We start from the raw sequence: 57068 nt of genomic DNA, 5'->3' as shown, positions 1-57068 counted from the left end.
TCGGCAAAGCGAGCACCAGGAACTTCAACCAGCTCCACGTCCGGTGTCGAGCGAGTAGTGGACTTGGTTGCGGCCTTTGCCGGCTCCGATTCATCCGTCGTGTGATCAGAGGGCACTGACGCTCGCTTGGGGGCAGGCTTCGATGCAGATGTCTTGGAGGTGGCGGACTTGGTTGACGCCTTGGAAGCTGCCGCTTTGGGCGCTGGAGCCTTGGCAGCGGCCGGCGTCGCTGCCGACTCCTTTGACGGCTCCACAACAGCGGAGTCCTGGATCGGAGCTTCTACTGCCGGCTCTTCGGACTTCCGGGCTTCCGGGAAGAACAGATCCACAGGACGGGATGGCGCCACGCCGTTTCCCTGGGCCGCGGCCGAGCTAGGAATGAGAGCCCCAAGACCCCTACCGAGGCCCCTTCGCTTTTCGCTCATTGATTCATCCCTCCGATGAAATGGCCGAGCACGGAACTGCTCAGGCTGTTGCAGTGTTTCAAGAATTCTAGCGTTCAGCGATTTCGGCGGCGGCTTCCATGTAGGAGAGCGCGCCGCTCGACGAAGGATCGTAGGTCATGACCGTCTGCTGGTAGCTGGGTGCTTCGGAGATACGCACAGAACGCGGAACCACTGCTCCCAGAACTTGTTCGGGGAAGTGTTGGCGTACCTCGGATGCGACCTGAGCGGCGAGGTTCGTTCGGCCGTCGTACATGGTCAGGAGGATCGTGGACACCTCCAGGTCAGCATTGAGGTGCTTCTGGATCATTTCGATGTTCTTGAGAAGCTGGCTCAATCCTTCCAAGGCGTAGTACTCGCACTGGATGGGAATAAGGACTTCACTTGCGGCACAGAAGGCGTTGACCGTCAGCAGCCCGAGGCTGGGCGGGCAGTCAATAAAGATGAAGTCCAAGCGGCTCTCGCCGTTCTTCTCCCGCTCCTTGGCGTAGACGTCGATGGCTCGCCGGAGCCTCTGTTCCCGGGCAACCAATGAAACCAGCTCGATTTCAGCACCGGCAAGATGGATGGTGGCGGGTGCGCAGATCAGGTTGGGAATATCTGGGCAAGGGGCCACAACGTCCTTCAGGGGAAGGTCGTTGATCAGGACGTCGTAGATACTGTCAACGTCGGCGTGGTGCTCAATGCCCAGAGCCGTTGACGCGTTGCCCTGTGGATCAATATCAATCACCAGGACGTTGAGGCCGGCGGAGGCCAGGGCGGCAGCGATGTTCACGGTGGTGGTCGTCTTACCGACCCCACCTTTTTGATTGGAAACCGTGAAGATGCGGGTTTTATCCGGCTTTGGCAGTTCCCTGCCCACCAGCCGTTCACGCCGACGGGTCTCGTGTGCCAGCTGACGGGCGATGGGACTCGAGTCATCAATGGAATCCATCACGTTATGCACTCCATCAGATACGGTTTCACGTGAAACAGCGGCATTATCAACCGAATTAGTGCGCACGATTGCAGACTGAAGAGACGCAGAGGGTGTAGCCATTGCCCGAGCTGACCCCAACGACATAAACGGGGGGATTCGCTGCGTGGAGGTTTCACTACTGCCCACTGGTCACACTCTCACTCTCATTCGGCGCTTGCTGCCGTTCTCTAGCCTAACTGCTCAGCCGCCGACACGCGGGAAACCGAGCGGGTCTCAGGCCGTCTTTCCGGGCTTGTTGACGATAATCCTCACCACAGTGGTGGGTTCCTCCAAAAGCTCCTGTCCACAAACCACAACCGACGTTTCCACGCCGCCAAGTTTGCGGATGACCTTCTTGGCTTTCTCAATTTCTTCGGCAGCGCTGCGACCCTTGATGGCCACAACTTCGCCGCGGCCGTTCAAAAGGGGAATCGTCAGGCCCGCCAGGTTGCTGAGCGCAGAAACAGCCCTCGCCGTCACAACATCGGCGTCCACCATTCCAACGGCCAGCTCAGCACGCGTCCTCATGATGGTGACGTTGTCCAGGCCCAGGTCATCTACGACTTCCTGGAGCCAGATGACACGACGCTCAAGCGGCTCAATCAACGTCAGTTCAAGGTCCGGGCGTGCAATTGCCAGGCAAAGACCCGGCAGGCCTGCACCGGATCCAACGTCGGCGACGTGGCTGTCCATGGCAATTGCAGTTTCGATGACTGCACAGTTCAGTACGTGGCGACTCCACAAACGCGGAATCTCACGCGGGCCAATCAGCCCACGCTCAGTTCCGGAGGTGGCGAGGTGTTCCACGTAGCGCTTGGCAAGATCCAAGCGCTCCCCAAAGATCTTCTCTGCCGCTTCAAGTTCAGCTGCGGTAATTTCAACCATGAGCTGCTAGTCAGCCGAAACGACGATGTGGCGGCCGGCGCCTTCGCCTTCAGACTCGGAAACGAATCCGAGGTCAGCGACGGCGTCGTGGACAATCTTTCGCTCGTAAGCGCTCATCGGCTCAAGGGCCACCGTACCGCCGTCGGCCTTGACCTTGGCCACGGCGTCTTCAGCGATCTGCTGAAGCACGCCCGCGCGCTCCTTACGGTAGCCGTTGATGTCCAGCACCAGGCGTGAACGGCTTTCGGTAGCGGAAAGGACCGAGAGGCGGGCCAGCTCCTGCAGGGCCTCCAGAACCTCGCCGTCACGTCCTACAAGGCTGTCCAATGCGGCCGACTCTTCATCGGCACCAATAGAGATGTACGTGCGTCCGTTGCGGACCTCGATGTCGATATCGCCGTCGATATCGGCAATATCCAGAAGTTCCTCGAGGTAGTCGGCGGCAATGTCGCCTTCTTCTTCAAGACGACTGGCAGTCTTGGACTGCGTCTCTTCCTGGGTCTCGTCCTGGTCTTCAGTCACAGCGGCGATAACTTCTTCAGTGCTCTCGGCAGACATTACTTCTTCTTCCTGTTCTTACGTTGTGGCTGGACGCGCTGTGCCCGGATCTCGGCCGCTGCCGCGGCAGCTGCTTCGGCTTCAGCGGCGGCGTCCGCGGTCTTCTTGCCACCCAGCAGCGGCGGCAGGCCCTTGGCGGCACGGCGCTCCTCCAGTGCCTTGGCGGCAGGGGAACCCGGGGTAGGCATGCGGCGGATGACGAAGAACTGCTGGCCCATGGTCCACAGGTTGGTGGTGGTCCAGTAGATGAGGACACCGATGGGGAAGTTGATGCCACCAATACCGAACACGAGCGGCAGGATGTAAAGCATCATTTTCTGCTGGCGCATGAACGGGCTGGCCATGGCCTCTTCGGACATGTTCTTGGCCATGATTTGCTTCTGGGTGATGAACTGCGAGGCCGTCATGGCAATGATCATCACGATGGAGAGAATCCAGACTGCAACCTCGTTGCCACCGGCACCACCGTGAAGCAGCGAAGCAGACAGCGGCGCACCGAAGATGCTGGATTCATCGAACTGGACAACCTGGTCGGCGCTCATGGCCCCAATGCCCTTGCCGCTGTTACGGGCTGCGGTGATACCCGACAACACCTGGAACAGCGCGAAGAAGAACGGCATCTGAATCAGCATCGGCAAACATGCCGAGAACGGGTTGGTGCCGTGCTTCTTGTACAGGGCCATCTGTTCCTGCGCCATTGCCTGGCGGGACAGCTGATCGGTCTTGCCCTTGTATTTGGTCTGAAGCTTCTTCAGGTCCGGCTGCAGCAGCTGCATGCCGCGCTGCGCTTTGATCTGCTTGACGAAGACCGGGATCAGGGCGGCACGGATCACCAACACGAGGCCGATGATGGACAGAGTCCACGTCCAGCCGTTCGCGGCGGGCAGGCCAATGAAGCTCAGTCCCTCGTGGAAGCCAACCATGATGATTGACACCAGCCACTTGAACGGAAACATGATTGTTTCAAAGAAGTCCATACGATATCCCTATTCGTTAGGCCGCCGAGCGGCCTTCTTCATCAGCCTGAGCAGCCAGGAACTGGTCCGGATTGTTCAGTACAACAATTGTGGGCGTCCGGCCTTCAGGCCAATGACGATGGCCGGCGGGGACATGGTCCACTCCACCAGCGTTCCAAGGGTGACATTTGGCGAGCCTTTTGGCTGCGAGCCAGCTGCCCTTCACGGCGCCATGCACCGTTACTGCTTCCAGCGCGTACGCGGAGCAAGAGGGAAAGAAACGGCACACCTGGCCGTACAGGGGCGAGATGACCTTGCGGTACGTCTTCAGCAAGAGGATAAGAATGTTGCGGGGCAGCTCCCAGAGGAACGTGCCGACCGCCGCCGGCAGATTCCTGGGGGGAACCTTGCCGGAGGGGTCGCTTGAGGAAGGAACGACGGCGGTGCTTATGTCATGCACGCGGTGTCCCTTCCGTTGTGGTGCCGTTGTGTTCAGTCGAAGCGTTGCGTGGAGCTGAGCCACTCAATCGCTTCGTCGTCACTGCCAGTGCGGCGTTGTAGTCCGAGAGCAGTTGCTCCCAGCTGGCAGATGCAGCTGCGGGCAACGCCCGGACCACCACCGCCAGACCCGTTCCATGCTTGTGCAAGGAAAGAGCGCCTGCTTCTCTCAGTCTCCTCTTAACGAGGTTCCTGGTCACGGCGTTCCCGACGGCTTTGGAGACAATGAAGCCGATTCGACTCGGCTCCCCGGCCCCGATAGAGGCCGTATATAACACTAAGTTCCGGCGTCCATTGCGGACGCCGGAACGTACAGTTGTTGAAAAGTCGGTAGACGTCCGCAGACGGTTAGGGGTGGCTAGCACCGTCGAACCCGCAAAAAGACCCTGACCGACAAGTCAGTTATTTACGCCGACAGTTCGACGCGGCCCTTGCCGCGACGGGCAGCCAGGATGGCGCGGCCGGCACGGGTGCGCATACGAAGGCGGAAGCCGTGCTTCTTGGCCCGACGGCGGTTATTCGGCTGAAAAGTCCGCTTGCTCACGTTAGTTACTCCAGTGGATCAAAGGTGCGCCCACCCGATCAAAAAAGGGGAAGAACTGGCCGACGCTAAGTTTTGTATGTGCCTGCCGCCGTTGCCTTCCGCACGGTGAACGTACGGAGTTACAACTGATCTCAAAAGCGGACACAAAGGACTTCACAACGTTAGGGCAAAAAGGCACCCACAGTCAAACCGGGAGCCTGCTGCAGAGCTATCCACAGCTGTGCCCAACCCCCGTTCCCAGCCTGTGGATGAAGTGGCTCACAGGCCGCAATCCGGAACAACAACGGTGTAATTATCCACAGGCAACTTCCCAGCTATCTTCTAGCGATTTCATCCCCTAGAGTGGCTCAGTAGCCCAATGTCCACCCGCTGTGTATAACTCTGTGGATTATCGCCCAGAACAGCGCCGCCGGAGACACTTCGGCTGCCAGCAACGCCGGCAAGCAAGTATTTAGGAACTGATTGATGACAGTAGACGAAGCCAACCACGCCAACACTGTCGGAAGTTCCTGGCGCAGGGTGCTGAGCCTCATGGAACAGGACGACCGGGTATCACCCCGTCAGCGCGGTTTCGTCATCCTCGCCCAGGCACAGGGCCTCATAGGTTCCACACTCTTGGTGGCCGTTCCCAACGAACTCACCCGCGAAGTCCTGCAGACCCAGGTCAAAGATGCCCTGGACGATGCCCTTCGCAGCGTTTTCTCTGACGACATCCGCTGCGCCATCGACGTCGACACCGATCTGGTGCCGGTCCATGCAGAGCCGGAACCCGTCGTCGAGCTTTCCGCCGTATCCGACTTCGCCGAGCCGAAACCCCAGCCCACTCCGCCCAGTACCTCGCATGAGTTCGGCCGCCTGAACCCGAAGTACATCTTCGATACTTTCGTGATCGGTTCCTCGAACCGCTTTGCGCACGCGGCCGCCGTCGCCGTCGCCGAAGCGCCGGCCAAGGCGTACAACCCGCTGTTCATCTACGGCGACTCCGGCTTGGGCAAGACCCACCTGCTGCACGCCATTGGCCATTACGCCCGCCGGCTCTACAGCGGCATCCGGGTCCGCTACGTGAACTCCGAGGAATTCACCAACGACTTCATCAACTCCATCCGGGACGACGAAGGCACCAGCTTCAAGACCACGTACCGGAACGTGGATGTGCTGTTGATCGATGACATCCAGTTCCTGGCGGGCAAGGACCGGACGCAGGAGGAGTTCTTCCACACGTTCAACGCCCTGCACAATGCCAACAAGCAGGTTGTCATCACCTCGGACCAGCCGCCAAAGATGCTCGCCGGCTTCGAGGACCGCATGACGTCCCGCTTCGAGTGGGGCCTGCTGACCGACATCCAGCCGCCGGAACTCGAAACCCGCATTGCCATCCTCCGCAAGAAGGGCCTCAGCGAAGGCTTGTCGGCACCGGACGACGCCCTGGAGTACATCGCCTCGAAGATCTCCAGCAACATCCGGGAACTCGAGGGGGCTTTGATCCGCGTCACGGCGTTCGCCAGCCTCAACCGCCAACCGGTGGATGTAGCCCTGGCTGAGATGGTGCTCAAGGACCTGATCACTGACGACGGCGCCCAGGAGATCACGGCGAAGCAGATCCTGGACCAAACGGCGGACTACTTCAAGCTCAGCATGGAAGAGCTCTGCAGCAAGTCCCGCACCCGTACGTTGGTGACCGCCCGCCAAATCGCCATGTACCTGTGCCGTGAACTGACGGACATGTCCCTGCCGAAGATCGGGCAGGAGCTCGGCGGCCGTGACCACACCACCGTCATCCACGCTGATCGCAAGATCCGCGAACTGATGGCGGAACGTCGTGTGATCTACAACCAGGTCACTGAGCTCACCAACCGCATCAAACAGCAGCAGCGCGACTCCTGAAATCCACACCGCGGCCGCTACTACATACCTTATTAACAGGTGCATGTGGATAAGCCTGTGGATACTTAAGGGGACAAGCTCGGTTAATGGGCTTAAAACCCTTAAGCCGCCTGTGGATCGTTAAAAACCGGCTTGGGAGTTGTCCCCATCCACACCCTGTTTAAAACCCAGTTAACGCACAATGAGTGAACAGGGCTTAACCGCTGAACGACGCGGCAGGATCGGGTTATCCACAGTTTCCACAGCAGTTATTAACACTACGAATCCCAAAAAATTGAAATCCCTCAAATAACAATCTCGTTCTGCCACCGTCCCGCCCTGCCAGGGGCGGACCACAGACGGACCCCAAAGGCCGCCTGCGGCTGTCCACATACGAAGGGTCCGGCCCGACGGGGATGGGTTAATCGCGGATCTTCCGGCTAAGCTGTCAGCAGCGCTCCCATCCTTGGGTCTGTTTGTAGTTCGCTGAGTGCGGACCATGCAGGTTCCGGTGCCGGAATGCAGAGATTTAGCGGCTTCCACGCAGGAATCCGCAGCTACTACTTGGCAGCAGCAATGAAAGGCGGCACCCCTCCGTGAAGTTCAGAGTCGACCGCGACGTCCTGGCAGAAGCCGTTACGTGGACCGCGCGGTCGTTGTCTCCGCGGCCGCCAGTACCCGTGCTCTCCGGCCTCCTCCTCAAAGCTGAGGCAGGAACGGTCAGCCTCTCGAGCTTTGACTACGAGACTTCGGCACGCCTGGAAATTCCGGCAGATATTGCTGTTGAGGGCACCATTTTGGTCTCGGGACGCTTGCTGGCCGATATCTGCCGCAGCCTTCCGTCAGCTCCCGTGGAAGTCGAAACCGATGGCAGCAAAGTGACTCTCACTTGCCGTCGAAGCAGCTTCCATCTCGCAACCATGCCCGAGGCTGAGTACCCGGCACTCCCGGCACTTCCCACCATCAGCGGCACGTTGCCCGGCGATGCTTTCGCCCAGGCTGTTTCCCAGGTGATTATTGCGGCCAGCAAGGACGACACCCTCCCGATCCTGACCGGCGTGCGCATGGAGATCGAGGACGACCTCATCACGCTCCTTGCCACCGACCGTTACCGCCTCGCCATGCGCGAAGTCCCTTGGAAGCCCGTTACTCCCGGGATTTCCACCAGCGCCTTGGTCAAATCCAAGACCCTGAACGAGGTAGCCAAGACCCTCGGCGGCAGTGGCGACATCAATCTCGCCCTTGCAGACGACGACAGCCGGCTCATTGGCTTCGAAAGCGGTGGACGCACCACAACGTCACTCCTTGTGGATGGCGACTACCCCAAGATCCGTTCGCTGTTCCCGGATTCCACACCCATCCACGCCACGGTTCAGACCCAGGAACTGGTTGAAGCCGTTCGGCGTGTTTCCCTGGTAGCCGAGCGGAACACTCCGGTCCGACTCGCCTTCACCCAAGGACTCCTGAACCTCGACGCCGGTACCGGCGAGGACGCCCAGGCTTCCGAGGAGCTCGAGGCACAGCTTTCCGGCGAAGACATCACCGTGGCCTTCAACCCGCATTACCTCGTTGAAGGTCTGAGCGTTATCGAGACCAAGTACGTTCGCTTCTCCTTCACCACCGCCCCCAAGCCGGCTATGATCACGGCCCAGGCAGAGGCGGATGGCGACGACCAGGACGACTACCGCTACCTCGTGATGCCGGTTCGCCTTCCCAACTAACCGGAACGTACCCGCCACCTTCGCAGAAAAGAGTTCACACTGTGCACATCGGTCTGATCGGCCTCGGCAAAATGGGTTTCAACATGCGCCAGCGCATGCGGAACGGCGGCATCGAGGTCACTGGTTTCGACCGCAACCCGGACGTCACTGATGTTGCTTCCGTGGATGAACTCATCGCAGCACTTCCCAGCCCGCGTCTGGTGTGGGTCATGGTGCCTTCAGGCGCGATCACCGATGCAGTGGTGACCGAACTGGGTGAGAAGCTCAGCCCAGGTGACTTGGTGATCGACGGCGGCAACTCACGTTTCACCGAAGACCAAAAGCACGCTGCGGCCCTTGCCGAAAAGGGCATCCGTTTTGCCGATTGCGGTGTTTCCGGAGGTGTGTGGGGCCTCGAGAACGGTTACGGCCTGATGGCAGGCGGCGCCGATGAAGACATCGAACTCGCCATGCCGGTTTTCGACGCCTTGCGTCCTGAAGGCGAACGTGCCGACAGCTTTGTCCACGTCGGCGGTGTTGGCGCCGGCCACTACGCAAAAATGGTCCACAACGGGATCGAGTATGGCCTCATGCAGGCCTATGCCGAAGGCTACGAACTGCTGGCAGCCAAGGACATCGTGAAGGACCTCCCTGGTACTTTCCGGGCTTGGCAAAAGGGAACGGTGGTCCGCTCCTGGCTCCTGGACCTCATGGTCAAGGCGCTGGACGAAGATCCAGGCCTGGCTTCGATTGACGATTACGTCGAGGATTCCGGCGAGGGCCGCTGGACCGTGGAGGAAGCGATCGCCAATGCAGTGCCGGCACCGGCCATTACTGCGGCGCTTTTCGCGAGGTTTGCTTCCCGCGAGGACAATTCACCGGCCATGAAGATGGTTTCTGCCCTGCGTCACCAGTTCGGCGGACACGCCACCCGTCCGGCCAACTAGGCCGCAGGAGTCCTGCAAACGGCGTGTACCTCGAACATCTTTCGCTGACTGATTTCCGCAGCTATGCCCAGGTTGACCTGAAACTCGGCCCTGGCGTGACTGTCCTTGTGGGATTCAATGGAATCGGCAAGACCAACCTCATGGAAGCCATTGGATATTTGGCGACGCTGAGCTCCCACCGCGTCAGCACGGACGCGCCTTTGCTCCGGTTCGGTGCGGAACGCGCCATGATCCGGGCCAAGCTGGTCCGCGGGGAACAATCCACGGTTCTCGAACTGGAAATCAACGCCGGGCGGGCCAACCGGGGCCGTATCAACCGCGGAAACCCGGTGCGGGCCAGGGACATTCTGGGGATCTGCCATACGGTGTTGTTTGCGCCGGAGGACTTGGCTCTGGTCAAGGGCGATCCCTCGAATCGCCGCCGTTTCCTGGATGAGCTGCTGGTCAGCCTCGTGCCACGGCATGCTGCCACGCGAAGCGACTACGACCGCGTGCTGAAGCAGCGCAACGCCCTGCTGAAATCCGCCCGGGCGGGAAAATTCTCGGCGGGTCATGAGGCAACCCTGGATGTTTGGGACCAGCATATGGCCCGGGCCGGCGCCGAACTGCTCCACGCCCGTCTGGAACTGGTGGAACGTTTGCGGCCCCACCTGAACAGCGCCTATGCGCAGCTTACCGATGGATCCAAAGAGGCGGGGGCGGTCTACCGCTCAACCATCCAGGGCGTCCTGGACGACGACGGCGGTCCAGCCGACCACGGTACGGAACCTTCGGCGTCGGTTGACGACCTCCGGCTGCTGTCCGTGGATGAACTCACCGAACGCTACATCCAGGCTTTCGCAGCATCGCGGAAAAAGGAACTGGAACGCGGCATCTCCCTGGTGGGTCCGCACCGCGATGAACTGGAACTGGTGTTGGGCCAGGCTCCAGCCAAGGGTTATGCGTCCCATGGTGAAACCTGGTCCATGTGCTTGTCCCTGCGCCTTGCTTCCTACTACGTGATGTTGGATGATGCCCGTACGGGTGGAACCGCTCCGATCCTCATTCTGGACGATGTTTTCGCTGAGCTTGACGTCCAGCGGCGGCGTAAACTGGCTGCAATAGTGGCCGGTGCCGAGCAAGTGCTGGTGACTGCCGCCGTCGATGCCGATATCCCCGAGGAGCTGGCCGGACGGCGCGTAACCGTTGTTCCGGGAGGCATCGATGGCGAAGGATAGCCGCGACGGTCTTCAACCCGGTCGCGATCCGGATGAGATTGATGCTGCCCAGGCGGCGTTGAACCGAATGCGCGAGGCCGCGGCTGCACGCGGCGAAGTACGGCAGCGCGCGCCCCGGCCAGGGTCTGCCCCCCAACGCAAGGGAATCCGGGATACCAGGGGTTTTGCGAAATTCCACGGCAGCGGCCGGGATCCTTTGGGACTCGGCAATGTGGTGGGCCGCTTGGTGGCTGAGCGCGGATGGACGTCCCCTGTGGCTGTTGGATCCGTAATGGCGGAGTGGGAGACACTTGTTGGGACGGATATTTCCGCCCACTGCACGCCGGAGAGTTTCACTGACACTACGCTCCACGTTCGCTGCGATTCCACGGCGTGGGCGACGCAGCTCCGCCTGCTCAGCACGAGTCTCCTGGAGATGTTCCGCAATGAACTGGGTGAAGGAGTGGTGACCAGCATCCAGGTCCTGGGTCCTTCGGCTCCAAGTTGGCGTAAAGGCGGGCGCAGCGTCAATGGTCGCGGCCCGCGCGATACTTACGGCTAAACGGCGTGCAGGGCGATTCAACGCCCCGGAGTCGTATAGGCCCCCATCGGGACCACCGTAGGGCCATTGCAGATAGGGCCAGCGGCCTCCTATGGCCATATTCAGCTCTCGGCTGCCCCCGTATTTGCAAGGATTCGCGGGTTTCCACGATAGAATTGGCGTAGATCACTGAGCGCCGGAGAAACGTCGTCGGGGTCCTGGATCCACTCTTGTGGCATGGGGACCCCTTTCGTCGGAGTAATCGGCGCAATCAGTCACGTGCCCGTTGACGGCTGCGGTTCGCCGCGGACACCACCGGGAACGGCCGACATCGAGTACAGAGGAGTCGAAAGCGCCTGTGGCTAACGACAATGCAGAGACCTTGGCAGTAGAGCCCGAAGAGGAGACTGTTCCCAAGCCTGATACGCCCGCAGAGGCGCCCAGGGAGTACGGTGCCAGCGACATCACCGTGCTGGAGGGCCTCGAAGCGGTGCGCAAACGCCCCGGTATGTATATCGGATCCACTGGTCCCCGCGGCCTGCACCACCTGGTCTATGAAGTGGTGGACAACTCTGTTGACGAGGCACTGGCCGGGTATTGCAGCCACATCGAGATCACCCTACGCGCCGACGGCGGCGTTCGTGTCGTAGATGACGGCCGTGGTATCCCCGTGGACATTCACCCGACCGAAGGCAAGCCGACGGTTGAAGTGGTCATGACAATCCTTCACGCCGGCGGTAAGTTCGGAGGCGGCGGCTACGCTGTTTCCGGCGGCCTCCATGGTGTGGGTATCTCCGTGGTGAACGCTTTGTCCCGCCGTGTGGACACGGAAGTCCGCCGCCAGGGCCACGTATGGCGCATGACCTTCGCTGACGGCGGCAAGCCCCAGGGCGAACTCGTCAAGGGTGAGGCCACTGACGTTACCGGAACCTCCCAGACGTTTTACCCGGATGGCACCATCTTCGAGTCCACCGAGTTCGATTTTGAAACACTCCGGGCCCGTTTCCAGCAGATGGCCTTCCTCAACAAGGGCCTGCGCATCACGCTGACCGATGAGCGTCCGGTGTCCCGTGACGGCGATGATGATCTGGATCTCGACGCCGTTGCCACCGAAGGCGAAGTCGCCGCCGAGCACCGCACTGTGGTGTACCAGTACCCAGACGGCCTGCTGGACTACGTTAAGCACTTGAACTCGAACAAGAAGGTCGAGATTGTCCACGAGGACGTCATCGCTTTCGAAACCGAGGACACCGAACGGCATATCGCCGTCGAGGTAGCCATGCAGTGGACCACCGCGTATTCCGAGAGCGTCCACACCTACGCGAACACCATCAATACCCATGAGGGCGGAACGCACGAAGAGGGTTTCCGCGCCGCGATGACGTCGCTCATAAACCGGTACGCGCGGGAAAAGAGCATCATCAAGGAGAAGGAAGACAACCTCACAGGTGATGACATCCGTGAAGGCCTGACTGCCGTTATTTCCGTCAAGCTTTCCGAACCACAGTTCGAAGGCCAGACCAAGACCAAGCTGGGCAACTCCGAGGTCAAAGGCTTTGTCCAGCGGGTTGTCACGGATCAGCTGGGTGACTGGCTTGAACGCAACCCCGGCCCCGCCCGCGACGTGATCCGCAAGGCTATCTCGGCTGCCCAGGCACGCATGGCAGCACGCAAAGCCCGTGATAACGCCCGCCGGAAGAGCCCGCTGGAGTCATTCGGCATGCCCGGAAAGCTTTCCGACTGCTCCTCCAAGGATCCTTCACGTTGCGAGGTGTACCTGGTGGAGGGTGACTCCGCAGGTGGTTCGGCCAAGCGCGGCCGCAACCCGGAAACCCAGGCCATCCTGCCACTGCGCGGCAAGATCCTGAATGTCGAGCGTGCCCGCTTGGACAAGGCCCTCGGCAACGCTGAAGTCCAGTCCATGATCACCGCCTTCGGAACGGGCATTGGCGAAGACTTCGATATTTCCAAGCTGCGCTATCACAAGATTGTTTTGATGGCCGATGCTGACGTTGATGGCCAGCACATCACCACCCTTCTGATGACGCTGTTGTTCCGCTATATGCGCCCGCTGATCGAAAACGGCTATGTCTACCTGGCCCAGCCGCCGCTGTACAGGATCAAGTGGTCCAACGCAGCTCACGACTACGTTTACAGTGACCGCGAACGTGATGAGACCATCCGCAAGGGTGCTTCCATGAACAAGAGGCTCCCCAAGGACAACGGCATCCAGCGCTACAAGGGTCTCGGCGAAATGGACTACACCGAGCTGTGGGACACCACCATGGATCCGGATCGCCGCACGCTGCTGCAGGTCACCATGGATGATGCCCTGGCTGCCGACCAGACCTTCTCCGTCCTGATGGGCGAGGACGTTGAATCGCGCCGTAACTTCATCCAGCAGAACGCCAAGGACGTCAGGTTCCTCGATATCTAGGGCTCCACAAGGGCACCTTAATATTCTCGAACTGACATATACCTGAAACGGAAACCTTAGATTATGAGTGACGAAACTCCCGAAGTCCCGGCGGAATCCACTGCCGACGACGTAGTTCTTGAGGGCGATGTGCTGACAGACCGCGTGGAGCAGGTGGACCTGCAGACAGAGATGCAGCGGTCCTACCTCGACTACGCCATGGCCGTTATCGTCGGCCGCGCCCTCCCGGACGTCCGCGATGGCCTGAAGCCGGTGCACCGCCGCGTTCTGTACGCAATGTTCGACGGCGGTTACCGCCCCGACCGCTCGTTCAACAAGTGCGCCCGCGTGGTTGGCGACGTCATGGGTACCTATCACCCGCACGGTGACATGGCGATCTACGATGCCTTGGTGCGCCTGATCCAGGACTGGACCATGCGGTACCCGCTGGCACTTGGCCAGGGCAACTTCGGTTCACCGGGCAACGATGGCGCTGCTGCACCGCGGTACACCGAAACCAAGATGGCACAGCTGGCCATGGAAATGGTCCGGGACATTGACGAGGAAACCGTCGACTTCCAGGACAACTACGACGGCAAGAACCAGGAACCCACCATCCTGCCGGCGCGCTTCCCCAACTTGCTGGTCAACGGCTCTTCCGGCATCGCCGTCGGCATGGCCACCAACATTCCGCCGCACAACCTGCGAGAGGTTGCCGACGGCGTGCAGTGGGCTCTCGAGAACCCCACGGCCACGCGGGAAGAGCTTCTTGAGGCTCTGTTGCTGCGCATCAAGGGCCCCGACTTCCCCACGGGTGCCACCATCCTGGGCCACAAGGGCATCGAAGACGCCTACCGTACCGGCCGCGGCTCCATTACGATGCGCGCCGTGGTCAACGTCGAGGAACTCCAGGGCCGTACCTGCCTGGTGGTGACCGAGCTGCCGTACCAAGCCAACCCGGACAACCTGGCTATCAAGATTGCCGAACTGGTCAAGGACGGCAAGATTTCAGGCATTGCGGACCTCCGCGATGAAACCTCCGGCCGTACCGGCCAGCGCCTGGTGATCGTGCTCAAGCGCGATGCGGTGGCCAAGGTGGTCCTGAACAACCTTTACAAGCACACGCAGTTGCAGGACAACTTCTCGGCGAACATGCTGGCAATTGTCGACGGCGTTCCGCGCACCTTGAGCCTTGACGCCTTCATCCGTCACTGGGTTGCGCACCAGATGGACGTCATTGCACGCCGCACCCGTTACCGCCTGCGCAAGGCCGAGGAAGAAGCGCACATCCTGCGCGCGCTCCTCAAGGCACTGGACATGCTGGATGAGGTCATTGCCCTCATCCGCGCGTCCAACACCACAGAGGCTGCCCGTGAAGGCCTCATGGAGCTCCTCGAGATCGACGAACTCCAGGCCCGCGCCATCCTGGACATGCAGCTCCGGCGACTGGCCGCCCTGGAACGACAGAAGATCCAGGACCGCCACTCCGAGCTCGAGTCGATGATCGAGGAATACAACTCGATCCTCGCTTCGGAGGAGCGGCAGCGCCAGATCATCAGCGAAGAACTCGCGGAGATCGTGGCCAAGCATGGCGATGACCGCCGCACGCACATCCTGATGGGCTTCGACGGCGACATGTCCATGGAGGACTTGATCCCCGAAGAGGAAATGGTTGTCACCATTACGCGCGGCGGCTACGTCAAGCGCACCCGCAGCGACAACTACCGTTCCCAGCAGCGCGGTGGCAAGGGCATCAAGGGTGCACAACTGCGTGGCGACGACGTCGTGGAACACTTCTTCGTCACCACCACCCACCACTGGCTGCTGTTCTTCACCAATCTGGGCCGCGTCTACCGTGCCAAGGCCTACGAGCTCGCAGAAGCTGGACGTGACGCCAAGGGCCAGCACGTGGCCAACCTGCTGGCTTTCCAGCCTGATGAGCACATCGCCCAGGTCCTGGACCTCCGGGACTACCAGCAGGCCCCCTACTTGGTGCTCGCCACCAAGAACGGCCTGGTTAAGAAGACGAGGCTCGAAGACTACGACACCAACCGCACGGCCGGCGTCATCGCCATCAACCTGCGCGACGAGGACGAGCTGGTTTCCGCCCAGCTGGTCAGCGAGACCGACGACCTCCTCCTGGTGTCACGCAAGGGCCAGTCCATCCGCTTCACGGCCACCGATGACGCACTGCGTCCCATGGGCCGCGCTACGTCCGGTGTGACCGGTATGAAGTTCCGTGAAGACGACGAATTGCTTGCTGCAGACGTCGTCCAGGACGGTTCCTTCGTCTTCATCGTGACCGAGGGCGGCTACGCCAAGCGGACCGCCGTGGACGAATACCGCTTGCAGGGCCGTGGCGGCCTGGGCATCAAGGTTGCCAAGCTTGCCGAAGACCGCGGTGACCTTGTGGGTGCCTTGATCGTGCAGGAAGAGGACGAAGTCCTGGTGGTCATGGAGGGCGGCAAGGTGGTCCGCTCGGCTGTCACCGGCGTGCCGGCCAAGGGCCGTGACACCATGGGTGTCATCTTCGCCAAACCGGACAAGAATGACCGCATTATTGAGGTTGCGCGCAACAGCGAACGCGGCTTGGAAGTCGAAGAGTCAGAAGACGGACTCGACGATGACGTAACGTTGGCTGCAAACGACGGCGCCCCTGAGGCGACCGTGACGGCCGAAACGGAAAACGACGCAGACCCGGAAACCGAAACGGGCGCGGAGCTGAACGAAGACAACACCGGAGGTAACGAGTGAGTAATTCCGACTCATATCCCAAGCCGAGCACAGGTGTCCCCGGCGGACTCCGGCAGCCCTCGGGCAGCGCCCAAGCAGGAACGCCTGCGCGGCCCCAACAGCGTCCAGGAACCGGGGCTGCTGGAACCGGCGCCGCCGGCGCACGCCCAGCAACTGGCACCAACTCCGCGCAGCGGCCCTCCGGGGCTCCCGGACAACGGCCGGCCCAGGCAACCCAGCGTCCTGCAGGCGCTCCCGGACAACGTCCGGCACAGCCCGGACAGCGCCCTGCCCAGTCAGGTCAGCGCCCCGCCCAGGGTGCCCCCGGCTTGGTGAAGCCTGCTCCCAAGGCCAAGGTCCGCCGCGCTCGTTTGCTGGTCAGCAAGGTGGATCCCTGGTCTGTCCTGAAGATGGCGTTCCTCTTGTCCGTTGCGTTGGGCATCGTCACAGTGGTGGCTGCCATCGTGCTGTGGACTGTGTTGGATCTCACAGGGATCTTCAACCAGGTTGATAGCCTCCTGGGGACCCTGGCAGGATCCGAAGGAAGCGGTTTTGAACTGAAGAAGATTGCGTCCCTCGGCCAGGTGGCATCCTTCGCCACCATCATTGCCGTGGTGAACGTGGTCCTGCTGACCGCACTCTCCATGCTTTCCGCAGTGCTGTATAACATTTCCGCAACGTTGGTTGGTGGCGTCGGCGTCACTTTGACCGACGACTAATAAAAACCCGCGGAAATACGCCGAAATTGGCAGAATTTCCGCGCGGAAATGCCTCGATTTGAGATCGGGCCGGGATGTGCTGTACAGTCATATCTCGGCCCGATGAGGCATCGGGGCGTATAGCTCAGGCGGTTAGAGCGCTTCGCTGATAACGAAGAGGTCCCAGGTTCAAGTCCTGGTACGCCCACGGAACCGAAAGAGGTTCAGGTAAAACTGAACCGGAATGAGGTGCTTGTGAAGAAGTTGCTGGTAGTTGTAGCAGCGGCAGTCGCAGGTCTCCTGGTCTATAAAAAGGCACAGGAATCCGAAGCCCGGAAGGATGTCTGGAGCAAGTCAACCGACACGGTCGACTAGCCGAGGAGCCCGGTCTGAGCTGGTAAATACCAGCCTGGACATGGGGTATGATTGACGGGTTGCTTCTTATGGGGGCATGGCGCAATTGGTAGCGCACCTGCTTTGCAAGCAGGGGGTTCGGGGTTCGAGTCCCCGTGCCTCCACCATAAGAAAAGTCCCGGTCAGAAATGACCGGGACTTTTGCTTTTAACTCCGCGACCCCGCCAACACCCAACAAGGCCGGTGCCACCTTGCCGCGCCCACGCCGCGCGCTTCCACCATTGCCACGCATTTCCGGGCGGCACCAGCGAATGTGCGTGTCATCAACGAATGCCCGCGGCACCAAGGGGAACTCAGCCAGCCGGAACCTGCTGCAAGGCTCGCTCAAGGAACGCTGCCAGCTCGCTGTTCCCCAAGACGGGAGTCACCACACCCAGCTCCAGGGTGGGCTGTGTCTTGGCCCCAGCGGTCTTCAGGGCACCCTGCACTTTGAGCCGTGCTGCGGTTGCGGCCTCTGTATCGCCTCGCTTGTCCGCCTCCAGCATGGTGATGGCCTCCTCCACGCCTCGTCCGTACTCAGCAGCCGCTGCAACCCACGTAGAGCCGTCCTGTGCGAAACCGGGCTCCGCCATCCGTGGCAGGAGCCCGGGAAGCCGCTGAAGCAACCCAGCGCGGTCCTTCAACGCCCCCGAGAGTTGTCTGCCGGCGTCGTACTCCGCCCAGAACTGGTCAATATCGCGCCGCAACTCTGGAGCGGAAGGGGTGAGTTCGTCGTCCTGCCAATCCTGATTCAGGTCCACGAAGGCCCGTACGGCAGCTTGGACCTCAGGATCGGGCCCGGCGAGCAAATCCAACGCGGCATTCATGGACTGGGAGGCGTCATAGGCGGGCCCGTTCCAGGAGAGGTCAGCGTAGTTGAAAATGGCGGGCAGGGAGAGATAGGGCTGGATCATTGGGTTGGTGACGATGCCCTGGATGGACCGGTGCAGATCTGCGTCCCTGCCGATGACGGGTGCCAGGAAGAGATGGTCCTGGGAGAAGTCGTTGACCGGATAGTTATCCCAGATGACTATGCTGCGGGAGGCGCCGGGTGTCCCGTAGGTCTGGCCCGCTGTCTCAGCTGACTTCCGGGTAATCCGGTGGGAGACGACTTCTTCACCCGTCCACTGCACCACAATTCCGGGGTTTAGCGCCTGACCGAGTTCGCGCTTGTACGGAGTGCTCGGTGAGCCGTTGTAGAAGGTGGGGACCGTTTCCAACGGGAGGACCCCGTCCTTGGCCGAGATGAACTTTTCATTCACGTCGTTAAGGAAGGACGCCTGTGCCTTCGCCAGGTTTGCTTGCCCCGCGCCGAATTCCCGGAGGTCTTCCGCGCATTGCACTTTTGTGGCGATGTCGTCCAAGGGAATCACGTACGAACGCACTCCCAGCGCATACAGGGATTCAAGCTTCGCCACTGCGTCCTCAAGATCGGCCTCGCGCGAATAACAAATGTCGATCCCTGGCGAAAGGGCATAGCTGAAGCGGACGTGATTGGCGGCAGCAGCGTCGATCAGTTCCTTCAGCTCCTCGAGCTCCTGGTCGGTGTACAGCTCGCGCCACTTGTCGCGCAGCAAAGGATCGTCCTTGGGCGAGTAGATGTAGGTGTTCATCTTCTGACTGCCCGCAAATTCAATGACATCCAGACGGGCCTGGTGGGACCACGGCGTGCCATAGAAGCCCTCAATAACGCCGCGGGTTTGCATCAGCGGCCAGTCACTGACCAGGACCGGGGCCACAGAGCCGGCCTTGAGCAACTGCCGGAGGGTCTGCACGGCGTGGAAGACGCTGTCGTTATCACGTCCGGCGAGGACCGCCGTCGGAACCCCGTCAGGCTGTCCGGTAGCAATCGCATAGCCTTCGGCGCGTCCAAGGGCATCACGAAGGGAGGAGTCGCCGTCCACGCTCAAAGCCTTGAGTGCCGGACCCATGGCGGACCCGGTGCCAAGGTGGATGGCAGATGATCCGTCGCGGGGGTTGGAAAGCTGCGTCACAACTTCAGCCGTGCCTCCAGCACCGGTCACGAGGTCCTGCACGGCGGCGGTGGAGGCCTGATCGGTTCCGGCGGGTGCCACCACGTACACATGACCGGTCAACGGAACAGGGTCGCCGGTTGCGGTCCGGGCATGCTGCGGTACCGGGAAGATGCTTGGAACACCTGTCCCGTTTCCCCCGTTTCCCTGGGTTCCGTCAGGACGTTCACGTGAAACAGCGGCCCATCCAGCGATAATCAGGGCGGCTGTGAGCACTCCGGCCGCCACCAGCAGCAGGACTGACCGCCGACGCTTGACGGGTGCTTCGCTCAATCAGATAACCCCTTGGGTATGCCGTCACCGGCTGACGGGAATGCTGAGTCAAGACAACCACACTGTTGGAGCATCAGATAGGGGCTGGAACGCTCCCCCGCCCCACTAGTGTTGATCCGTGACCTTTCTCATTGCCGCCCTGGGTGTTCTGGGTGTTGCCTCCTCCGGTCCGCTCATTGCGGGCACCCTCGGAGCCACCTCAGTGACGGCACTGGCTATCGCTTTCTGGCGGAATGCGATCGGTGCGGTGGTGATGGCAGCTCCGGTGGCCATCCGCGAGCCGAGAGCATTCGGCAGGATCACCCGTCGGGATTTCGGTTGGTCCACTGTTGCCGCCGTTGCACTGGCGTTCCACTTCGCTTGCTTCATCACGGCCCTTGAACTGACCTCGGTGGCGGCCGCCACTGCCTTGGTGTGCCTGCAATCCGCGTGGATCGCGGTTTTCCAGTTGTTCCGGGGCACACGGCATCGCTGGCCGGTGCTGGTGGGCCTGGGGATCGCTTTCGGCGGCGTGGTGGCCATTACCGGGTTCGATATGGGTTCCTCGCCGGAGGCCCTGCTCGGAGACTTGTTGGCGATTGCCGGCGGCGCTCTGGCGGGTCTCTATACACTTGCGGGCGGGAAGGCCCGCCAATCCATGGGAACGGGTACCTACACCACGCTCTGCTACGGCATGTGCGCAGCGATCGTGGCGGTGCTGGCACTGTTCAGCGCCCAGCCATTGACAGGGTTCGACGCCGGCGGCTGGCTTGGCATTATTGCCATCACCGTTTGCGCGCAGCTGGTAGGGCACACGGCGTTCAACCACTTGCTGGCCACGATGAGCCCGCTGCTGGTGTCCATGATCATCCTGCTGGAGATTCCGGGCGCTGCCATCCTGGCTGCCGTCTTCCTGTCTGAGACCTTGCCGGCCGGGACCTATGCGGGCTTGGCACTGATCCTGGCTGGCCTGGCCGTGGTTGTTGCCGGGCAGCGGCGGGGACGCCCAGCAGCAGATCGACGCGAAGCTGAGTTGGGCACGGACTGAGGATCCGCCGTCGGGTGCTTGTCATCGGCGCTGCGCGCCTAGACACCACCGCGGCGGGCGCCCTGTGCGGCGTTTGCCGTGTGGATGGCCCGGAGGATCTTGGCCGGGAAGTACACCGAGAAGAACACCACCATGGGTGCTTTCAGGGCCATCTTTTTGACGTTGTGGGCCTTGTACGTCCGGTCAAAGCGCTGCACGTAGTAGCGGTAGTCGCGGGGTGAATCCTCCAGCCGGCGGGCAGACATCCCGGACACCATCTGCGGCACGTACTGCACTTTGAGGTCGTGCTCGAAGAGGTGCAGGGACAGATCAATGTCCTCGTGCATTTCGTCCTTGGGATCCAGGCACGCTTCGTCGCGGATGGTCTCCCAGGCGGTGCGGCGAAGGGCCATGTTGGAGCCAAAGAGGAAATGGTATTGGTGCTTGGCCAAGCGCAACATGAGCTGGCGCATTTTGTCGTCCGCCTTGAGGCCGAAGCGGCGCATGGGCATGTCGTAATAGACCACAGGACCCGTGGCCGCAGCGATCGACGGGTCTGTGAACGCCTTTTGGACTTGTTCAACCCAGTCCGGTTCCAGGACGGAATCTGCATCGATGCGTCCCACTACCTCGCCCGTGGCGCTGTTCAGGCCATGATTGCGGGTGGGGATCAGGCCCTGGAAGGCTTCCTGGCGCAGGAGAATGATGGGGCTTTCCGGGTATTCCTGCTGCATCTGGCGCACGATCCTGGCTGTGCGGTCCGTGGAAAGGTTGTCCACCACAATGATTTCGTCAGCAGGAACGGACTGGTAGATGGCCGCGATGAGGCACTGGCGAATGACGCTTTCCTCGTTATACGCCGGGATGACGATGGACACGCCCGGGGGCACCGGACCATCCTGAAGGGCACCCGCAGAGGGTCTATCGGCTGACATCACTCCAAATCTAACACTCGAGGCAGTGCGTCGGACGGAGCCTTGGGTTACAAGCCGGCAAACACTGAAGGGATCCCGGCGACGGCCGGGATCCCTTCAGTAGCTTGACGTGCGGGCCCCTGACGGGGGCCACTTGTCAGTCTTTAGTTCTGTGCACCTTTGGCGTCGGAGTCCGAGCCCTCAGTGTCCTTGTGCAAGCTGGCCGCGATGTTCTTGACGGCAGTCTTGGCGTCGGTTGCCACCTTCGCAGAGGAGTCTTCAACGTTCTTGAAAGCATCCTCGGTGGCCTGCTCTGCCTCTGCTGCGGCTTCCTCCGGCGTGATGTCCTTGGTGCCGGATTCAGTCACTGCGGCAGCCGTTGCTGATGCTGAGGCATCAGCCGAAGCCGGGGCAGCTGGAACCGGAGCGGGCGTCGGAGTAACCGGGGAAGGTGTCTTCCACGGATCCTCCACCGGCTTGGAAGCTTTCCATGCGGCAACGCCGGCGGCAGCGGCCGCGGCGATAACAGTCACGATCAGCCAGCCGCGCTTCTTAGGCTTTGGCTGTTCCTTCACCAAAGCGGTGGAAACGGCCTTGGTGGCCTGATCGGTCACTGCCTTGATCTGCTTGCCTGTGGCCTGCGCCTGCTCCTGGACGCTGTGCACAACGCCGGAATCAACCAGCTTCTGCGCTACGGCGTCAACCTGGGCCGGCGCGTTCTCCAACGCGTGGTGCACGGCTACCGAAGCCTGGCCCAATTGCTCGGACAGCTTGGGCAGGTACTCATCCACCACTTTGTCCCGCGCGTGGCCGAGAGCCGGAGTGGCCTTGTTGAGCGTCTCCTGGATCCTGGGCGTTGCGTCCTCCACTACGTCATGGATCTTCGGCGCAAGGTGCGCCAATCCATCCTGAATCCGCGGCGTAACAACAGCAACGCCGTCGGCAAGGTTGTGCGCAGCGGACTTCAGCCCCTCTTGGATCTTGGGGGAAGCGGTATCAATGCCGTGCTGGATACGCGGAACAGCCCAGTTGACGGCGGCTTCCACGCGGGGTGCTGCCCAGTCGCGGGCGTTGTCCACACCTGCCACAACGGATTGTTCGAGGTCGCGGGCAATACGGTCTGATTTCTTCACAACTACCTCCCGATACACATGCTCGTTTGTTGCTAGCCTACGTCGCTTGTGGAACACCGGCTATTCATCTGCCCGATTCGTCCCGGATTTCACCGAGCGCGGAACCGGCTTTACAACTGCAACGGCGTTGACCCTGCATGGAAGAATGGGGCCATGACCATCGCAACCGCAAAAGCAACGATCCACACGACCCTCGGCGACATCAAGGTTGACCTCTTCGGCAACCACGCGCCCAAGACGGTCGCCAACTTCATTGGCTTGGCCACGGGCGAAAAGTCCTGGAACCACCCCGAAACGGGCGAAGACAAGACCGGGACGCCGCTGTACGACGGCACCATCTTCCACCGCATCATCAAGGACTTCATGATCCAGGGCGGAGATCCCCTGGGCCGCGGCGTTGGCGGACCGGGCTACCAGTTCGACGACGAAATCCACCCTGAACTGACCTTCAACGCTCCCTACAAGCTGGCCATGGCCAACGCTGGTATCCAGATGGGCAAGGGCACCAACGGGTCACAGTTCTTCATCACCACCGTGAACACCGACTGGCTCTTCGGCAAGCACAGCATCTTCGGCGAGGTCACGGACGAGGAATCCCGCAAGGTTGTGGATGCCATTGAGGCCGTCCGCACCGGCATGGGCGACCGCCCCGTTGAGGACGTCGTCATCAACAGCATCGACATCGAACAGCTCTAGTCAGACTCTGAACCTGAGCTCATGAGTTACGGAATCCCGTCGGCAGAGCCGTCCGCTGATATTCCGGTGTGCCCGAGGCATCCGGACAGGCCCTCCTATGTGCGGTGCCAGCGCTGCGGGCGCCCTGCGTGCCCCGAGTGCCAGCGGGCGGCCGCCGTCGGGTTCCAATGCGTTGACTGCGTCAACGAACAAAAACGTACGACGCCGGTCTACCGGTCGCCGTACGGCGGCGCCCTGGCTGTGGGCAAGCCCTTGGTGACGTACGTGATCATTGGCTTGTGCCTGTTGATCTTTGTCCTTCAGTGGATCGTGCCCCGGGATGCGGTCTTCCAGAATTTTGCCTTCGCGAATATCTTCGCCGACAGCCAACCGTGGCGCATGCTCACCGCGGCCTTCCTGCATTCGCAGGGTTTCCTGCTTCATATCGTGCTGAACATGTACACGCTGTGGATCTTCGGACAAGCCCTTGAGCCTTTGCTCGGGCGTATCCGGTTCCTCGCTCTGTACCTGATCTCTGCCGTCGGCGGATCGGTAGGCTACCTGGCCCTGACCCCGATGTTTCCGCCCGTTGCCGTTGTGGGTGCTTCCGGGGCCATCTTCGGCCTCTTCGGAGCCATGCTGGTGGTGCAACGCCACCGTGGCGGTGAAACCAAACAACTCTGGGTCCTGATCGCCATCAATGGAGCCATCGGTTTCTTCGTTCCCAGCATCGCGTGGCAAGCGCACCTGGGTGGCTTGATCACGGGTGGCCTGGCTGCTGCCGTTATCGCCTACGCACCAAAGGGCAAGAACCAAGCCCTGCTGCAGGCCGGCGGGCTGATCCTGGTGGCTGGCCTGTTGGCCGTGGTCACGTGGTTCCGCGTCACTGCCGGATAGCCGCTCGTAAGCTGGTTTCCCCGTCCGCGGCCGGCTTAGCCTTCGTCAGCCTGCAACCGGCATCACCGGCTGCCGCAGGATGGTCTTGAGTTTCTCCGGTGCGGTGCGGCGCGGATCGCCAAGATAGATTTCATGGTGCTTGCCGGTCATAACCAGTAATTGACCGGGAATGAAACTGTTGTGCATCTCCTCAAGCACGGGTGCCTCATCATCGTAGGACCCAATGTGGAGCGTCTGCACGCTCATGCCTTCCTCCAACGGCCCCAATCGGAGTTCATCCAAGGCCGGGGCCTCCCCCTTTTTGGCCACCACTTCGCGGGCTGCATCAAAATGCTCATGCGTGATCCAATCCGGAACCAGGTTCATCAACGTCCAGTCCCACTGTGACTTGTCCCTGGCGCTGGTGAAGGACTCCATGTCATCGGCCCACCAGAGGGCCTCCAGGGGCATCACACCGTAATCCTTGTCCAGCTCGTTCTTACTGAAGAACTTCAGCTTGTAGGCCACCGGATACAGGGTGGTCAGAGCGTCCTTGTAGGCCTGGGCGCTGTTGGGGTCTCCGTGGCCGTTGATCATCAGGAACTGCAGCGGTGGAACTGTTACTACCGAGAACTCGCCGTGCTTGGCGCTGTAGCTGGGGATCAGTTTCTTGAAGTCGCTCTTCATGCCACCACGGTACGCCCAAGCCCACACCGCGCCGGTGCACTCCGTTACGCCCAGCGGCAGTGGCGGCTGTCCGCGATGTTATCCACAACCGTTATCCACACTGTGTGTAACTTACATGCGTGTAGTTAGACCCGCTTCCGGTCGTTGGGGCCGTGAGATCGGTAGATATCCCCCGAAAGGCATGAATTTCTCCACACCTGTGGATAACTTTGTCCCCGTTGGCCCCGGATCTGTGGACAAACAGAGTGATTATGGGCCCAGTGTGGACAACCCTGTTAATTACGTCCCACAGCTGCGTGTATCAACAGGCTTATCAACATTGTTAATAACTTACACTCGTGTAGTTCAGGGCATTCCGGGGGCTCTGAGCCCCGTCATCGTGGGGATTTCCACTGAGAAACCCACAAGTTTTCCCCACCTGTGGATAACTTGTGCGTAGGTGGCTGTTATTAAGTGGGTAACTTTTTGGGCCCCTGCTGCCGGCCGTGTGATCAACGGGGCAGTGTGGCTGTGGAAGGCCGGAGCCGATGTGCCGCCGATGTGCCCCCCAAAGCAACCCAGGGCAAAGCCGGCAATCCTACGATGTTGAACATTCGGTGAAACTTGGGGCACTATCCACAGCCCAGTACACAGTGGGTAAAACTGTTCTTACCCGGGAATGTGGCCAAAATTGGCGCCAGCCCAGCGATCCATGGCCGATTTCCATGGATGTCCACAGAGTTTATCCACGCCTGTGGATAAAGTTGCGCACTTCTGTGGACAAGGGCTGGGGGTTGCGGGGGTTGCCGCACGGGAATCACACCCACGCTGAGCCGATGGATCAGGCCCATACTCCCGACGACCCACGGCGATGGCTGTCCATCAGATGGGTGTCAATGATGCCGATTGCTTCCATGAGGGCATACATGGTGGTGGGCCCAACGAAGGCGAAGCCCTTCTTCCGGAGTGCTTTGGAGAGTGCGACTGACTCAGGAGATGTTGTGGGAATGTCCGCATAGGTACGGGGAGCCGGGGTGGTGGGTGGCTGGAAAGACCATACGAAGTCCACCAGCCCGCCCTCTTCGCGCAGGGCAATAGTGGCCTTGGCATTGGTGATGGCTGCACGGATCTTGAGGCGGTTGCGGACAATCCCGGCATCCAGCATCAGCCGTTCGACGTCCTCATCTGTGAAGGCGGCGACGCTGTCCGGGTGGAAGTCCAGGAACGCAGTCCGGAATGCTTCCCGTTTCCGGAGAATGGTGGCCCATGACAGGCCCGCTTGGAAGGCCTCCAGACTGATGCGTTCGTACATGCCTTGCTCATCGCGGACAGGCATTCCCCACTCGTGATCGTAGTAAGCCTGCATGAGCGGGTCCGATGCAGCCCACAGGGGGCGGGCAAGGCCGTCCTCACCGACGACTGTGCCGTTGTCCGGGATCATTCATGCTCCTCCGCAGCCGGGGCTCCTGGAACCCGCGGCCAGTTGTTGTGGCGTCTGGGGATATTCTGCCGGGTGGCCCTGACATTCATCGCCTCAAGACATTCCAGTTACCCTCATGGTGATGTTGATCCGTCCGTGCGACAGGCCGCAGTCCGCGGGAGCAGTTCCGGGAAAGACTTTGGGAATGCCGTGATAGGCAAACCTGGATGGCCCACCGAAGACAAACAGGTCTCCGGAGTGGAGTTTCACATCCGTATACGGCTTGGTTCGGGTCTTGGTATTGCCAAAGCGGAAGAGGCAGGCCTCGCCGATGCTGAGGGACACTACGGGTGCCCCCGAGCGTTCGTCTTTGTCCTGATGCATACCCATGGCTGCGCCGTCGTCGTAGAAGTTCACCAGTGCGGCGTCGGGCGTGTAGTTCGAGGCAAGATCGGTCACTGACCCTTCCGGGTCGGCTCCGGACGCGTAGGCGTCCGCTACAGCCTTCCGTCCCAAACGAACCATCCAGTCCGGGAAATCGAGCACGGGACGGCCGTTGACGTCGGTGGCTTCCCGCGTGTACTTGTACGGTTGCCAATGCCACCCAAGGCACACGGTACGGACCGACATCCGGCGGCCGCCCGGAAGTGTTGCAGCCCGCAAAGGCACCGGACCCTGGGTCCATTCGCCAAAGCGCCCCACAATCCACCGCTGCTGCTCGGCGTTGAGCCAGCCGGGGATATGGACCGCGCCCGGGGCAATCAGCCGGGGTCCGGCGTCGTGCGTTTCAGGCTGCACCAGCTCCAACGGAAACAAGGCGTCATCGCTCACGCTGCTGCCTCCAAAGTCAGCAGCGCGCGTTTTGCCTCCGGTCCCCCGAGGTAGCCGCCGAAACTGCCATCCGACTTCACTACTCGATGGCAGGGGATGATGACGGGAATCGGGTTGGTGGCACAGGCAGTTCCAACGGCCCGGACCGCATTGGGGCTGCCCGCAGCCAAAGCAACGTCCGCGTAGCTTTCGGTCCGACCATAGGCAATCCGGGGCAGGTGCTGCAGCACATTCAGCCGGAACCCGCGGGACAGTCGGAAGTCCACGGTGAGATCGAACTCTGTCCGGGTGCCGCCAAAATACTCCTCGAGTTGCCGCGCAGCACTGTCCAACCGTGCCGGTGCCTGAAGAATGCGGGGACTGATGGTGTCGGACAAGCGCTGCAGGACGTCGGTGTGGTTTTCCACCTCAAAGGCCACCCGCACGATTCCCCGGTCGGTGGCAGCCAAGAGGAGTTTCCCCACAGGGGAATCCACCACTCTGTAAGCCACATCCAGGGTGTGGGTCAGTTGGGCATCGCGGGCAAGCCGGGCGCGCAGGCTCGTAAGGGCGGGTTCCAGGCCAGCGTCGAGGGGTTCCAGGAGCGACAACACGTCCGCGTGGTCGGGGCTTGATTCAAGGGTCATCGGATTTCTCCCTTCGAAAGTGAATGTGTCAGCGCCGGAAGGTCATCCAGCACGCTGCGGAGGGCTTTGACGCCGTCAGTCCCTGCGCGTCTTGCAGCCTCAGGAGTACCTCCCAGGAGTGCGGCTACGTCCTTATAGGGAAGTCCAGCCAGGTAGTGATACGCCACGGCTTGCCGTTGTTTGGGTGGAAGATGGGCCACCGCGTCCAGTAACTCGATGTGGTCCCCACCGGGAATACCAAGGTGCGACGCATGCTCGGGCGGGGAATCAACCGGGACGGCCCGACGGTTGCCGGCGCGCAGGTGATCGATGCATTTTCGGTGCGCTATGGTGACCAGCCAGGCCTGCACGTTGGCGTCGTGCGGGAGGTCAGGATAGGCCTGGAGGGCAGCGAGGAAGGTATCTGACCAGGCGTCGTCGGCGTCGTGCACGCCCAGGACCGCACGGCACACCCGGAGGACGGTGGACCCCTGTTCGTGCACTACCGATTCGAAGGGTTTTTTGCCGATCGCTTGCCGAAGCCCCATCAGAAAAGTTTTCCTTCTTTCACAGCCGCCGGTTCTTCCAGTTCAAGAAGGAAGCGTTTGTTCCGGAGGCCACCGGCATACCCGGTCAGTTGGCCCTTGCGTCCCACCACGCGGTGGCACGGAATGATGATGCTGATGGGATTCCGGCCGACGGCGGAGCCCACGGCCTGGGCCAGATGAGGATCGCCCAACTCAGCCGCCAACTCGCCGTAACTCACGGTCTCTCCGAAAGGAATGTCTTTTAGGCGTGTCCATACCTTTTCCTGGAAGGGGTTCCCGCGTGCCTCATGCGCTACGTCAAAAACGGTGCGGTGGCCACTCAGGTATTCGTCCAGTTCGTGCCGGACCCGGGTGAACACAGGATCCTCGAGCCCAACAGGAACCCCGAAGTAGTCGGGCGGAGGCATATGCCAGTGGCCCTCGTAGAAGATGCCCGTCAAAAATTCCCCGCGGGCAGTCAGCGTCAACTGCCCCAACGGGGAATCCATGGTGGTGTGCCGGATGCTCATACCTTGTAGACGTCTACGGGCACGGAAATGTGAGGTGTGGCTTTCCTAGGAGCGCCAGCGCGTGGTCATCAGGAAGCCCACAATGGCAATTCCGAAGCCGGCCACGATGTTCCATGAGGCCCAGTCCCGGACCGGGAATTGTCCCTCGGTGATGTAAAAGGTGATGATCCAGAGGAGGCCGAGGATCATGAGCCCGAACATGACGGCTTTGTACCAAACCGGGTTCGGCTTGTACTGCTGCGCTGCGGAAGCCTGCTGGTCCTGACGGGCAGGCCGCTTGCGGGGCTTGGACTCGGGCACGGATCCTCCTTGGCTGTACGTTGGTACCCGTTCCAGCCAGCCTTGATATCCTGCAGGAAGGAAAATTCCAGCGGTTAACGGCCACGCGGCGTTCCGGGTTGGTTCTAGCTGTCAAGTCTAGCCGCAACTCGGGGTCCGCCCGCCGCGCCCGCGCCCTATCCGAGGAGACGCTGTGGCGCATCAGCAGACGACGGCTACTTCTGCCGTGCCGTCCGGGCGCCGCGGGCAGGAAGAAACTCCCCGGACGCGCCTCCGCGCTTCGGACGTCATCCGAAAACTCAGCCAGATCCTGGGTGAACTCCTCATCACGGCCGGTGTCGTCCTGCTGCTGTTTGTGGGCTGGCAACTGTGGTGGACCAACGTTGAGGCAGACGCCAAACAGGCGGAAGCCATCCAGAACTTCGCCCAGCAACTCACAGGGCCCGTTACTCCTTCAGAGTCCGCGACCCCGGCGGACTACGGGGATCCAGTCGTGGGAACAGCCCCTGCCAACGGGGAAACGATCGGGATCATGTACATTCCGCGTTTCGGTGCCGACTACACCCGTCCCATCATCGAAGGAACCGGCGCGGACGTTCTGGACACGCTGGGCTTGGGACACTACGGAAGCACCAGCATGCCCGGCGCAATCGGGAACTTTGCGGTGGCCGGCCATCGGCAGACACACGGAGCGGTCCTGGACAGCATCCACACCCTGGTTCCCGGGGACAAGATCTACGTTCAGACCGCTGACGGGTACTACACCTACGTCTTCCGCAACAACCAGATCGTGCTTCCCAACCGCACTGATGTATTGCTGCCCGTGCCTACCCAGACGGGCGTCGCGCCTGAGGAGAGAATCCTTACCATGACCAGTTGCAACCCGCGTTTCGGTTCGCAGGAACGCATCATCGCCTACTCCGTCATGGAAAGCTGGCAACCGGCCTCAGCAGGACCGCCGTCGGACATTGCCGCCCAAGTAGCCCAGGCCCAAGGAAAGGGGTAGCGGATGTACGCGTGGATTATCCGTAATCTACCGGGACCCGTCTGGGTGCGGGTCCTGACCTGTTTGGTATTGGTGGCAGCAGCCCTGGTACTGATGGTCCAGTTCCTCTTCCCCTGGTTCTCCCAATTCACCACTTTGACTGACTCAACGATTGGTTTAGTGCAGCAGCCATGAGCACAACAAAAATTCTTGTAGTAGATAACTACGACAGCTTCGTCTACACCTTGGTGGGATACCTCCAGGAGCTCGGCGCGGAGACCACCGTGGTCCGCAACGACGACGTGACACTCGCCGAGGCCACTGAGCTCGCAGCAACGCGGGACGGCGTCCTCGTCTCGCCGGGTCCCGGAACCCCGGCCGAAGCCGGCGTCTGCATCGAGCTCATCAAGTGGTGCGGCGACAACAGCAAACCGATGTTCGGCGTCTGCCTCGGCCACCAGGCCCTGGCAGAAGCATACGGCGGTGTGGTGACCCATGCCCCTGAACTCATGCACGGCAAGACTTCCCCCGTCAGTCATGAAGGTAAGAGCGTTTTCGCCGGACTCCCCTCGCCCGTGACGGCAACGCGCTACCACTCACTCGCTGCGGTTCGCGATTCCATCCCGGATGTCCTGGAGATCACTGCCGAAACCACCAACGGCGTAGTGATGGGCTTGCAGCACAAGACCGCACCTCTTTGCGGTGTCCAGTTCCACCCGGAATCGGTCCTCACAGAAGGCGGGTACCAGATGCTCGGCAACTGGTTGGAGTCCTTGGGGATGGCTGGAGCGGCCGAACGCGCTGCCAAGCTGAGCCCGCTGATCAAGCAGTAAGTGGCGGGGCTGCGGCGGTCGGCAGCGACCGCCGCCCTCCGCGTGCTAGCTCGTGCCTCGCTTTGATGCACACTTCCGGGCGCCGGCCCGCTGCCTTCGGTCCGGCTATTTCTTGGTGGCCGTCGGTTTGGGGGTCGGCTTGTCCGTCTCCGTGGGTGTCGGAGTGGGTGTCGGCGTCGGGGTGACGGGGGCCTTCGCCACCGTGATGGTGACGGACTTACCCTGATCCACTTCGGTGTTGAACGTCTCGCTCTGGGCCGTCACGGTGCCGGGCGCTACCTCGGAGTTCTCCTGCTCCACCACCACCATGGGCAAGCCGTTGGTCTTGAGCGAGGCTTCCGCTTCAGCCACCGGCAAGCCAATCAGCTGGGGCATGAGTACCTTGCCCGAGGAGACCTGGAGTTCCACCTTGGAGCTGATGGCGATGGCTCCGCCGGGGGCCGGGCCGGTGTTGATCACCAAGCCCACAGGCACAGTAGCGCTGTGCGTCCGGACAGTCACGATATCGCCGGTGATACCCAGCCTGCGCAGGGCGTCACGGGCGTCGGGCTCCGTACGGCCCACGATGTCGGCCGGAATGGTTACCGAGCTGGGTCCGCTGGAAATCTTGAGGACAACTTCGGCGTCCTGGTCGAGCATTGAACCTGCAGTGGGCGATGTGCCAATGGTCATGTCCTTGGCCACCGTGTCACTGGCTTCGCGCACCGTTTTAGGCACCAGCTTGGCCGAATAGAGTTCCTGGATGGCTTGGGACTCTGTCATGTTGGCCACCACGGGCACAGCGATCTTGGCCGGGACCGGCGGTTGCGCGTTCATGAGGTTGTAAAGCCAGAAACCGCCGCCTGCCAGCACGATAAGAGTGAAGATCACCAGAGTTGCAGCCCACGCACGACGGCGGCTCTTCTGGCCCGCTGTACGCTCGCGTTCCGGTGGGAGGCCCAAAGGAAGGACCTCCTCCGGCTGCTGTTCAGCGGGCTCGTCCTTATACTCCGCTTCCTTGAACTGGTCAGCGGCAAGAAAGCCCACTGCGCTGGAGCTCAGGAGTTGGGTATCCGGGTCCTCTTGGTCCACAAGGTCGTTCGGATCAGTGGGTGCCTCGCTTGCCGGGACAGCCGGGACGGGAATGCCGTTGCTTGCCGCGCGCAGGGCGCGGCGGAAGGAAGCAGCGTCCTGGAAACGGTCTGTCCGGCTCTTCTGCAGGGCCTTGGCAAGGACCGAGTCGAGGGCTTCGGAAACGTCGGGATTGTGCGAGCTGGGCATATCCGGGATTTCGCGGACGTGCTGGTAGGCCACCGAGACCGGGCTGTCGCCGACAAACGGCGGCCGGCTGGTCAGCAGTTCATAGAGGAGGCAACCGGCCGAATAGAGGTCGCTGCGGGCGTCCACGGTTTCGCCGCGGGCCTGCTCCGGTGAAAGGTACTGTGCCGTGCCTACGACGGCCTGGGTTTGGGTCATGGTGGCAGCGGAATCTGCCATGGCGCGAGCAATGCCAAAGTCCATGACTTTGACGTCTCCGGTGTCAGCACAAACCATGACATTGGCTGGCTTGATGTCGCGATGGACGATTCCCGCACGGTGGCTGTATTCCAGGGCGGCCAGGACACCCAGGGTGTAGCCGATGGAATTCTCAACGCCCAGTTCGTTCGCCTTGATCATGTCCCGCAGGGTGCGCCCTGCGACGTATTCCATGACGATGTACGGAACACGAACGTCCTCGCCGGGGCCACCCGGGACGGAATATTCGCCGGTATCGAAAATGGCCACGATGGACGGATGGTTCAACGCCGCAACGGCCTGTGCCTCACGTTTGAACCGGGCTTGGAACTGCGGATCGCGGGCCAGATCTGCACGCAGGATCTTGACCGCGATGGTCCTCCCCAGCAAAGTATCCGTTCCGCGGTATACGTCCGCCATGCCACCACGACCGATCAAATCACCGAGTTCGTAGCGTTCATTGAGGATGCGCTGTGAAGACACAGGTGTGCTCTCCTCTCGATGCGCGGGACCTTGGCGTGGCGTAGACATGGGACTCAGTTAGTTGCTCGGGCTGCCAGTGCCGCTGGGGCTGGCGCTTGAGGAACCGGGGTTGGTGGGTACAACGGCCTTGGACAGGAAGTAGGTCACTGTAGAACCTGCGGGAACCTCAGCTCCAGCCGCCGGCGAAGACCTTACGAACGTACCGGCCTGTTGGCCTACGGCTCCGTTCACCGGATCCCCGGCTACCCACCGCAGTCCGGCGCCCTCAATGGCCGCGCGAACCTGTGACTCGCTGGCTCCCACGCTGATGGTGGGGACGGCGACCGCTTCAGGTCCCTTGGAGTACTGAACCGTGATGGTTTGTCCCGGATCAACAGGCCCTGTGGGGTTGATGTCTACCACTGTCCCTGGAGCAGCCGGGTTGAAGACCTCCACACCGTCGACGCCGAGGCCCAGATTGCGGAGTTCCGCGCTGACGGTTTGGAAGGGCTGACCCAGATACTGCTCGGGGATCACGTTGATCTTCTGCGGCGTTGACTGCGTCGGCGAGGGTGCCTCGGACGTAGGAGGAGGTGTCGTCGCTGTTGGCGTGGCCGAGGTCGACGTCGGGCTCGCCGACCGGCTGGTGCTGGCAGTGGTGGACTGGCTCGGGCTGGGGGTCGGCGAGAAGAACCCGGACTGGGTGATCAGGAAACCGACCAGCGCGAACAGCACCAGCAGGATCAAGGCAACCATCGGCCAAGTCCAGGGGCTGCGCTTCTTGCGTTCCGGCTCGCCATCGTCGAAGTTCTCGTCGTCGGTGTAGACGACTTCCTCGTCGTCATTCAGCTGACGCTCTGCCTCCAGGGCGTTGGCGCGTGACAGCGGGTTGTCGGACGAGGCCGCGGCCGCTCCCACAGCAGCTCCGGCTGCACCGGCACCCAGCACCGGAAGTGCGGAGGTCGCCGTCGACGACTGCTCTTTTCCGTAAGGCGAGGTGACGACGCCGGTGGGGGCCGTCGCGGTGTCTACAGGCGCTGTGATGGGTCCGGTAGTGGATTCGAACAGCAGCATGCCGGGTACGGCGGCGTGGGCCGTGGCGATGTCGCCGTTGCGGATGGCCTCGGCCGCTTCGGCCAACTTGATCGCGTTGGCAGGACGGTTCTTGGGATCCTTGGCCAGCATGGACATCAAGAGGGCACGGACGGGTGTCGGCAAGGTCTCCGGCAGGGGCGGCGGCGCGTCGTTGACCTGCGCCAGGGCAATGGCGATCTGCGATTCGCCGGAGAACGGACGGTGGCCGGTGAGGCACTCGTAGCCGATGACACCCAGTGAGTAGATGTCCGAGGAACCCGTGGCGGTCTGGCCGGTTGCCTGCTCAGGAGCCAAGTACTGGGCGGTGCCCATGACCTGGCCGGTCTGTGTCAGCGGAACTTGGTCCGCCAAACGGGCAATGCCGAAGTCGGTGACCTTGACGCGGTTGTCCGGCGTGATCAGCAGGTTGCCGGGCTTGATGTCGCGGTGGACCAGGCCCTGCGCGTGTGCCACGGCAAGGGCGCGGGCTGTCTGCGCGATGATGGAGAGCGTCATGTCCGGAGACAGCACCTGCTCCCGCTCGAGGATTCCGCTCAAGGGATGACCCGGAACGAGCTCCATGACCAAATAGGCCGAGCCGGCTTCTTCGCCGTAATCAAAGACGTTGGCGATGCCCACGTGGTTGAGGAGGGCGGTGTGCCGTGCCTCGGCACGGAACCTCTGGAGGAACCCGGGGTCACCCGTGTATTCCTCTTTGAGCACCTTGATGGCAACGATCCGGCCGAGGATCTGGTCCTTGGCCTTCCAGACCTCGCCCATGCCGCCAATCGCAATGCGACTGGTCAGTTGGAACCTGCCGCCGAGTGTGATTCCCGAAGTAGGCCTCACTTATTCAACACCGCCTCAAAAATCTTCTTTGCGTTCGGACTGGTTAGCTGGGCACCGCTGAGCACATCCACACCCTCCATGACGATGGTGACGGCTACTTGCGGGTCGTTTGCCGGGGCGAACCCGGTAAACCATGAGTTGTTCAAACCTGAATCGCCGAGCTCCGCAGTACCGGTTTTGCCGGCTACCTTGACCCCGGACACGGCTGCTCCCTTGGCAATGCCGTTGTCCACGGCACTGGTCATCCACTCGGTGATTTGGGCCGCGATGGGCTGGGTGGTGCTGGTACGGAGCGCCTCGGGCCTGAGTTCGCTGATGACCCGGAGGTCAGGAGCTCGGACCGTCTTGATCAGGTTCGGCTTCATCTGCACACCGCCATTGGCGATCGCGGCCGTCATCATGTTGATCTGCAGCGGGGTGGCCTTGACGTCGCGCTGGCCCACGGAGGACTGTGCGAGCTGGGCCTGGTCGAGGTCCTCGGGGAAAATACTGGGCGCCTGCTGGAGCTTGAGCTGATCGCCGAAGGTCTCGCCGAAGCCAAACTTCTGTGCCTGTTCGCGGATGGCATCCTGGCCCAGGTCCAGCGCAATGCTGGCAAACGGAGTATTGCAGGACTGCTCCAGGGCAAAGGCGAACGACGCCGTCTCCCGGACGTTGCAGTTGCCACCGGCGTAGTTGGGCAGGCTGGCACTGGAACCGGGCAACGGCAGGCTGCTGGGGTTCGGCAGCTCGCTGTCCTTGTTGTACTTGCCTGAGTTCAGAGCAGCAGCTGTGTCGATGAGCTTGAAGACCGAACCCGGCGAGAGCAGGTTGCCCGTGGGGCCGCTGACGTTTTGGTTCAGGTTGATGCCCGGGACCTGGTTCAGCTCTGCGTAGCTCGCTTCTGCGGCGGCCGTGTCATGGGTTGCAATCAGATTGGGGTCGTAGGACGGTTTGGACACCATGGCCAGAACGGCACCGGTCCTCGGGTTGGTGACCACGATGGATCCACGCTGGCCATCGGGTATGAGGTCATAGGCCAACTTTTGGATTTCAGGATCCAGGGTCAGTTCTACCGATGCACCCTTCGGCTCGTTGCCCAGGAACATCTGGCTGATGCGGTCCAGGAAAAGCTGGTCCGAGTTGCCGGCGAGGGTGTCCTCCATGGAGAGTTCCAAGCCGGTTGAACCGAAGCCCTTGGAGAAGTAACCGGTAATGCCGGCGTAGAGCTCAGGCTGGTTGTACTTGCGTTGGAACGCGCAGGACTCTGTGCCGGCAACAGACTCAGCCACCGGCTTGCCGCCGACGATGATGGCGCCGCGGTCGTTGCAGAACGAGGCGAGGATGGCGCGCTGGTTCCAGGGATTGGCGTTGAGGTCGTCAGCGCCAATCACCTGGACATAGCTGATGGCGCCGAAGATCAACGCGAACATGGCGACGGCGGCCATCCAGGAGCTGCGAATAGCCTGGTTCATTGGTGCTTCACCGCCTCTGTTGGTGCGCTGGGTGTCTGTCCTGTGGTGGGTTTACGTGCCGGCGCGCTGCTGCTGGCAGGGGGTTTGCCCACCATGGGAGTGGTGTCCACCGGCCCGCGGGCCGTGTTGGAGATCATGAGCAGCAAGCCGACGATGATCCAGTTGGCCAAGAGCGAGGAACCACCGGCTGCCAGGAAGGGTGTGGTCAGGCCCGTCAACGGAATGAGCCGGGTGACACCGCCGATGACGACGAAGCACTGCAGGGCGATCGCGAAGGACAGGCCGCACGCCAGGAGTTTCCCGAAGGCATCGCGGGTACCGAGGGCGGCGCGGAAGCCGCGCGTGAAGAGCAGCAGGTACAGCATGACGACGGCGAAGAGGCCGATCAGGCCAAGTTCCTCGCCGATGAGGGCCACAATCATGTCGCTGTTGGCGAACGGAACCAGGTCCGGGCGGCCTTGGCCAAGGCCCGTACCAACCAGCCCGCCGTCGGCCATGCCGAACAAGCCCTGCACAATCTGCCCACTGCCACCGGGCGACCTGCCGAAGACCTCCGGGGTGAAGGCGTTGATCCAGCTGTCGATGCGGAAAGCCACGTGCGAGAAGATCTGCGAGGCAATGAAGCCGCCGCCGAGGATCAGCAACAGGCCAATGACAACCCAGGAGATACGGCTGGTGGCCACGTAAATCATCACGATGAACAGGCCGAAGAAGAGGATGGAGGAACCGAGGTCACGCTGGAAGACCAGGACCCCGATACTGACCAACCAGGCGGTGATCATGGGCCCGAGGTCCTTGAACCGCGGGAACTGCATGGGGCCGATCTTCCGGCCGGCCAGGAGGATGAGATCCCGGTTGGAGGAAAGGTACCCGGCAAAGAATATGGCCAGCGTGATCTTGGCGATCTCACCTGGTTGGAACGTCATGGGTCCCACTCGGATCCAGACTCGGGCACCGAGGATTTCACCGGCGGAAATGCCCGGTATCAAGGGGAGGATCAGCAGGAACGCACTGGCTGCCAGTGAGATGTACGTGAAGCGGCGCAAAATCCGGTGGTCCTTGAGGAACCAGATCACGGCGATGGATACTGCCATGGCAATCAGGGTCCAGCGGAGCTGGTTGTTGCCCGTATCGTCACCTGGACCGTCCATGCGGTGGATCAGGGCAAGCCCCAGACCGTTCAAGGCCACGACAATGGGAAGTATTACCGGATCGGCATACTTCGCGCGGAGCCTGAGGACCATGTGGAAGGCAAAAGCCGCCACAGCCAGCAAGCTCGACTGGAACCAGAAGTCCCGGTCCAGGCCGACGTCGGAATTGATGCTCACCAAGGCACTCGCGCCTACGCCCACGGCAAGGGCCAGCACGATGAGGACAAGTTCAACGTTCCGGCGTGGTTTGGGAGCAGTTTCAGTCTGTATCACTTGGCCGCCTCACAGGGAGTCGGGACGGGCGAAGGTGTAGCAACGGCTGCAGTACTCGGTACGGGCACGGTACTGGTGGGCGACGGCGTGGCTGTCGCTGTCGCCGGAGCAGTGGTGGGGCAGTTGGCTGAGGCGCTGCCGGTGTTCTTCAGGTTCTCCACAATGGCCTGTGCGTCGTCGAGGTCACCTGCGGGAACCGTCTGGCGTACGCTCTGCTGACCGTATTCCGGCAATGAATCCACCTTGATATCGGTTACGGCTTCGAGCCGGGAGAGCTGGATGGGGCCGAGTCGCTGCGAGATGCCATTGAAGATAGCGACGCGCTGATCGTATTCGCCCACGTAATAACGGGTTTGGGTCCACGCGTAGCCAAGCCATAGGCCAACTACGACTCCCACTACAACAACCGCTGCGACGGCGGGCATCAACCAGCGGACGCGGCGCCGTGCAGGTTCCTCGACGTCCAGTCGATCCTGTTCGGCCTTGTGGGTGAGGACGGTGGCAGCCCTGCGGGCAACCGTCCGGCCTGCCACAGTAGGGATGGAGCCGGTCTCCGCAGCTGTTGCCGCAGCGCCGACCAGCTCATGGGGGCGGCTGGCCAATTCTTCGCGCAGGACCTCAGCGGACAGGTGCTCGCCCAGGTGCGGATCCGTGGTGATGGGAGGTTCTTTGGACTCATCCGAGGATGTGGACGCCTCGTCGGATTCGTCGTCTGTGGCGCTGGGGTCGGTGGCACTGAATGACGATCCAGCTTCGGCCTCCCTCGCGGCCTTCTCCTTGGGCTCGGCCTGCGTGTCCTCGGCCGACTTGGTGGCGGAAGGACCCACAGAGGGCTTGGAGGCGGTGACCGCCCCGGGCTCGTCCACCGCGGCAAGCGCCGCAGCCGGAACGACGTCGACGGCGGCCGTGTTGACGTCGTCGTCGGTCTCTTCCACGATCTCCAACATCACTACGGTGACGTTGTCCGGGGCGCCGGCTTCCAGCGTGAGATCAACCAGGATCTCAGCGCATTCGCGAAGGTCCTTGGTCTCACGAACCATGCGCTCCACCACGTGCCCGGCCACGTAGTTGAGGCCATCGGAGCAGAGCAGCCAGCGTTCGCCGGGTTCGACGTCGAGGACGTCCAGGTCCAGTTCCGGGCTGGCATCGACGTCGCCAAGGACGCGCATCAGGACGTTCTTGTGGGGATGGGTTTCGGCTTCTTCGGGACGCAGGCGTCCCTCGTCAATGAGCCGCTGCACGAACGTGTGGTCGATGCTGATTTGCTCAAACTTCTTGTTACGCAGCCGATATGCGCGGGAGTCACCAATGTGCGCGAAGTGGAGCTTGCGGTCTTCCAGGAGGAGGGCAGTCACAGTAGTTCCCATGCCGGAAAGCTTGGGATTCTGGTGAACAAGCTCCGAAAGCAGCGAATTGGCCGTCTGGATCTCATCCGCGAGGACAGTCTCTGCGCCGTCAGGATAGTCGTCATGATCGAGGTGGATCATGTCCAGCACCGTTGACGCCGAGGCAACATCGCCGCCGGCGTGACCACCCATACCGTCGGCCACGACTGCAAGATGGCGGCCCACGTACGCGGAGTCGTCATTCTTGGAGCGGATCCGTCCGACGTCGGAACGCGCCGCGTAGCGCATGATGAGCGGGCGCTCCGCGGGCTTTTCCTTGCCTTCGGTGGTCTCGGGGGAGGCCATGGACTACGGCCTCAATTCAATGACCGTCTTGCCGATTCTCACGGGGACGCCAAGCTCAACCGGCAATGCACGGGTGAGCTGTTGATCGGCCAAGTAGGTGCCGTTGGTGGAGCCGAGGTCCTCAATGAACCAGCGGCTGCCTTGCGGGAACAAGCGTGCGTGCCGGCCCGAAGCGTAGTCGTCTTCCAGGACCAGGGTGGCTTCCTGCGCGCGGCCCAAAAGAATGGGGCTGGCGGCCAAGGGGACAGTGGTGCCCTTGAGTGGACCCTCTGTCACCACCAGATTGCGGGCATGCTGGATGGCTGGCGGCGGGGAAGCAGCCAGTTCCGGATGCTTGCGGACTTCGCGGGCTGTGGGAACTCCGGTGACGGCTTTACGGCCGATCTGGAAGTCGCGGCGCATGGTGGAGACAATGCTGAAGATCAAGACCCACAGCAGCAGGAGGAACCCGAAGCGAAGCGCTGTGATGGTCAGTTCGCTGATGTCGTTCACGCGTTGCCACCCGGGGTTTGGGGGAGAAGGCGGAAAATGATCTTGGTACGTCCCATCGTGATGGTTGAGCCGTCTGTAAGTTCCACGCTGCCGTTTACCTTATGCCCGTTGACGTAGCTGCCGTTGGTGGAGCCAAGGTCAACGGCCCACGTGCTGCCGTTCTGTGTGCGGACCTCAAGGTGTTTCCGGGAGACGCCGGTGTCATCCACCAGGATGTCGGCCTCCGAGGAGCGTCCCAGCACCACGGACTGGGCATTGAGGGAGTACCGCTGGCCACCAATGTCCAGAACTGGCTGGAGACGGGTGGGACGCCGGGCCGGTGCGGCCGGAACGTTGGCCCGTGGGGCCTGGGGGGCGGGTGCGGCGTCATCGGAGGATTTCTCGGTCCGGGAAGTGATCTCAAAGTGCCCGGCACGTTCTTCGTCATTGCGGCGGAACGAAATCCTGACTGCGCCTTGGAGCGTGTAGCCCTGGCTGCGGACGTGCTGGATGACGACGTCGCAGAGTTCCTCTGCCAAGGGAGTTCCCCATTCCTGGGCCCTGGCAAAATCTTCGTCACTGAGCAGGACATCGAAGACATTGGGAGCGAGGGTGCGGCCGGCAGCGATGGTGATGGACTTGTTGTCCAACTCGCGCCTCAACTTGCTCGCAATCTCCACCGGCTCAACACGTGCCCGCGACCCTGTGGAGAAGACGTTGCGAACGGCTTTTTCAATGCCGCGCTCGACTTTGTCCAGCAAACCCATGTCCTTCTCCTTTCCTTGCCGCGGCACCCGTTGTGCCTGGTCCGATAGTCCGTCTGCGCACACGGCGAAGTACGCGCCTGACGGCCCTTCCACTTCCCGATACTACTGGGACTGACTGGGAATGGCCTTAATCCACAACGCCTTGCGACCCGGAAAAGTTCGCTCCCGGCCCTCGCTGGTGCGGGAGGCGGCCCATGAAATTTCCGTGGAGTTCCGCCGCTGGGACGGGAATTTTCCGGGCTCCGGGGTCTCGCGGAGGGGGTGCCATCTCCCGATTGGTGTTTTGCCGGGAATGTCCGTTATGCTTTATCTCGCTGCTTTTGAAGGAAACGAAGCTGGGAAACCCGCTGAATCTGGAAAAAGAAGTTGCGCGCGAGTGGCGGAACGGCAGACGCGCTGGCTTCAGGTGCCAGTATCCGAAAGGGTGTGGGGGTTCAAATCCCCCCTCGCGCACGCAATTGAAAGAGCCCCGGTCTTAGGACCGGGGCTCTTTTGTTTTCCAGGGGATCCCAACTGGGTGACAGATAACGTTCTGTTGGCGCTTCGTAGGAGCAGTTGCTGTTACCTAGTTGGGTGAGGCGCGCGGAACCGTCAGCTGCGCGCAGAACCCGTGAACCGGCGTCGTGAGTTGCTCAGGTGCAGGCGCATGGCTGCCGCGGCAGCCACTTGATCACCCTCTGCAATTGCTGCGTATATAGAGGAGTGCTCGTGGACGACCTGGGCGAAGCGTTCGGGGGAGTCCTGGTCTTCGCTGGCGACGAGGCGCGGGCGGGGCATGGTGATCATGGTTTGGCCCAAGGCGGAGATGCAATCCGTATAAAAGGGGTTGCCTGTAGCTGCAGCCACGGCGCGGTGGAACTCGAAATCCGCTTTCATGGAGTGCGCCGGGTGGCCTGAACTCGCGGTGAACTGTTCCAAGGCGCCGTGCACGGCCTTGAGTTGGTGTTCGGTGTGGTTTTTCGCTGCCAATGCGGCAGCTTCGGTCTCGACGCCGATCCTGAAATCGAGCATCTGCAGCCGGTCTTCCATGCTGGATACCGAGCGTGTTCCTGGCGCTGCTGCTGGACCTTCCGCGGGCGGGGTCAGCGCGAAGCTGCCGCGCCCGCGTTCGGTTTCCACCAATCCCTCGGCTTGCAGTCGGGTCAGGGCCGAGCGGACGACCGTCCGGCTCACCCCGAACTCGCTGATGAGGGTGTTTTCGCTGGGGAGCTTCTCTCCTGGTTGGATGGCGCCGTCGACGATGCGGTTGCGGAGGTCGGCGGCGAGATCCGCGGTCAGGTTTCGGCTCATGGGTTCAAGATTACGCGCCGAACTCCACTGATTCCGTGGTCCACGCGCGGGCCTGATCGCTGAGCGTGACTCCCAAACCGGGGCGGTCCGGGACGATCATGCGGCCGTTTTTGGTCTCCAGGCGTTCCTCGAACAGGGGGTCGAGCCAGTCGAAGTGCTCCACCCACGGCTCGCGTGGGTACGCGGCGGCCAGGTGCAGGTGGATCTCCATGGCGAAGTGCGGTGCCAGGCCGAGTCCGCGTTCGTCCGCAAGGGCGGCGAGGCGCAGGAACTGGGTGATGCCGCCGACGCGGGGGGCGTCGGGCTGGATGATGTCGCAGCTGTTGGCGTTGATGAGGCCCTTGTGTTCAGCAACGGATGCGAGCATCTCGCCCGTTGCAATGGGCGTATCCAGGACCTGGGCCAAGTGTGCGTGGCCCTCAAAGTCGTAGGCATCCAGCGGTTCTTCGATCCAGATGAGGTTGAATTCCTCCAACTGGCGGCCCATGCGCAGCGCCGTGGCACGGTCCCATTGCTGGTTGGCGTCCACCATAAGCGGGACGTCCCAGCCGATGTGCTCGCGGACTCCGGCCACGCGACGCAGGTCTTCTTTGGAATCAGGCAGTCCGACCTTGATCTTGATGCCGCCGATGCCCTCATCGATTGACCGGGTGGCGCGTTCCTTGACCTCGTCCAGTGTGGCGTTGAGGAAGCCGCCTGAGGTGTTGTAGGTCTGGACGGAGTCGCGGTAGGAGCCGAGCAGTTTGGCCAGAGGGAGTCCGGCGCGCTTGGCTTTGAGGTCATAGAGTGCGATGTCGATCGCGGCAAGTGCCTGCGTTGCCACGCCCGAGCGGCCCACCGATGCGCCGGCCCAGAGGAGCTTGGTGTAGATCTTGCCGATGTCGTTCGGGTCCTCGCCGATAATGCCTTCGGCGACTTCCTTGGCGTGGGCGTACTGTGCGGGTCCGCCTGCACGCTTGGAGTAGCTGAAGCCGATGCCGCTGTGGCCCTGCTCCGTGGTGATCTCGGCGAACAGGAACACTACTTCGGTCATGGGCTTCTGCCTGCCGGTGAAGACTTTCGCGTCGCTGATCGGTACGGTGAGGGGCAAACGAGCCGTGGACAGCTTGACGTGGCGAATGAGATCTACGGTGCTCATGGTTCTCCTAGTGGGTGCGGCATCCTTGCCTGCCACTTAGGATACAAGTTGCAAACTTATACTACAAGGGTGGGGATCTTTGTGGCGACTGCCGAGGCATCACATACTCACTTGTTTCCCGGGGCTGTTGTCAAAGTTCACGGATCAGGGGCGCAGTTGGTGGTCACCTTCTCGGACGGCGCTTCCGCAGCCGCTGAAATAGTCGACGACGGCGGCAAGCCCGCCTTGGTCGTGGAGGCGTACACCACGGGTGCCGGGACGGTGATCCCGCGCAAGATGTGGTTTGTGAGCGCTTCCGAAACAGAGGGTACTGAAGGGTGGCTGAAGGTGGGCCGGGCAGTGGTGTTGGAATGATGAACGTTCAGGCGGGCTCGACCGGGTGCGGGATCATCAGATCCATCCCTGTTGCCAGGCTTTCTCCGCCGCTTCGTGCCGCGAAACGGCCCCGAGTTTCATCATTGCCGAGGACAGGTAATTGCGCACGGTTCCGGGGGCGAGCCGCAGTTGCCCGGCAACCTGCGTCACGCTGGACGTTGACCTGCTGTACCTCAATACGTCAAGTTCGCGGTCGGTGAGGGGGCAGCGCTCGGCGGCCAGGGCCGTAGCTGCAATTTCAGGGTCGATATACCGTTTGCCGCCGGCCACGCCCCGGATGACGTGGGCCAGGTCTTCAGCGGGGGTGGATTTGGGAACGAAACCCGAAACCTTCGAGGCCAAGGCCCGGCGCAACACCCCGGGGCGGGCATGGCGAGTGACGATGATGACACGTGTTGTGACGGTTGCCAGGATGCGGGTTGCTGCCTCGACTCCGTCCATCCTGGGCATTTCCAAATCCAAGAGGCAGATGTCCGGCTGAAACTCCAGTGCCAACTCCGCGGCGGTGACACCGTTGTCGGCGCTGGCAACCACCTCGATGTCAGGCTCCAGCCCCAAAAGAGCCTCCAAGGCGCCGCGGATGAGATGTTCGTCGTCGGCTATCAGCAAGCGAATGCGCTGCAGGTCATCAAGATCGTTCACGAAGCAATTCCTTGGGAGGGGACCGATGCCTGAAGTTCAAAGCGCTCCGCGTCCAAGATCGTTTCGACCTGACCACCCAGTGCCGAAATCCGTTCGCGAAGGCCCTTAAGGCCATTGCCGGGTGACTTGTTGACGAGCGAATCGCTTGTTACTCCGTTGTTGCGAATGGTGAGGTTGCAGCTATCCGCGGAAGCAACCAGCGTGATGGAAGCCAGTGTTGCATCGCTGTGCCTGAGGATGTTGGTGGTGGCTTCGCGAACCGCCATGGCCAGCGCCTTATGAACGTCGGGGTTTCCAGGAATCGGGTCAATCGTGAGTTCGCAATGCGCTCCAGCGGCCGAAAGTACTTCGCGTGCGTTCTCGAGTTCGTTTTCGAGAACTGTTCCGCGGTATCCGGAGACCAGGGAGCGGGTTTCCTCCAGCGCCTGTTTCGCGGAGAGCCGCGCATCGTGAATATGCCCGCGGGCAGCATCGAGATCGATAGTGAGCAGTCGTTCCGCAAGTTCGGACTTCAGGGCAATGACTTGGAGGTGGTGCCCCTGGATATCATGCAGGTCCGCGGCAAAGCGTAGCCGCTCCTGGGCAACGGCCAGTTCCCCTGCCATGAGCCGGTGCCTGTCCAGCTCCACAACTATCCGCCACCACCACAAGCTGCTGATCAAGACCACGGGCATCAATGCGGCATAGCTGAGAAGCATGCGTAAGCCGGGCTCTTCCGGGAATCCGTAGCCGTGGCCATGCAGCAGCGAGTAGATGGTGGGATGCAAAAGCGTCGTTGTGAGGCCAGCGCCCAGTACGACCAGCCGCTGGCGGGAAGGAAGCAGGCAAGCCACCAGGGACGCAGCCAACCACAGCGGCAGGCTCCACATGAGCGCATTGCTGGTAGAGAACAGGCCCAACACCCAAACGGCGACAGAAGAAACAAGCAGCGCCAGCGTCCAGGGAGTGCTCGGAAGTCCTCCGTTCAGGCCTGCCCGCAGGAACCAGCAGTACCGGATTTGGGCGGCCACCACGATGAACAGTGCAAGAAGGAGAAGCCCGGCAACGCCTTCGGAGCGGGAGGTGAACGCTTCCAGGGCAAGAATGACCAGCATGAAATCGAGAACCACGAGGATGAACACCATGGAACCGAGGGTGTACGTCCACGTCGTGCGTACGCTGCGACCCGGGCGTGCGGTGGGCTGCGGAACCTCAAGGTTCGTGGCTGCAAGGTTCGTGGCGGCTGGCATGACGCCCAGTGTAGGGCAATGACATTTGTCATGGATTCATCTGAAAAAGTGCAGGTGAAACAGTGACAGCAAGGCACTACATGGACCCCGATTGGCCCCTGAAGGATGGGACTGTCAACGTTTTCCATCCATGAAAGCAGCCACCATGATTGAGTCCCTGCAAGATTTCACGTCCTCCCTACCGCCCGTGTTGAAGTGGCTCGGGGTAGTGCTGATAGCGGCCATCCCGTTTGTTGATTCCTACTTCGGCGCTGTGGTGGGAGTGTTGACCGGTTTGAATCCCGCGGTGGCCATAGCCGCGGCTGTTGTGGGAAACGTCATCTCATTGCTCATCTTTGTCTTTGCCGCACACCGCGTGCGCACCAAAGTGGCGGCAAACAGGCCGACCAAGGAAATCACCCCGCGCCGCGCCAAATTGCGCGCCACCTTCGATAAGTTCGGTGTAGCAGGAGTAAGCCTGATCGGCCCAACAATTCTGCCCAGCCAGATCACATCCGTTGCCATGATCTCCTTCGGAGCCTCCAGGAACGCCGTCATCCTCTGGCAGATCATTTCAATCATTATCTGGGGGACCGCGTTCGGAATTCTGGCCACTCTGGGCGTTTCCCTGGTCCGCTAGAGCTTTCACGGCGCTGGATACCTTCTGCAACAGGCCGCGACGTTATGCGTGTCCTTCGAGTTCCGGGAATATTCAGAGCGACTGCAACACACTTGGCTACGTGGCGGACAGGTACTGGGTATGAGCTACCTATCAAGAGCCCCTGACAGGGAAGAGGCCTTTTGGGCGCTGTACGAATCCGCCTACGCTGACCTGCTCAAGTTTGTTCAGCGTCGCGCGGATGCGGCGAATGCCGAGGACATCGTGGCTGAGGCATTTCTTATCGTGTGGCGGCGGTTTTCGGAAGCGCCGAAGCACCAGGAGGACGCCCGGGCCTGGCTCTTTGGCATCACACGGAATCTCATGCTGAATGCCCGCCGCGGAGAACAGCGGCGGCAGGCCCTGGGCGTCCGATTAGCTGAGGCGACAGCCATATCCCCTGTCGATTCCCATGCTGACCTGGTCAGCAGCCGCGTTGACTTAGGCAGAGCATGGGCCCTTCTCTCCGAAGTCCACCAAGAGGCCCTTGGGCTTGCAATCTTCGAGAACCTGGCTGCACCCCAGGCGGCGCACGTGGTGGGCATCTCCCCGGTCGCGTTCAGGCTCCGGCTCACCCGCGCAAGGCGGGCTCTGCGACTGCTTCTTGACCACGTCCCCCAGAATGAGTCGCCGACGCCGGCGACATTTCCCGTAAAGGCCACGACACCATGAAAAACAGCCGGAATATCGACACGCTGCTGCGCTCCATGGACGCAGCCGGGCAGAGTGGAGCTCCCAACCCGGGCCGTTCGCAGAACGACGTGGAACAGATTCTCAGGTCCCATCGGATCTCTGCGGCCACCGCCTCCAGACCCGCGATCCACAAAACGTCGACGTCGGGCCCAAGCCGCCGTCGTCGTCGAACCCTCGCTTTGGGTACCTTTGCTTTTGCCGCAACAATAGGGTTCCTCGTCGTGCCGGCATTGTCCGGAGGCGACCCGGCATACGCCACGTGGACCGCCGCGCCGGGCGCGCTGATAGGTTCGGAGCGCGACGGCGCTGTCTCCGACTGCGTCAGGTCCAGCAAAGGTACTGGTGATGGCATGTTCGCCGGCGATGTGGATGCGGCAGAAGTTGCCATCGCCGAGAGGCGCGGCGCTTGGACCACGGTTGTCCTCAGCGGGGCTAACGGCTTCGAAGCCACATGCACCACCGACTCCACGGCCCCCTGGTTCAGGAAGGGCTCCTTCGGTTCAGTGGGAAAGCCCGGCAATGGACAGGAGCCCACCGGCAGGGGTATCAGGACCACCCAGCTGGGAACCGGGGTCATTGCCAACAATCCGCTCTCGATGGCTTCAGGGCAGGTTGGGCCGGACGTTGCTGCCATGAGTTACACCAGCAGGGCCGGCGAAAGGATTACGGCCACGGTGTCGAAAGGACAGTTCGCGTTTTGGCTTCCGGGCGGGGAACTGCCAAATTCCGGCGAAGACGTGCCTGTCGAAGTCACGTACACCGACAACACGACGGAAATCCGCTACCTCAGCCTCTGACGGTAACCCTTGAGACAAAGGAAAAACCTACCCCCGCAGCGCCCCGAAACCCGAAATCAGGGCCTCGAGTCCCAAGCTGAAGGCAACATCAGTGGGACGCGCATGCTGTTCCAGGGCCAGCCGATCCACGGCGGCCGTGAAGTTGGGGACCTGTTCGGCGAGGCTGCCGGCGTCGAAAATGTCCTCCGGCGCGGTGACGTCGTAAGCGGCCCCGAACACAAACGCCTCCAAGGCAACGATCGCGGAGATGATCTTCTCCTCAGGGAACCCGGCGTCCCGGAAGCCTGCGGTCACGGCCTCGTACATGGCCAGGGTCTTCGGGGCATTGGCCACCGGAAGTACTGCAATCACGGGGATCAGCGGCGTATGCTCCGAGAACACATCCCGGTAGGACCACGCCCAACGACGCACGGCAACATCCCACGGCTCCACCCCAAAGGCTGAGACATCCACCATCGCCGCCAAGTGGTCCTCCAGCAGCAGCAACACGTCATCCTTGGAGGCTACGTGGTTGTACAGGGCAGAAGGCGCGACACCGAGGGAACGTGCGAGGGCCGCCATGGTGAGTCCGTCATAACCCTTGCTGCTGATCAAGTCGAGTGCCGCCGTCGTGATGCCGTCCTGGTCCAGGATTGCCGCGGTCGGCCGACCGGCGCGGCGGCGCGCGGGGAGCGCGGAAGGAGCGGGAGTTGGTGCGGGCATCGGAAGCCTTTCTGCTGCCTGTGTCCCCAGCATTATTCCATCGGGCCTTCACAGCGGCCGACTCCAACGCTACTATGGATATAAATGAATGGCATTCATTTATTGGTCAGCCACCACGGACGGCCACGGAGAGGACATCATGCAGAATCTTGATCGCGACGTTGTGATCGTCGGTGCCGGACCGTCAGGGCTGACGGCGGCACGCGAATTGAAAAAGGCCGGACTCAGCGTCGCAGTGCTCGAAGCACGCGACCGCGTGGGCGGCCGCACCTGGACCGACACCATCGACGGCGCCATGCTGGAAATCGGCGGCCAGTGGGTTTCCCCGGACCAGACGGTGCTCATGGAGCTGCTGGACGAGCTCGGACTGAAAATGTACTCACGCTACCGCGACGGCGAGTCCGTCTACATCGGCGCAGACGGCAAGCGCACGCAGTACACCGGTGACACTTTCCCGGTGAACGAAACCACCAAGGCCGAGATGGACAAGCTCGTCGCCATCCTGGACGGCCTCGCCGCCGAGATCGGCCCCACCGAGCCCTGGGCACACCCCAAGGCACGCGAGCTGGACACCATCTCCTTCCACCACTGGCTCCGCCAGAACTCCAGTGATGAAGAAGCCTGCAACAACATTGGCCTCTTCATCGCCGGCGGCATGCTCACCAAGCCTGCACACGCCTTCTCCGCGTTGCAGGCAGTCCTCATGGCCGCCTCTGCCGGCTCGTTCACGCACCTGACGGACGAGGATTTCATCCTGGACAAGCGCGTCATCGGCGGTATGCAGCAGGTCTCGCTGCTGCAGGCAGCAGAGTTGGGCGACGACGTCGTCCTCAACAGCCCGGTCCGAACCATCAAGTGGGACGACAACAACGTGACTGTCGTGTCCGAGCAGGCAACCGTCAACGCGCGGTACGTGATCATGGCCGTGCCGCCGAACCTGTACTCCCGCGTCTCGTTCGAGCCCCCGCTGCCGCGCCGCCAGCACCAGATGCACCAGCACCAGTCCCTGGGCCTGGTCATCAAGGTCCACGCCGTGTATGACACCCCGTTCTGGCGCGAAGAAGGACTCTCCGGCACCGGCTTCAGCGCAGGCGCGCTGGTCCAGGAGGTCTACGACAACACCAACCATGGCGACACCCGCGGCACTTTGGTGGGCTTCGTATCCGACGAAAAGGCCGACGCCGTCTTCGAACTCAGCGCCGAGGACCGCAAGAAGGCCATCCTCGAGTCCATCGCCGGCTTCCTGGGCGATAAGGCCCTCACGCCCGAGGTCTACTACGAATCCGACTGGGGCTCCGAAGAATGGACCCGCGGCGCCTACGCATCCAGCTACGACCTCGGTGGCCTGCACCGCTACGGCAAGGACCAGCACGCCAACGTAGGACCGATCTACTGGTCTTCCTCCGACCTCGCGGCCGAGGGTTACCAGCACGTCGACGGCGCCGTCCGCATGGGCCAGGCAACCGCCGCCCGCATTGTTGAGGCCAACAAGCTGAGCGCGCTGCCCGTCGCCTAAGGCATTTCGTACGAGCACCGGCAGGCCGGGGAGAGCACCATTCCCGGCCTGCCGGCTCCACTGTTTAAGCAGTAACCGGTTTAAGCACCACAGGAAGGACCACCATGCGCTACGTAGTGGGCTACACCGCCAACGCGAGGGGGCACGACGCCGTTCACCTTGCCGTCGCGCTGGCCCGGAACCACGATGTCAGCCTTGACCTGGTCCTGGTGGTGCCTGAGGATTCCCCGTTCAACGCCGTCTACCCGCCTGAGACCGGCTATGACGACATCCTCAACGAGCAGGCACAGCGCTGGCTCGATGAAGGCCTCGCCTTGGTTCCGGACGACGTCACTGCCCGCGCCCACATCCGGCGCGGTGATTCCGAGGCCCAGGCGCTGATCGATGCCGCCGTGGAATTCGACGCTGCGGCACTGGTCATCGGCGCCACCAACAGCGGCCTCTTCAAGCGCTTCACCATCGGCTCTGTGGCGGGTTCGCTGCTCCACTCGTCGCCCGTGCCGGTGGCTTTGGCGCCTCACGGCTATCACCGCACCGAGCCGATCACGCGCTTGAGCTGCGGTTTCGGCACCCGGCCCGGTGCTGACGAACTGCTCGACGTCGCAGTGGAGTCTGCGCGGGACCGTGGCCTTCCACTGCGGCTCGTCTCCCTGTTGGCGCTCGACCGCGGTAACTCGCCTGGGTTGGCCGACGCCGCCTGGGTGCATGCGGCCGACCGGCTTGCCGCCGTCGGAAGCTCCGCAGACGCGAGCGGCGGAGCGGGATCCGTAACAGAAGAGCCGGAGATCGTCGTAGCCCAAGGGCGCACCATAGAAGAAGCCGTTGACCGACTCGATTGGGAAGACGGCGAAATCCTGCTGATCGGTTCCAGCCGCCTGGCCCAGCAGCGGGCCACTTTCCTGGGCAGCACCGCAAACCGGATCCTGCGTGCCCTCCCTGTACCCATGATCGTGGTTCCCCGCAACTACACGCGCCATAGCGCCTAGCAATCGCCTGAGAGGCAAAACCCATGTCAACTGCACCAAAGACGGTCCAGTCGAAAGAATCGCCAGCCCTGAGTGAAAAAGGGCTGAAGGCCGGATCGGTGGGCCTCATCGGCGCCGTCGTGATCGGCGTTTCCTGTATCGCACCCGCCTATACGCTCACCGCGGCCCTCGGCCCCACCGTGTCCGAGGTCGGTGTGCACCTGCCCGCCATCTTCCTGGTGGGCTTCATCCCCATGTTGCTGGTGGCGCTGGGCTACCGCGAACTGAACAACGCAATGCCCGACGCCGGTACCTCCTTCACGTGGGCCACGCGCGCCTTCGGTCCGTGGATCGGATGGATGGGCGGCTGGGGGCTGATCGCGGCCACGATCATTGTCCTCTCCAACCTGGCGGCTGTGGCGGTGGACTTCTTCTACTTGATGCTTGCCCAGATCTTCAGCAACCCGGAACTCGGTGAGCTCAGCAAGATCCTTCCGCTGAACATCGCCACCACGCTGGTGTTCATCGCCTTGGCTTGCTGGATTTCGTACCGCGGCATGGAGACCACCAAGGGCGTCCAGTACGTGCTGGTGGCCTTCCAATTGCTGGTCCTGGGCTGGTTTGCAGTCTCCGCATTTGCCCACGTGGCAAACGGCACGGCCTTCGATGCCACCGCTGTTTCACCTGACTGGTTCAACCCGTTCGCCGTGGACTCGTTCTCACAATTCGCCGCAGGTGTATCGCTCTCGATCTTCATTTACTGGGGCTGGGACGTCACCCTCACCATGAACGAGGAAACCAGGAATCCGGAGAAAACCCCGGGTCGCGCCGCGACCATCACGGTACTGGTCATCGTGATCATCTATATGACCGTTGCACTGGCTACCTTGTCCTTCGCCGGCGTCGGCGAGACCGGATTGGGTGCCGGAAACCCGGAAAACCAGTCCAGCATCTTCGCCGTGCTTGCCGGTCCAGTGATGGGTCCCTTTGCGATACTGATGTCGCTGGCCATTCTGAGCAGCTCAGCGGCATCTTTGCAGTCAACGTTCGTTTCCCCGGCCCGAACCATGCTGGCGATGGGCCACTACCGCGCCATCTCGCCAAAGTTCGGCAAGATCAGCCCTACGTTCAAGTCGCCCAGCTTCGCGACCATCGCCGCTGCGATCGCCGCCGCCGGTTTCTACGTGATCACCCGCACCGTGTCCGAGAATGCGCTGTGGGACACCATCACAGCTCTGGGCATGATGATCTGCTTCTACTACGGCATCACAGCACTGGCCTGCGTTTGGTTCTTCCGGGCCGAGGCATTCCGCGGTGCGCGTTCGTTCTTCTTCAGGTTCCTGGCGCCCTTGCTGGGAGGCGTGATCCTGTTGGTCATGTTCGTCAAGACGGCCATGGACTCAATGGACCCGGAGTATGGTTCAGGCTCCTCTGTGGGCGGCGTGGGGCTGGTGTTCGTCCTGGGAATGGGCGTGATCCTGCTGGGCGTCGTGATCATGCTGGTGATGTACAGGGTGCGGCCAGAGTTCTTCAAGGGCAAGGTTCTGACCCGGGCGTAGCCTCGCGGGAAATGGACGCCGCGAAGGCGAGCACGGCAGCGGAGAAGTCCAGTACGTCCGGCGCTGCACGCTGGCTGTGACCACCACGGTCCTCGTGGAGCAGCCAGGCCCGGCCCCCGCGTTCGCGGATTCCGGTAACAACCTCGACGGCGGCTCTGTTGTCCACGCGTTCGTCACGCCCCAGGAGGCAGCACAGGAGGGGCGGAAGCGCGGCGGCGGAGCCAAGTCCGCCCACCACATGAACCGGGGAGTAGGCCGCCCGATCATGGTCAGAGCACTCCCCGTCGGCGCCAAACTCGTGCAGCCATTGCTTTCCCAAGCCATGGCGGTGAAGGTCCACGGTGTCCAGCAACGGAGCCACGGCCACCACTCCGCCGAATGAGGCAGGGGACAGGAGGGCTGCTGCCGTGACCACCAAGCCACCATGCGAGGCCCCGAACGGCACGGTCTGCCTAGGTGTCGTCCAACCGGCCGATGTAAGGAATCCGGCCAGGTCGATGAGGTCCTGGATGGTCCGCATCTTCCGTGGACCCCGGCCCGCCTCATGCCAGTCCCGGCCCATTTCCCCGCCCCCACGTAGTTGCGCAGCCACGTACACCCCGCCGCTCTCCAGCCACGCCGGCACGCTGGGTTCGGCCTCGGTCCTGTGTGTCACGCCAAAACCGCCGTAGCACGTGAGAATCAGGGGCAGTGGCCGCGCCGGGAGGCCGTCCGGCCCAAGGTCTGAAGCCCGTGCGGAGATGACCAGGGGGATGCCGACGCCGTCACTCGCCACCGCTGTGACCCTCTGATGGAGTATGTTGCCGCTGGGGTCTCTGGAACTTTCGTTCGAGCGCACCGGTTCATCCACACAGAAAACCCCCGATGGACGTTCCGGGGAGGCCGTCTGGAGCCAGAGGTCAGTGCCATCGGCATGGGGTTGGATGGCGAAGGATGAGACGTATTCGGCTGGGGATAAACGGTACACGGGGCGGCTATCCAGTGTGACTGTGGTGCCGTGGTGGTCGGAGGCCAGTTCCACGCGGATCCCGCCGGCGGGCGCGGCGGTGGGATGCCAGGCCCCTGACTCCAACTCCCACTCTCTTGTCCCGGTCCCCGGGTTCTTCGCCGCCAGTCGGAGATTCCCCTTGGCGCGCGTCAGCGAGAGCCGGCTGCCCGTGGTGCTGCCAAGATCCGTTGGAAACGGGAGCTCCTGGGGGTGACCGGCGTCGAGCGGGCAATGCATGATCTGCTGGCAGGGCGGCTTGCCGGTCAAGACCCAGATCCCGCCACCGTCTGGCTCCCAAACCGGCGCAGCGTACCAAGCCGTCGCGCCCGGGATGTGGACCGGCTGCGTCCCGGCAGCGAGGATCCAGGTTTCCGCTAGTTCGCTGGCGGAGGTGCTCAGCAAGGCCGCGATACGCGTTCCGTCAGGGGAGATGGTGAATCCGCGGACAATGGTGCCCGGTGCCGTGGGGAGCCGGACGCCGGGCGGCGCAGCCACACCCGGGTGGGCCCGGCGAACATTCCAGGCATCCCGTAGCCCGGCCTCGGCTGCCAAGTGCAAGGACGCAAACGCTTCGCCCGGCCCGCGCCAAAGAAAGGCAGCCTGTCCGCCGGCGAACTGGGGGAGCCCTTGGCGGGGTGTGGAGTCCCAGCGTTCCAGGAGGGAACGGAAATGCGGCCGAAGTCCTCTGCCAGGAACGGCCTCCTCGAGGGTATTCACCGTCCCACCGTGTCGCCCGGCGCTGCGTCCACAGCAGATACCCAAGCGAGGTGGCCGCCGTCGTGCAGGGGACTGCCCAGGGTGATGGTGCGCAGGGGGCTACCGGCCGCTGATGTGTCCACTACGTGCAGTTCGCCATGTCCACCGCGGGTCACGGCGACGAGTTCCGAGGACGGTGAGGCGGCAATGGCGCGTCGTTCGGCGTCGTCCCAGGGTTCATTGCCGGGCCGTGGGGCGCCGTCCATGCGGGGGAGATCCCACGTGCCCCGCAGCGCCGGTGGGCCTGCCTCCAGCGGTCCAAGGTGGTGCACCGAAAGCACGTCGCCCTCCGGATGGACGCGGGCGGTCGCGATGCCGTTGGCAGTCAGCGCGAAACGGAAGACCAACCCCTGGCCCAGTGGTGTGGTCTGCGTCAGCCCGGTATCCAGGTTGTGCACCCACAAAGTGTTGCCCCATTGGGCCCAGTCTCTGGGCTCCCCGCCACCGTGGCGAAGGACGGCCACCAGGACACGCCGCCCCGGGCAGAAGCGCAGGAAGTAGGCGCGGCCGGGAGCATCCCACGCGATGGCCTGGAGGGCCTCCGGCTGCGGCTTGCGGATGTCGAAGCGTTCCAGGCCCTGGCCCGTGGCCACGAACATGGTGCCCGTGACGGGATCGAAGGCGTCGCCGTGGCCGTCGGGGGAGGCCTCAGCCCGCAGCCCTTCCATGGGCGGGCAGTGCACTCCTTCGGCCAGGATCCGCTCCACGCTGAAGGATTCGATGCCGCCGGGTTCGCGGTGACGCACGACGGCGGCAGGCCCCTCTGGCGTTTCGCCCACCACGACGCCAGGCTCCCCCGCCCTGGTGCGGATGCGGCGTGAGGTGGGTCCGCCGTCGGACTCCAGGTCCACAACCGTGAGGAGATCGCTCCAAGGTTCCCAGGAGACACCAAGCCCGGTGGTGACGGCAATGAAGCGGCCCGAGGGGTCGCAGGCCAGGTGCTCACCCGGGATGGCCACGGGAATGGTGCGGAGCGGGGTGTTGGTGAAGGCATCGGCGATGACCAGGGCACCTCCGGCGTCGTCGATGAACGCGCATCGTCCGCCTCCCAACGGCAGGAACCCGGCGTGCTCCGCCAGGACCACGGAGTCCAGGCGGCGCTGGACTGCCCCGGTGACCGGATTCAGGAACTGTACGTTGCCCGCTTTTTGGTCGGCGACCACCAAAACTTCGGAGTTCATTGGCTCTCCCTTTCACTTAATTTGAGAATGGTTCTCATTAACTATAGTGTGACGTTGTCGCCGCAACAGCGGAGGCAACCACCACCACCGAAAGGAGACCAACCATGGAAAAGACCACGGTTTTGGTTGAAGTTGAAGAGACCGAGCAGCTGGCACACCTGTCGGCAACGCACTCGAATGCACTGGTCGAGAACCCGTTCGACTAGTCACTAAGCCAGGGGGTGGGGGCGCCGGCGCGCCCACCCCCTTAGCTCCACCCCCGCAACTCTTGGAAGGAACCATGGGCACCGCAATAGACAGCTTTGACGTCGCGGGAAGATCAACCATCCGCAGCGGTGACGGCGCCTTCTTTCATCTCCCACCCTCGGCAGGCAGTGGCCAGAACCTGGCGACAGGCATCAGCGACGAACTGCTGCAACGCCGCCAGGCTGGTGCGCGTCCCCTCGCCGGACGGGAGCGAATCGGGCTGGTAGCCCCCGAACCCGTTGCTGCCGCACTCCTGCCGGTGTTCCACGAGGCCGGGGTTGACCTGACGGCGGGTGACGACAGGGAGCCCGGCTCCGTAGGACTCCTCCTCCACCTGGCAGCTACGCCCGCCGAGCGGAACCGCTTTGAGGCGCCGGGGGGCCCTGCGGCCGTGCTCCGCTTCTACGGAGAAGGCGACCTGGTCTTCGTAGATCCGCTGTCTCTTGAACCGGCAGACCCAACAGGGTGGCAGGTACTCCGGCGCAGGCTCGCAGCCTCACCGGCCGCCGCCGAACTGAGGGCCTGGCTGGATACGCCCGCTGCTGCCGCGGACTTCGCTCCCCAAGGGGTAGCCATGGACCTGCTCACGGCCAGACTGCTCACCATCATCACCGCTTGGCAAAGGAATTCGCCGTCACTTGCCGCTCACCGCCGTACGCTCTGGCGGCTGGACACCCTGACGTTGGCAGCCAGCGAACATCCCGTTCTGCCCTTCCCGGAACCCGCCAGCCTGGGCGAGGGCTTGCGGGCCCCGCTGCGATGAGACCCGCCACTGCCCCGGATTACCTGGACATCACCGCTGACGACGGCGTTCGGCTCACCGCAGACCACTACCGCGCACCGGCGGAAGGGGAAGCCCAAGGGGCGGTCCTGATCCGGACACCCTACGGCCGGACCCAGTACGCGGCCCAAGCCCACGCCTGGTGCCGTGCCGGATACGACGTAGTGGTACAGGACGTCAGGGGGCGCTACGGGTCCGCCGGCGCATGGAATCCCTATGACAAGGAGGGCGCGGACGGAGCTGCAACCGTCCGCTACCTCGCCGGGAACGGGTTGCTCAGGGGCCCCCTCATTCTGGCTGGAGCCTCCTATGATGCCCACTGCGCAGTTGAAGCAGCACGGGTTCTGGAGAAGGAACGGGCTCCGGAGGAAACACGGCGTCCGGTGGCAGCCGCTCCCAAACCCCTGGCCGTGGTGGCGATGGTGCCGGCGCTGGGCCTCTGCGAAACAGCCAGAGAACCCGATGGCACACCGCGCCTGCGGGACCGGATTGGTTGGTGGCACCAGCACGGTTTCGGTAAGGAGTCCGGCCACCCTTTACCTGCCGCAGAGCTCCGGCGGATATACCGGCAGGCTGAGGAGCGCGGGATGGACTGGATGATTCACAACCTCATGGATGACGCCACGTATGGTCCGGGGTCCACCGCTGGTTGGAAGCGGCTCTGGGACGCCACACCAGCCGACCTTCACGCCCTTTATGGCCAGCTGAACACGCCGCTCCTGATGATTTCGGGACAACGGGACTTCTTTGTTGCCGAAGCTGCGAACCTGGTGAGGGCCTGGGGCAGCGCAGCACCGCGGACCTTGGTGGAAACCCTTTGGGGACCATGGGGACACCGACTCGCCAACGACCTCGGCGCCGGAGCCGCCGCAGCACTCCGCCAACAGGGTGGCCTGATGGCCCGGATCAAGGACTTTCTGGCTGCCGCCAGCGGCTGGGATCCAACCGGCGCCCAGCCCGGGCCCCTTGGAG

Annotated in this window: 56 protein-coding genes and 3 tRNA genes (2 of these 59 running past the window's edge); 27 read left to right on the top strand and 32 right to left on the bottom strand. The window is 62.3% G+C overall.

Annotated elements, in window-relative coordinates:
* From WBN73_RS09715 to rpmH, 8 genes are all read right to left on the bottom strand, one after another.
* Nucleotides 1–425 carry the beginning of a ParB/RepB/Spo0J family partition protein gene (locus WBN73_RS09715; protein ID WP_337340120.1) on the bottom strand. 796 nt of this gene lie to the left of the window's left edge, so the window shows 425 of its 1221 coding nt (coding positions 1–425); it begins with the start codon at nucleotides 423–425; the stop codon falls past the left edge of the window.
* Between the two features lie 67 nt (nucleotides 426–492).
* On the bottom strand, nucleotides 493–1548 hold the full coding sequence (locus tag WBN73_RS09710; protein WP_280625212.1) for a ParA family protein: 1056 nt from the start codon (nucleotides 1546–1548) through the stop codon (nucleotides 493–495).
* 87 nt (nucleotides 1549–1635) lie between these two features.
* On the bottom strand, nucleotides 1636–2286 hold the full coding sequence (gene rsmG, locus WBN73_RS09705; RefSeq protein ID WP_207595580.1) for a 16S rRNA (guanine(527)-N(7))-methyltransferase RsmG: 651 nt from the start codon (nucleotides 2284–2286) through the stop codon (nucleotides 1636–1638).
* Between the two features lie 6 nt (nucleotides 2287–2292).
* Nucleotides 2293–2844 (bottom strand): Jag family protein, encoded by a 552-nt coding sequence (locus WBN73_RS09700; protein WP_089597070.1) that lies wholly within the window; start codon nucleotides 2842–2844, stop codon nucleotides 2293–2295.
* Nucleotides 2844–3821 carry a membrane protein insertase YidC gene (gene yidC, locus WBN73_RS09695; protein WP_207595581.1) on the bottom strand — a complete coding sequence of 326 codons (978 nt, stop codon included), beginning with the start codon at nucleotides 3819–3821 and terminating at the stop codon, nucleotides 2844–2846. Before yidC ends, WBN73_RS09700 begins: the two co-directional genes overlap by 1 nt.
* Nucleotides 3822–3837: 16 nt before the next feature.
* Nucleotides 3838–4323 carry a membrane protein insertion efficiency factor YidD gene (gene yidD / locus WBN73_RS09690; RefSeq protein ID WP_207595582.1) on the bottom strand — a complete coding sequence of 162 codons (486 nt, stop codon included), beginning with the start codon at nucleotides 4321–4323 and terminating at the stop codon, nucleotides 3838–3840.
* Nucleotides 4253–4663 carry a ribonuclease P protein component gene (gene rnpA / locus WBN73_RS09685; protein ID WP_207595583.1) on the bottom strand — a complete coding sequence of 137 codons (411 nt, stop codon included), beginning with the start codon at nucleotides 4661–4663 and terminating at the stop codon, nucleotides 4253–4255. Before rnpA ends, yidD begins: the two co-directional genes overlap by 71 nt.
* 41 nt (nucleotides 4664–4704) lie before the next feature.
* Nucleotides 4705–4842 carry a 50S ribosomal protein L34 gene (gene rpmH / locus WBN73_RS09680; protein ID WP_011776797.1) on the bottom strand — a complete coding sequence of 46 codons (138 nt, stop codon included), beginning with the start codon at nucleotides 4840–4842 and terminating at the stop codon, nucleotides 4705–4707.
* Between the two features lie 465 nt (nucleotides 4843–5307).
* On the opposite strand from rpmH, the gene dnaA reads away from it, so the two are divergent.
* The 11 genes from dnaA (at nucleotide 5308) to WBN73_RS09625 (ending at nucleotide 17457) form a co-directional block, all read left to right on the top strand.
* Complete coding sequence (gene dnaA, locus WBN73_RS09675; RefSeq protein ID WP_026541014.1) at nucleotides 5308–6726, top strand: chromosomal replication initiator protein DnaA; 1419 nt, start codon at nucleotides 5308–5310, stop codon at nucleotides 6724–6726.
* 575 nt (nucleotides 6727–7301) lie between these two features.
* Entirely contained in the window at nucleotides 7302–8426 is a 1125-nt protein-coding gene (dnaN, locus tag WBN73_RS09670; RefSeq protein ID WP_089593048.1) for a DNA polymerase III subunit beta, read from the top strand.
* A gap of 41 nt (nucleotides 8427–8467) precedes the next feature.
* Nucleotides 8468–9352, top strand: a complete 885-nt coding sequence (gene gnd, locus WBN73_RS09665) for a phosphogluconate dehydrogenase (NAD(+)-dependent, decarboxylating) (protein ID WP_089593049.1) — start codon at nucleotides 8468–8470, stop codon at nucleotides 9350–9352.
* A gap of 23 nt (nucleotides 9353–9375) precedes the next feature.
* A complete protein-coding gene (gene recF / locus WBN73_RS09660) occupies nucleotides 9376–10569 on the top strand; it encodes a DNA replication/repair protein RecF (RefSeq protein ID WP_337340121.1) in 1194 nt (397 codons plus the stop codon).
* Entirely contained in the window at nucleotides 10556–11110 is a 555-nt protein-coding gene (locus WBN73_RS09655) for a DUF721 domain-containing protein (protein ID WP_207595585.1), read from the top strand. Before recF ends, WBN73_RS09655 begins: the two co-directional genes overlap by 14 nt.
* Nucleotides 11111–11447: 337 nt before the next feature.
* Nucleotides 11448–13526, top strand: a complete 2079-nt coding sequence (gyrB, locus tag WBN73_RS09650; RefSeq protein ID WP_089593052.1) for a DNA topoisomerase (ATP-hydrolyzing) subunit B — start codon at nucleotides 11448–11450, stop codon at nucleotides 13524–13526.
* 63 nt (nucleotides 13527–13589) lie between these two features.
* Nucleotides 13590–16259: a DNA gyrase subunit A gene (gyrA, locus tag WBN73_RS09645; RefSeq protein ID WP_207595586.1), complete on the top strand. Its 2670-nt coding sequence runs from the start codon at nucleotides 13590–13592 to the stop codon at nucleotides 16257–16259.
* Nucleotides 16256–16957, top strand: a complete 702-nt coding sequence (locus tag WBN73_RS09640) for a DUF3566 domain-containing protein (protein ID WP_207595587.1) — start codon at nucleotides 16256–16258, stop codon at nucleotides 16955–16957. The genes gyrA and WBN73_RS09640 overlap by 4 nt, the downstream gene beginning before the upstream one ends.
* Before the next feature lie 113 nt (nucleotides 16958–17070).
* Nucleotides 17071–17144: transfer RNA gene (locus WBN73_RS09635), tRNA-Ile, on the top strand.
* Between the two features lie 47 nt (nucleotides 17145–17191).
* Nucleotides 17192–17311 (top strand): DLW-39 family protein, encoded by a 120-nt coding sequence (locus WBN73_RS09630; protein ID WP_232481486.1) that lies wholly within the window; start codon nucleotides 17192–17194, stop codon nucleotides 17309–17311.
* A 70-nt stretch (nucleotides 17312–17381) separates the two neighbouring features.
* A tRNA-Ala gene (locus tag WBN73_RS09625) sits at nucleotides 17382–17457 on the top strand.
* Nucleotides 17458–17643: 186 nt separating this feature from the next.
* Here the strand turns inward: WBN73_RS09625 and WBN73_RS09620 are convergent.
* Nucleotides 17644–19635 carry a beta-N-acetylhexosaminidase family protein gene (locus tag WBN73_RS09620; protein WP_337340122.1) on the bottom strand — a complete coding sequence of 664 codons (1992 nt, stop codon included), beginning with the start codon at nucleotides 19633–19635 and terminating at the stop codon, nucleotides 17644–17646.
* Between the two features lie 118 nt (nucleotides 19636–19753).
* Here WBN73_RS09620 and WBN73_RS09615 point away from each other — a divergent pair, with 118 nt between their 5' ends.
* Entirely contained in the window at nucleotides 19754–20662 is a 909-nt protein-coding gene (locus WBN73_RS09615) for a DMT family transporter (RefSeq protein WP_337340123.1), read from the top strand.
* 38 nt (nucleotides 20663–20700) lie between these two features.
* On the opposite strand, the gene WBN73_RS09610 is transcribed toward WBN73_RS09615, so the two are convergent.
* Together WBN73_RS09610 and WBN73_RS09605 are read right to left on the bottom strand one after the other, a co-directional pair.
* Nucleotides 20701–21576 carry a glycosyltransferase gene (locus WBN73_RS09610; RefSeq protein WP_207595590.1) on the bottom strand — a complete coding sequence of 292 codons (876 nt, stop codon included), beginning with the start codon at nucleotides 21574–21576 and terminating at the stop codon, nucleotides 20701–20703.
* A 143-nt stretch (nucleotides 21577–21719) separates the two neighbouring features.
* Entirely contained in the window at nucleotides 21720–22688 is a 969-nt protein-coding gene (locus tag WBN73_RS09605; RefSeq protein ID WP_337340124.1) for a hypothetical protein, read from the bottom strand.
* Between the two features lie 153 nt (nucleotides 22689–22841).
* Here WBN73_RS09605 and WBN73_RS09600 point away from each other — a divergent pair, with 153 nt between their 5' ends.
* Together WBN73_RS09600 and WBN73_RS09595 are read left to right on the top strand one after the other, a co-directional pair.
* A complete protein-coding gene (locus WBN73_RS09600) occupies nucleotides 22842–23384 on the top strand; it encodes a peptidylprolyl isomerase (protein ID WP_090822161.1) in 543 nt (180 codons plus the stop codon).
* Between the two features lie 21 nt (nucleotides 23385–23405).
* Nucleotides 23406–24260, top strand: a complete 855-nt coding sequence (locus tag WBN73_RS09595) for a rhomboid family intramembrane serine protease (RefSeq protein ID WP_280625258.1) — start codon at nucleotides 23406–23408, stop codon at nucleotides 24258–24260.
* A 45-nt stretch (nucleotides 24261–24305) separates the two neighbouring features.
* Here WBN73_RS09595 and WBN73_RS09590 read toward each other — a convergent pair whose 3' ends face one another.
* The 7 genes from WBN73_RS09590 to WBN73_RS09560 form a co-directional block, all read right to left on the bottom strand.
* Nucleotides 24306–24926, bottom strand: a complete 621-nt coding sequence (locus WBN73_RS09590) for a GyrI-like domain-containing protein (protein WP_337340125.1) — start codon at nucleotides 24924–24926, stop codon at nucleotides 24306–24308.
* 820 nt (nucleotides 24927–25746) lie between these two features.
* On the bottom strand, nucleotides 25747–26346 hold the full coding sequence (locus WBN73_RS09585) for a DNA-3-methyladenine glycosylase I (protein ID WP_207595594.1): 600 nt from the start codon (nucleotides 26344–26346) through the stop codon (nucleotides 25747–25749).
* A 93-nt stretch (nucleotides 26347–26439) separates the two neighbouring features.
* Entirely contained in the window at nucleotides 26440–27156 is a 717-nt protein-coding gene (locus tag WBN73_RS09580) for an alpha-ketoglutarate-dependent dioxygenase AlkB family protein (protein ID WP_207595595.1), read from the bottom strand.
* Nucleotides 27153–27782, bottom strand: coding sequence for a methylated-DNA--[protein]-cysteine S-methyltransferase (locus WBN73_RS09575; RefSeq protein ID WP_337340126.1), 630 nt, complete (start codon nucleotides 27780–27782; stop codon nucleotides 27153–27155). The genes WBN73_RS09580 and WBN73_RS09575 overlap by 4 nt, the downstream gene beginning before the upstream one ends.
* Nucleotides 27779–28309 (bottom strand): RNA polymerase sigma factor, encoded by a 531-nt coding sequence (locus WBN73_RS09570; RefSeq protein ID WP_337340127.1) that lies wholly within the window; start codon nucleotides 28307–28309, stop codon nucleotides 27779–27781. The genes WBN73_RS09575 and WBN73_RS09570 overlap by 4 nt, the downstream gene beginning before the upstream one ends.
* Nucleotides 28309–28818 carry a methylated-DNA--[protein]-cysteine S-methyltransferase gene (locus WBN73_RS09565; RefSeq protein ID WP_280625269.1) on the bottom strand — a complete coding sequence of 170 codons (510 nt, stop codon included), beginning with the start codon at nucleotides 28816–28818 and terminating at the stop codon, nucleotides 28309–28311. The genes WBN73_RS09570 and WBN73_RS09565 overlap by 1 nt, the downstream gene beginning before the upstream one ends.
* A gap of 45 nt (nucleotides 28819–28863) precedes the next feature.
* Nucleotides 28864–29118: a cell division protein CrgA gene (locus WBN73_RS09560; protein ID WP_089593065.1), complete on the bottom strand. Its 255-nt coding sequence runs from the start codon at nucleotides 29116–29118 to the stop codon at nucleotides 28864–28866.
* Nucleotides 29119–29290: 172 nt separating this feature from the next.
* Between WBN73_RS09560 and WBN73_RS09555 the strand changes: the two genes are divergently transcribed.
* The gene (locus tag WBN73_RS09555) at nucleotides 29291–30103 is read left to right on the top strand and encodes a class E sortase (RefSeq protein ID WP_443193254.1); all 813 of its coding nucleotides are present in this window, start codon (nucleotides 29291–29293) and stop codon (nucleotides 30101–30103) included.
* Between the two features lie 170 nt (nucleotides 30104–30273).
* On the top strand, nucleotides 30274–30915 hold the full coding sequence (locus WBN73_RS09550; RefSeq protein WP_280625274.1) for an aminodeoxychorismate/anthranilate synthase component II: 642 nt from the start codon (nucleotides 30274–30276) through the stop codon (nucleotides 30913–30915).
* A gap of 105 nt (nucleotides 30916–31020) precedes the next feature.
* On the opposite strand, the gene pknB is transcribed toward WBN73_RS09550, so the two are convergent.
* The 7 genes from pknB to WBN73_RS09515 are packed head-to-tail and all read right to left on the bottom strand — an operon-like array spanning nucleotide 31021 to nucleotide 40601.
* A complete protein-coding gene (gene pknB / locus WBN73_RS09545; RefSeq protein ID WP_337340128.1) occupies nucleotides 31021–32940 on the bottom strand; it encodes a Stk1 family PASTA domain-containing Ser/Thr kinase in 1920 nt (639 codons plus the stop codon).
* A gap of 9 nt (nucleotides 32941–32949) precedes the next feature.
* The gene (locus WBN73_RS09540) at nucleotides 32950–34794 is read right to left on the bottom strand and encodes a protein kinase domain-containing protein (RefSeq protein WP_280625280.1); all 1845 of its coding nucleotides are present in this window, start codon (nucleotides 34792–34794) and stop codon (nucleotides 32950–32952) included.
* On the bottom strand, nucleotides 34791–36248 hold the full coding sequence (locus WBN73_RS09535; protein ID WP_207595602.1) for a peptidoglycan D,D-transpeptidase FtsI family protein: 1458 nt from the start codon (nucleotides 36246–36248) through the stop codon (nucleotides 34791–34793). The genes WBN73_RS09540 and WBN73_RS09535 overlap by 4 nt, the downstream gene beginning before the upstream one ends.
* The gene (locus WBN73_RS09530; RefSeq protein ID WP_089593071.1) at nucleotides 36245–37672 is read right to left on the bottom strand and encodes an FtsW/RodA/SpoVE family cell cycle protein; all 1428 of its coding nucleotides are present in this window, start codon (nucleotides 37670–37672) and stop codon (nucleotides 36245–36247) included. The genes WBN73_RS09535 and WBN73_RS09530 overlap by 4 nt, the downstream gene beginning before the upstream one ends.
* Nucleotides 37669–39363: a PP2C family protein-serine/threonine phosphatase gene (locus WBN73_RS09525; RefSeq protein WP_207595603.1), complete on the bottom strand. Its 1695-nt coding sequence runs from the start codon at nucleotides 39361–39363 to the stop codon at nucleotides 37669–37671. The genes WBN73_RS09530 and WBN73_RS09525 overlap by 4 nt, the downstream gene beginning before the upstream one ends.
* Before the next feature lie 3 nt (nucleotides 39364–39366).
* A complete protein-coding gene (locus WBN73_RS09520) occupies nucleotides 39367–39846 on the bottom strand; it encodes an FHA domain-containing protein FhaB/FipA (RefSeq protein WP_172322000.1) in 480 nt (159 codons plus the stop codon).
* A gap of 5 nt (nucleotides 39847–39851) precedes the next feature.
* Nucleotides 39852–40601: an FhaA domain-containing protein gene (locus tag WBN73_RS09515; RefSeq protein ID WP_207595604.1), complete on the bottom strand. Its 750-nt coding sequence runs from the start codon at nucleotides 40599–40601 to the stop codon at nucleotides 39852–39854.
* A gap of 370 nt (nucleotides 40602–40971) precedes the next feature.
* On the opposite strand from WBN73_RS09515, the gene WBN73_RS09510 reads away from it, so the two are divergent.
* A tRNA-Leu gene (locus WBN73_RS09510) sits at nucleotides 40972–41054 on the top strand.
* Between the two features lie 138 nt (nucleotides 41055–41192).
* Here WBN73_RS09510 and WBN73_RS09505 read toward each other — a convergent pair.
* Nucleotides 41193–41891, bottom strand: coding sequence for a FadR/GntR family transcriptional regulator (locus WBN73_RS09505; RefSeq protein WP_337340129.1), 699 nt, complete (start codon nucleotides 41889–41891; stop codon nucleotides 41193–41195).
* Between the two features lie 10 nt (nucleotides 41892–41901).
* Complete coding sequence (locus tag WBN73_RS09500) at nucleotides 41902–43029, bottom strand: L-talarate/galactarate dehydratase (RefSeq protein ID WP_090822204.1); 1128 nt, start codon at nucleotides 43027–43029, stop codon at nucleotides 41902–41904.
* A gap of 69 nt (nucleotides 43030–43098) precedes the next feature.
* Here WBN73_RS09500 and WBN73_RS09495 point away from each other — a divergent pair, with 69 nt between their 5' ends.
* Complete coding sequence (locus WBN73_RS09495; RefSeq protein WP_337340130.1) at nucleotides 43099–43383, top strand: hypothetical protein; 285 nt, start codon at nucleotides 43099–43101, stop codon at nucleotides 43381–43383.
* Between the two features lie 36 nt (nucleotides 43384–43419).
* Here WBN73_RS09495 and WBN73_RS09490 read toward each other — a convergent pair whose 3' ends face one another.
* Both WBN73_RS09490 and WBN73_RS09485 read right to left on the bottom strand, forming a co-directional pair.
* Entirely contained in the window at nucleotides 43420–44046 is a 627-nt protein-coding gene (locus tag WBN73_RS09490; protein WP_242703461.1) for a response regulator transcription factor, read from the bottom strand.
* Nucleotides 44043–45275 (bottom strand): sensor histidine kinase, encoded by a 1233-nt coding sequence (locus WBN73_RS09485; RefSeq protein WP_207595607.1) that lies wholly within the window; start codon nucleotides 45273–45275, stop codon nucleotides 44043–44045. The genes WBN73_RS09490 and WBN73_RS09485 overlap by 4 nt, the downstream gene beginning before the upstream one ends.
* A gap of 145 nt (nucleotides 45276–45420) precedes the next feature.
* On the opposite strand from WBN73_RS09485, the gene WBN73_RS09480 reads away from it, so the two are divergent.
* The 3 genes from WBN73_RS09480 (at nucleotide 45421) to WBN73_RS09470 (ending at nucleotide 47402) form a co-directional block, all read left to right on the top strand.
* The gene (locus WBN73_RS09480) at nucleotides 45421–45894 is read left to right on the top strand and encodes a hypothetical protein (protein WP_207595608.1); all 474 of its coding nucleotides are present in this window, start codon (nucleotides 45421–45423) and stop codon (nucleotides 45892–45894) included.
* 120 nt (nucleotides 45895–46014) lie between these two features.
* Nucleotides 46015–46584 (top strand): RNA polymerase sigma factor, encoded by a 570-nt coding sequence (locus WBN73_RS09475; RefSeq protein ID WP_337340131.1) that lies wholly within the window; start codon nucleotides 46015–46017, stop codon nucleotides 46582–46584.
* Nucleotides 46581–47402, top strand: a complete 822-nt coding sequence (locus WBN73_RS09470) for a hypothetical protein (protein ID WP_207595609.1) — start codon at nucleotides 46581–46583, stop codon at nucleotides 47400–47402. Before WBN73_RS09475 ends, WBN73_RS09470 begins: the two co-directional genes overlap by 4 nt.
* Nucleotides 47403–47429: 27 nt before the next feature.
* Here WBN73_RS09470 and WBN73_RS09465 read toward each other — a convergent pair whose 3' ends face one another.
* Nucleotides 47430–48137 (bottom strand): TetR/AcrR family transcriptional regulator, encoded by a 708-nt coding sequence (locus WBN73_RS09465; RefSeq protein WP_207595610.1) that lies wholly within the window; start codon nucleotides 48135–48137, stop codon nucleotides 47430–47432.
* A 55-nt stretch (nucleotides 48138–48192) separates the two neighbouring features.
* Here WBN73_RS09465 and WBN73_RS09460 point away from each other — a divergent pair, with 55 nt between their 5' ends.
* The 3 genes from WBN73_RS09460 to WBN73_RS09450 all read left to right on the top strand — a co-directional run bounded on the left by WBN73_RS09460 (nucleotide 48193) and on the right by WBN73_RS09450 (nucleotide 52144).
* Nucleotides 48193–49620, top strand: a complete 1428-nt coding sequence (locus WBN73_RS09460) for an FAD-dependent oxidoreductase (RefSeq protein WP_207595611.1) — start codon at nucleotides 48193–48195, stop codon at nucleotides 49618–49620.
* 104 nt (nucleotides 49621–49724) lie between these two features.
* A complete protein-coding gene (locus WBN73_RS09455; RefSeq protein WP_337340132.1) occupies nucleotides 49725–50606 on the top strand; it encodes a universal stress protein in 882 nt (293 codons plus the stop codon).
* Between the two features lie 23 nt (nucleotides 50607–50629).
* Nucleotides 50630–52144: an APC family permease gene (locus WBN73_RS09450; protein WP_207595613.1), complete on the top strand. Its 1515-nt coding sequence runs from the start codon at nucleotides 50630–50632 to the stop codon at nucleotides 52142–52144.
* Here the strand turns inward: WBN73_RS09450 and WBN73_RS09445 are convergent.
* A complete protein-coding gene (locus WBN73_RS09445) occupies nucleotides 52116–53849 on the bottom strand; it encodes a prolyl oligopeptidase family serine peptidase (protein ID WP_337340133.1) in 1734 nt (577 codons plus the stop codon). The genes WBN73_RS09450 and WBN73_RS09445 overlap by 29 nt on opposite strands.
* Nucleotides 53846–55069, bottom strand: coding sequence for a YncE family protein (locus WBN73_RS09440; protein ID WP_337340134.1), 1224 nt, complete (start codon nucleotides 55067–55069; stop codon nucleotides 53846–53848). The genes WBN73_RS09445 and WBN73_RS09440 overlap by 4 nt, the downstream gene beginning before the upstream one ends.
* A gap of 104 nt (nucleotides 55070–55173) precedes the next feature.
* On the opposite strand from WBN73_RS09440, the gene amiA reads away from it, so the two are divergent.
* The 3 genes from amiA to WBN73_RS09425 all read left to right on the top strand — a co-directional run.
* A complete protein-coding gene (gene amiA, locus WBN73_RS09435; RefSeq protein ID WP_242703463.1) occupies nucleotides 55174–55275 on the top strand; it encodes a streptamidine family RiPP in 102 nt (33 codons plus the stop codon).
* Nucleotides 55276–55349: 74 nt separating this feature from the next.
* Entirely contained in the window at nucleotides 55350–56078 is a 729-nt protein-coding gene (locus tag WBN73_RS09430) for a hypothetical protein (RefSeq protein WP_337340135.1), read from the top strand.
* Nucleotides 56075–57068, top strand: partial view of a CocE/NonD family hydrolase gene (locus tag WBN73_RS09425; RefSeq protein ID WP_337340136.1) — the 5' portion only. Its footprint extends 116 nt past the window's final position; 994 of the gene's 1110 nt are visible here — the first part of the coding sequence; the start codon lies at nucleotides 56075–56077; its stop codon lies off the right edge, out of view. Before WBN73_RS09430 ends, WBN73_RS09425 begins: the two co-directional genes overlap by 4 nt.

It is taken from the genome of Paenarthrobacter sp. CCNWLY172, from assembly GCF_037402035.1.
In the GTDB taxonomy this organism is placed as follows: Bacteria; Actinomycetota; Actinomycetes; order Actinomycetales; family Micrococcaceae; genus Arthrobacter.
The sequence above is the reverse complement of the archived record's forward strand: the minus strand, read 5'-3'. Positions and strand labels throughout refer to the sequence as shown.

Bases quoted from the DNA above. Each gene is read 5' to 3' on its own strand.
- WBN73_RS09595 (WP_280625258.1), top strand. From the start codon at position 23,406: ATGAGTTACGGAATCCCGTCGGCAGAGCCGTCCGCTGATATTCCGGTG.
- WBN73_RS09480 (WP_207595608.1), top strand. From the start codon at position 45,421: ATGATTGAGTCCCTGCAAGATTTCACGTCCTCCCTACCGCCCGTGTTG.
- pknB (WP_337340128.1), bottom strand. From the start codon at position 32,940: ATGTCTACGCCACGCCAAGGTCCCGCGCATCGAGAGGAGAGCACACCT.
- WBN73_RS09440 (WP_337340134.1), bottom strand. From the start codon at position 55,069: ATGAACTCCGAAGTTTTGGTGGTCGCCGACCAAAAAGCGGGCAACGTA.
- WBN73_RS09570 (WP_337340127.1), bottom strand. From the start codon at position 28,309: ATGGGGCTTCGGCAAGCGATCGGCAAAAAACCCTTCGAATCGGTAGTG.
- WBN73_RS09470 (WP_207595609.1), top strand. From the start codon at position 46,581: ATGAAAAACAGCCGGAATATCGACACGCTGCTGCGCTCCATGGACGCA.
- WBN73_RS09550 (WP_280625274.1), top strand. From the start codon at position 30,274: ATGAGCACAACAAAAATTCTTGTAGTAGATAACTACGACAGCTTCGTC.
- WBN73_RS09515 (WP_207595604.1), bottom strand. From the start codon at position 40,601: ATGGGTTTGCTGGACAAAGTCGAGCGCGGCATTGAAAAAGCCGTTCGC.
- WBN73_RS09535 (WP_207595602.1), bottom strand. From the start codon at position 36,248: ATGAACCAGGCTATTCGCAGCTCCTGGATGGCCGCCGTCGCCATGTTC.
- gyrA (WP_207595586.1), top strand. From the start codon at position 13,590: ATGAGTGACGAAACTCCCGAAGTCCCGGCGGAATCCACTGCCGACGAC.
- WBN73_RS09655 (WP_207595585.1), top strand. From the start codon at position 10,556: ATGGCGAAGGATAGCCGCGACGGTCTTCAACCCGGTCGCGATCCGGAT.
- WBN73_RS09525 (WP_207595603.1), bottom strand. From the start codon at position 39,363: ATGGCCTCCCCCGAGACCACCGAAGGCAAGGAAAAGCCCGCGGAGCGC.
- amiA (WP_242703463.1), top strand. From the start codon at position 55,174: ATGGAAAAGACCACGGTTTTGGTTGAAGTTGAAGAGACCGAGCAGCTG.
- WBN73_RS09460 (WP_207595611.1), top strand. From the start codon at position 48,193: ATGGCATTCATTTATTGGTCAGCCACCACGGACGGCCACGGAGAGGAC.
- WBN73_RS09610 (WP_207595590.1), bottom strand. From the start codon at position 21,576: ATGTCAGCCGATAGACCCTCTGCGGGTGCCCTTCAGGATGGTCCGGTG.
- WBN73_RS09590 (WP_337340125.1), bottom strand. From the start codon at position 24,926: ATGAAGAGCGACTTCAAGAAACTGATCCCCAGCTACAGCGCCAAGCAC.
- WBN73_RS09485 (WP_207595607.1), bottom strand. From the start codon at position 45,275: ATGCCAGCCGCCACGAACCTTGCAGCCACGAACCTTGAGGTTCCGCAG.
- WBN73_RS09600 (WP_090822161.1), top strand. From the start codon at position 22,842: ATGACCATCGCAACCGCAAAAGCAACGATCCACACGACCCTCGGCGAC.
- WBN73_RS09450 (WP_207595613.1), top strand. From the start codon at position 50,630: ATGTCAACTGCACCAAAGACGGTCCAGTCGAAAGAATCGCCAGCCCTG.
- rsmG (WP_207595580.1), bottom strand. From the start codon at position 2,286: ATGGTTGAAATTACCGCAGCTGAACTTGAAGCGGCAGAGAAGATCTTT.
- yidC (WP_207595581.1), bottom strand. From the start codon at position 3,821: ATGGACTTCTTTGAAACAATCATGTTTCCGTTCAAGTGGCTGGTGTCA.
- WBN73_RS09465 (WP_207595610.1), bottom strand. From the start codon at position 48,137: ATGCTGGGGACACAGGCAGCAGAAAGGCTTCCGATGCCCGCACCAACT.
- dnaA (WP_026541014.1), top strand. From the start codon at position 5,308: ATGACAGTAGACGAAGCCAACCACGCCAACACTGTCGGAAGTTCCTGG.
- WBN73_RS09430 (WP_337340135.1), top strand. From the start codon at position 55,350: ATGGGCACCGCAATAGACAGCTTTGACGTCGCGGGAAGATCAACCATC.
- WBN73_RS09700 (WP_089597070.1), bottom strand. From the start codon at position 2,844: ATGTCTGCCGAGAGCACTGAAGAAGTTATCGCCGCTGTGACTGAAGAC.
- WBN73_RS09585 (WP_207595594.1), bottom strand. From the start codon at position 26,346: ATGATCCCGGACAACGGCACAGTCGTCGGTGAGGACGGCCTTGCCCGC.
- WBN73_RS09475 (WP_337340131.1), top strand. From the start codon at position 46,015: ATGAGCTACCTATCAAGAGCCCCTGACAGGGAAGAGGCCTTTTGGGCG.
- WBN73_RS09575 (WP_337340126.1), bottom strand. From the start codon at position 27,782: ATGACCCTTGAATCAAGCCCCGACCACGCGGACGTGTTGTCGCTCCTG.
- WBN73_RS09500 (WP_090822204.1), bottom strand. From the start codon at position 43,029: ATGAGCACCGTAGATCTCATTCGCCACGTCAAGCTGTCCACGGCTCGT.
- WBN73_RS09455 (WP_337340132.1), top strand. From the start codon at position 49,725: ATGCGCTACGTAGTGGGCTACACCGCCAACGCGAGGGGGCACGACGCC.
- WBN73_RS09565 (WP_280625269.1), bottom strand. From the start codon at position 28,818: ATGAGCATCCGGCACACCACCATGGATTCCCCGTTGGGGCAGTTGACG.
- WBN73_RS09505 (WP_337340129.1), bottom strand. From the start codon at position 41,891: ATGAGCCGAAACCTGACCGCGGATCTCGCCGCCGACCTCCGCAACCGC.